Annotated in this window: 56 protein-coding genes, 1 tRNA gene, 1 pseudogene and 1 riboswitch (1 of these 59 cut by a window edge); of the genes and pseudogenes, 33 read left to right on the top strand and 25 right to left on the bottom strand. The window is 74.3% G+C overall.

Translation table 11 applies throughout. The features are described 5' to 3' along the window. Both ACZ6S8_RS25715 and ACZ6S8_RS25710 read right to left on the bottom strand, forming a co-directional pair. Positions 1–1150: the 5' portion of an NUDIX hydrolase gene (locus ACZ6S8_RS25715; protein ID WP_469459506.1), read on the bottom strand. 32 nt of this gene lie to the left of the window's left edge; the window shows 1150 of its 1182 coding nt (coding positions 1–1150); the start codon lies at positions 1148–1150; the stop codon falls past the left edge of the window. 83 nt (positions 1151–1233) lie between these two features. Further along, positions 1234–1863 (bottom strand): LysE/ArgO family amino acid transporter, encoded by a 630-nt coding sequence (locus ACZ6S8_RS25710; RefSeq protein ID WP_469459505.1) that lies wholly within the window; start codon positions 1861–1863, stop codon positions 1234–1236. 69 nt (positions 1864–1932) lie between these two features. Between ACZ6S8_RS25710 and ACZ6S8_RS25705 the strand changes: the two genes are divergently transcribed. From ACZ6S8_RS25705 to corA, 3 genes are all read left to right on the top strand, one after another. Beyond that, positions 1933–2850 carry a LysR family transcriptional regulator ArgP gene (locus ACZ6S8_RS25705; RefSeq protein ID WP_469459503.1) on the top strand — a complete coding sequence of 306 codons (918 nt, stop codon included), beginning with the start codon at positions 1933–1935 and terminating at the stop codon, positions 2848–2850. A 10-nt stretch (positions 2851–2860) separates the two neighbouring features. Then, positions 2861–3256 (top strand): TOBE domain-containing protein, encoded by a 396-nt coding sequence (locus tag ACZ6S8_RS25700; RefSeq protein ID WP_469459502.1) that lies wholly within the window; start codon positions 2861–2863, stop codon positions 3254–3256. A gap of 181 nt (positions 3257–3437) precedes the next feature. Further along, positions 3438–4520, top strand: coding sequence for a magnesium/cobalt transporter CorA (corA, locus tag ACZ6S8_RS25695; RefSeq protein WP_469459713.1), 1083 nt, complete (start codon positions 3438–3440; stop codon positions 4518–4520). A gap of 82 nt (positions 4521–4602) precedes the next feature. Here the strand turns inward: corA and ACZ6S8_RS25690 are convergent, their stop codons facing one another. After that, entirely contained in the window at positions 4603–5325 is a 723-nt protein-coding gene (locus ACZ6S8_RS25690) for an anti-sigma factor (protein WP_469459501.1), read from the bottom strand. Beyond that, on the bottom strand, positions 5322–5909 hold the full coding sequence (sigK, locus tag ACZ6S8_RS25685) for an ECF RNA polymerase sigma factor SigK (protein WP_469459499.1): 588 nt from the start codon (positions 5907–5909) through the stop codon (positions 5322–5324). The genes ACZ6S8_RS25690 and sigK overlap by 4 nt, the downstream gene beginning before the upstream one ends. 315 nt (positions 5910–6224) lie before the next feature. Here sigK and ACZ6S8_RS25680 point away from each other — a divergent pair, with 315 nt between their 5' ends. The 5 genes from ACZ6S8_RS25680 (at position 6225) to ACZ6S8_RS25660 (ending at position 11745) form a co-directional block, all read left to right on the top strand. Then, positions 6225–7073, top strand: a complete 849-nt coding sequence (locus ACZ6S8_RS25680) for a chitosanase (RefSeq protein ID WP_469459497.1) — start codon at positions 6225–6227, stop codon at positions 7071–7073. Between the two features lie 317 nt (positions 7074–7390). Beyond that, the gene (locus ACZ6S8_RS25675; protein WP_469459496.1) at positions 7391–7744 is read left to right on the top strand and encodes a DUF805 domain-containing protein; all 354 of its coding nucleotides are present in this window, start codon (positions 7391–7393) and stop codon (positions 7742–7744) included. Between the two features lie 208 nt (positions 7745–7952). Further along, entirely contained in the window at positions 7953–10172 is a 2220-nt protein-coding gene (locus ACZ6S8_RS25670; protein WP_469459494.1) for an NADP-dependent isocitrate dehydrogenase, read from the top strand. A gap of 163 nt (positions 10173–10335) precedes the next feature. After that, positions 10336–10869: a GNAT family N-acetyltransferase gene (locus ACZ6S8_RS25665; protein ID WP_469459493.1), complete on the top strand. Its 534-nt coding sequence runs from the start codon at positions 10336–10338 to the stop codon at positions 10867–10869. 30 nt (positions 10870–10899) lie between these two features. Then, entirely contained in the window at positions 10900–11745 is an 846-nt protein-coding gene (locus ACZ6S8_RS25660; RefSeq protein ID WP_469459491.1) for a hypothetical protein, read from the top strand. 32 nt (positions 11746–11777) lie between these two features. On the opposite strand, the gene ACZ6S8_RS25655 is transcribed toward ACZ6S8_RS25660, so the two are convergent. The 3 genes from ACZ6S8_RS25655 to ACZ6S8_RS25645 all read right to left on the bottom strand — a co-directional run bounded on the left by ACZ6S8_RS25655 (position 11778) and on the right by ACZ6S8_RS25645 (position 14906). Further along, complete coding sequence (locus ACZ6S8_RS25655) at positions 11778–12695, bottom strand: formylglycine-generating enzyme family protein (RefSeq protein ID WP_469459489.1); 918 nt, start codon at positions 12693–12695, stop codon at positions 11778–11780. 119 nt (positions 12696–12814) lie between these two features. Further along, positions 12815–14278, bottom strand: a complete 1464-nt coding sequence (locus ACZ6S8_RS25650) for a sulfatase family protein (protein WP_469459487.1) — start codon at positions 14276–14278, stop codon at positions 12815–12817. A 160-nt stretch (positions 14279–14438) separates the two neighbouring features. Then, complete coding sequence (locus ACZ6S8_RS25645; protein ID WP_469459485.1) at positions 14439–14906, bottom strand: hypothetical protein; 468 nt, start codon at positions 14904–14906, stop codon at positions 14439–14441. A gap of 597 nt (positions 14907–15503) precedes the next feature. Between ACZ6S8_RS25645 and ACZ6S8_RS25640 the strand changes: the two genes are divergently transcribed. Further along, a complete protein-coding gene (locus ACZ6S8_RS25640; protein WP_469459483.1) occupies positions 15504–17246 on the top strand; it encodes a glycoside hydrolase family 71 protein in 1743 nt (580 codons plus the stop codon). Positions 17247–17347: 101 nt separating this feature from the next. Beyond that, the gene (locus tag ACZ6S8_RS25635; RefSeq protein ID WP_469459481.1) at positions 17348–18628 is read left to right on the top strand and encodes an aminotransferase class V-fold PLP-dependent enzyme; all 1281 of its coding nucleotides are present in this window, start codon (positions 17348–17350) and stop codon (positions 18626–18628) included. Positions 18629–18648: 20 nt separating this feature from the next. Here ACZ6S8_RS25635 and cobF read toward each other — a convergent pair whose 3' ends face one another. Next, positions 18649–19401, bottom strand: a complete 753-nt coding sequence (gene cobF / locus ACZ6S8_RS25630) for a precorrin-6A synthase (deacetylating) (RefSeq protein ID WP_469459480.1) — start codon at positions 19399–19401, stop codon at positions 18649–18651. Positions 19402–19419: 18 nt separating this feature from the next. Between cobF and ACZ6S8_RS25625 the strand changes: the two genes are divergently transcribed. The 4 genes from ACZ6S8_RS25625 to ACZ6S8_RS25610 are packed head-to-tail and all read left to right on the top strand — an operon-like array spanning position 19420 to position 22700. Then, positions 19420–20175: a (Fe-S)-binding protein gene (locus tag ACZ6S8_RS25625; RefSeq protein ID WP_469459478.1), complete on the top strand. Its 756-nt coding sequence runs from the start codon at positions 19420–19422 to the stop codon at positions 20173–20175. Beyond that, positions 20172–21650, top strand: a complete 1479-nt coding sequence (locus tag ACZ6S8_RS25620; RefSeq protein ID WP_469459476.1) for a lactate utilization protein B — start codon at positions 20172–20174, stop codon at positions 21648–21650. Before ACZ6S8_RS25625 ends, ACZ6S8_RS25620 begins: the two co-directional genes overlap by 4 nt. Further along, complete coding sequence (locus ACZ6S8_RS25615) at positions 21647–22303, top strand: LutC/YkgG family protein (RefSeq protein ID WP_469459474.1); 657 nt, start codon at positions 21647–21649, stop codon at positions 22301–22303. The genes ACZ6S8_RS25620 and ACZ6S8_RS25615 overlap by 4 nt, the downstream gene beginning before the upstream one ends. 4 nt (positions 22304–22307) lie before the next feature. After that, on the top strand, positions 22308–22700 hold the full coding sequence (locus ACZ6S8_RS25610) for a VOC family protein (RefSeq protein ID WP_469459472.1): 393 nt from the start codon (positions 22308–22310) through the stop codon (positions 22698–22700). Here ACZ6S8_RS25610 and ACZ6S8_RS25605 read toward each other — a convergent pair. Next, positions 22680–23159 carry a DUF309 domain-containing protein gene (locus ACZ6S8_RS25605; RefSeq protein ID WP_469459470.1) on the bottom strand — a complete coding sequence of 160 codons (480 nt, stop codon included), beginning with the start codon at positions 23157–23159 and terminating at the stop codon, positions 22680–22682. The genes ACZ6S8_RS25610 and ACZ6S8_RS25605 overlap by 21 nt on opposite strands. A 108-nt stretch (positions 23160–23267) precedes the next feature. Here ACZ6S8_RS25605 and ACZ6S8_RS25600 point away from each other — a divergent pair. Both ACZ6S8_RS25600 and ACZ6S8_RS25595 read left to right on the top strand, forming a co-directional pair. Then, a tRNA-Pro gene (locus ACZ6S8_RS25600) sits at positions 23268–23341 on the top strand. Positions 23342–23699: 358 nt separating this feature from the next. After that, positions 23700–24980 carry a preATP grasp domain-containing protein gene (locus tag ACZ6S8_RS25595; RefSeq protein ID WP_469459468.1) on the top strand — a complete coding sequence of 427 codons (1281 nt, stop codon included), beginning with the start codon at positions 23700–23702 and terminating at the stop codon, positions 24978–24980. A 103-nt stretch (positions 24981–25083) separates the two neighbouring features. Here ACZ6S8_RS25595 and ACZ6S8_RS25590 read toward each other — a convergent pair whose 3' ends face one another. Beyond that, positions 25084–25476 carry a PRC-barrel domain-containing protein gene (locus ACZ6S8_RS25590; protein ID WP_469459466.1) on the bottom strand — a complete coding sequence of 131 codons (393 nt, stop codon included), beginning with the start codon at positions 25474–25476 and terminating at the stop codon, positions 25084–25086. Between the two features lie 413 nt (positions 25477–25889). On the opposite strand from ACZ6S8_RS25590, the gene ACZ6S8_RS25585 reads away from it, so the two are divergent. Both ACZ6S8_RS25585 and ACZ6S8_RS25580 read left to right on the top strand, forming a co-directional pair. Continuing rightward, on the top strand, positions 25890–26111 hold the full coding sequence (locus ACZ6S8_RS25585) for a hypothetical protein (protein ID WP_469459464.1): 222 nt from the start codon (positions 25890–25892) through the stop codon (positions 26109–26111). An 11-nt stretch (positions 26112–26122) separates the two neighbouring features. After that, positions 26123–26509, top strand: coding sequence for a hypothetical protein (locus tag ACZ6S8_RS25580; protein ID WP_469459462.1), 387 nt, complete (start codon positions 26123–26125; stop codon positions 26507–26509). Positions 26510–26543: 34 nt separating this feature from the next. On the opposite strand, the gene ACZ6S8_RS25575 is transcribed toward ACZ6S8_RS25580, so the two are convergent. Then, a complete protein-coding gene (locus ACZ6S8_RS25575) occupies positions 26544–27590 on the bottom strand; it encodes a fatty acid desaturase family protein (RefSeq protein ID WP_469459459.1) in 1047 nt (348 codons plus the stop codon). A 239-nt stretch (positions 27591–27829) separates the two neighbouring features. On the opposite strand from ACZ6S8_RS25575, the gene ACZ6S8_RS25570 reads away from it, so the two are divergent. The 4 genes from ACZ6S8_RS25570 to ACZ6S8_RS25555 all read left to right on the top strand — a co-directional run bounded on the left by ACZ6S8_RS25570 (position 27830) and on the right by ACZ6S8_RS25555 (position 31648). After that, positions 27830–28258: a TraR/DksA family transcriptional regulator gene (locus tag ACZ6S8_RS25570; RefSeq protein ID WP_469459457.1), complete on the top strand. Its 429-nt coding sequence runs from the start codon at positions 27830–27832 to the stop codon at positions 28256–28258. A gap of 186 nt (positions 28259–28444) precedes the next feature. Next, positions 28445–28626: riboswitch (cobalamin riboswitch) on the top strand. Positions 28627–28656: 30 nt separating this feature from the next. After that, a complete protein-coding gene (locus ACZ6S8_RS25565; RefSeq protein ID WP_469459455.1) occupies positions 28657–29718 on the top strand; it encodes an ABC transporter substrate-binding protein in 1062 nt (353 codons plus the stop codon). Next, positions 29715–30836 carry a FecCD family ABC transporter permease gene (locus ACZ6S8_RS25560; protein WP_469459453.1) on the top strand — a complete coding sequence of 374 codons (1122 nt, stop codon included), beginning with the start codon at positions 29715–29717 and terminating at the stop codon, positions 30834–30836. The genes ACZ6S8_RS25565 and ACZ6S8_RS25560 overlap by 4 nt, the downstream gene beginning before the upstream one ends. Further along, positions 30833–31648: an ABC transporter ATP-binding protein gene (locus ACZ6S8_RS25555; protein WP_469459451.1), complete on the top strand. Its 816-nt coding sequence runs from the start codon at positions 30833–30835 to the stop codon at positions 31646–31648. The genes ACZ6S8_RS25560 and ACZ6S8_RS25555 overlap by 4 nt, the downstream gene beginning before the upstream one ends. A gap of 41 nt (positions 31649–31689) precedes the next feature. Here the strand turns inward: ACZ6S8_RS25555 and ACZ6S8_RS25550 are convergent, their stop codons facing one another. The 3 genes from ACZ6S8_RS25550 to ACZ6S8_RS25540 all read right to left on the bottom strand — a co-directional run bounded on the left by ACZ6S8_RS25550 (position 31690) and on the right by ACZ6S8_RS25540 (position 34215). Further along, complete coding sequence (locus tag ACZ6S8_RS25550; protein WP_469459449.1) at positions 31690–32415, bottom strand: ribonuclease H family protein; 726 nt, start codon at positions 32413–32415, stop codon at positions 31690–31692. Positions 32416–32476: 61 nt separating this feature from the next. Beyond that, on the bottom strand, positions 32477–33250 hold the full coding sequence (locus ACZ6S8_RS25545; protein ID WP_469459447.1) for a response regulator: 774 nt from the start codon (positions 33248–33250) through the stop codon (positions 32477–32479). After that, the gene (locus ACZ6S8_RS25540) at positions 33247–34215 is read right to left on the bottom strand and encodes a sensor histidine kinase (RefSeq protein ID WP_469459445.1); all 969 of its coding nucleotides are present in this window, start codon (positions 34213–34215) and stop codon (positions 33247–33249) included. The genes ACZ6S8_RS25545 and ACZ6S8_RS25540 overlap by 4 nt, the downstream gene beginning before the upstream one ends. Before the next feature lie 302 nt (positions 34216–34517). On the opposite strand from ACZ6S8_RS25540, the gene ACZ6S8_RS25535 reads away from it, so the two are divergent. From ACZ6S8_RS25535 to ACZ6S8_RS25515, 5 genes are all read left to right on the top strand, one after another. Beyond that, on the top strand, positions 34518–35003 hold the full coding sequence (locus ACZ6S8_RS25535) for a cation:proton antiporter regulatory subunit (RefSeq protein ID WP_469459443.1): 486 nt from the start codon (positions 34518–34520) through the stop codon (positions 35001–35003). Positions 35004–35009: 6 nt separating this feature from the next. Further along, positions 35010–36254 carry a cation:proton antiporter gene (locus ACZ6S8_RS25530; RefSeq protein WP_469459441.1) on the top strand — a complete coding sequence of 415 codons (1245 nt, stop codon included), beginning with the start codon at positions 35010–35012 and terminating at the stop codon, positions 36252–36254. Positions 36255–36493: 239 nt separating this feature from the next. Next, positions 36494–36991 carry a SigE family RNA polymerase sigma factor gene (locus ACZ6S8_RS25525; protein WP_469459439.1) on the top strand — a complete coding sequence of 166 codons (498 nt, stop codon included), beginning with the start codon at positions 36494–36496 and terminating at the stop codon, positions 36989–36991. Then, positions 36984–37451: a hypothetical protein gene (locus ACZ6S8_RS25520; protein ID WP_469459437.1), complete on the top strand. Its 468-nt coding sequence runs from the start codon at positions 36984–36986 to the stop codon at positions 37449–37451. The genes ACZ6S8_RS25525 and ACZ6S8_RS25520 overlap by 8 nt, the downstream gene beginning before the upstream one ends. Positions 37452–37607: 156 nt before the next feature. After that, a complete protein-coding gene (locus tag ACZ6S8_RS25515; RefSeq protein ID WP_469459435.1) occupies positions 37608–38819 on the top strand; it encodes a mannosyltransferase family protein in 1212 nt (403 codons plus the stop codon). Between the two features lie 88 nt (positions 38820–38907). Here ACZ6S8_RS25515 and ACZ6S8_RS25510 read toward each other — a convergent pair whose 3' ends face one another. Then, positions 38908–39744 (bottom strand): LysR family transcriptional regulator substrate-binding protein, encoded by an 837-nt coding sequence (locus tag ACZ6S8_RS25510; RefSeq protein ID WP_469459433.1) that lies wholly within the window; start codon positions 39742–39744, stop codon positions 38908–38910. A gap of 58 nt (positions 39745–39802) precedes the next feature. Here ACZ6S8_RS25510 and ACZ6S8_RS25505 point away from each other — a divergent pair, with 58 nt between their 5' ends. Then, the gene (locus tag ACZ6S8_RS25505) at positions 39803–40207 is read left to right on the top strand and encodes a DUF5997 family protein (protein ID WP_383933370.1); all 405 of its coding nucleotides are present in this window, start codon (positions 39803–39805) and stop codon (positions 40205–40207) included. 97 nt (positions 40208–40304) lie between these two features. Here ACZ6S8_RS25505 and ACZ6S8_RS25500 read toward each other — a convergent pair whose 3' ends face one another. Further along, positions 40305–40874 carry a 2'-5' RNA ligase family protein gene (locus ACZ6S8_RS25500; RefSeq protein ID WP_469459431.1) on the bottom strand — a complete coding sequence of 190 codons (570 nt, stop codon included), beginning with the start codon at positions 40872–40874 and terminating at the stop codon, positions 40305–40307. 335 nt (positions 40875–41209) lie between these two features. Between ACZ6S8_RS25500 and ACZ6S8_RS25495 the strand changes: the two genes are divergently transcribed. Continuing rightward, the gene (locus tag ACZ6S8_RS25495) at positions 41210–41413 is read left to right on the top strand and encodes a cold-shock protein (RefSeq protein WP_267719484.1); all 204 of its coding nucleotides are present in this window, start codon (positions 41210–41212) and stop codon (positions 41411–41413) included. 100 nt (positions 41414–41513) lie between these two features. Here ACZ6S8_RS25495 and ACZ6S8_RS25490 read toward each other — a convergent pair whose 3' ends face one another. The 5 genes from ACZ6S8_RS25490 to ACZ6S8_RS25470 all read right to left on the bottom strand — a co-directional run bounded on the left by ACZ6S8_RS25490 (position 41514) and on the right by ACZ6S8_RS25470 (position 47261). Further along, on the bottom strand, positions 41514–42263 hold the full coding sequence (locus tag ACZ6S8_RS25490) for an SDR family NAD(P)-dependent oxidoreductase (protein ID WP_469459428.1): 750 nt from the start codon (positions 42261–42263) through the stop codon (positions 41514–41516). A gap of 111 nt (positions 42264–42374) precedes the next feature. Next, positions 42375–43556, bottom strand: coding sequence for an anhydro-N-acetylmuramic acid kinase (locus tag ACZ6S8_RS25485; protein WP_469459426.1), 1182 nt, complete (start codon positions 43554–43556; stop codon positions 42375–42377). After that, positions 43553–44869, bottom strand: coding sequence for an MFS transporter (locus ACZ6S8_RS25480; protein WP_469459424.1), 1317 nt, complete (start codon positions 44867–44869; stop codon positions 43553–43555). The genes ACZ6S8_RS25485 and ACZ6S8_RS25480 overlap by 4 nt, the downstream gene beginning before the upstream one ends. A gap of 144 nt (positions 44870–45013) precedes the next feature. Further along, a complete protein-coding gene (locus tag ACZ6S8_RS25475; RefSeq protein ID WP_469459421.1) occupies positions 45014–46408 on the bottom strand; it encodes an NADP-dependent succinic semialdehyde dehydrogenase in 1395 nt (464 codons plus the stop codon). A gap of 121 nt (positions 46409–46529) precedes the next feature. Further along, a complete protein-coding gene (locus ACZ6S8_RS25470; protein WP_469459419.1) occupies positions 46530–47261 on the bottom strand; it encodes an SOS response-associated peptidase in 732 nt (243 codons plus the stop codon). A gap of 166 nt (positions 47262–47427) precedes the next feature. Between ACZ6S8_RS25470 and ACZ6S8_RS25465 the strand changes: the two genes are divergently transcribed. Beyond that, entirely contained in the window at positions 47428–48795 is a 1368-nt protein-coding gene (locus ACZ6S8_RS25465; protein WP_469459417.1) for an NAD(P)/FAD-dependent oxidoreductase, read from the top strand. Between the two features lie 50 nt (positions 48796–48845). Here ACZ6S8_RS25465 and ACZ6S8_RS25460 read toward each other — a convergent pair whose 3' ends face one another. Then, positions 48846–49085, bottom strand: a complete 240-nt coding sequence (locus tag ACZ6S8_RS25460; RefSeq protein ID WP_469459415.1) for a chaplin — start codon at positions 49083–49085, stop codon at positions 48846–48848. 198 nt (positions 49086–49283) lie between these two features. On the opposite strand from ACZ6S8_RS25460, the gene ACZ6S8_RS25455 reads away from it, so the two are divergent. Continuing rightward, the gene (locus ACZ6S8_RS25455; RefSeq protein ID WP_469459413.1) at positions 49284–49904 is read left to right on the top strand and encodes an L-threonylcarbamoyladenylate synthase; all 621 of its coding nucleotides are present in this window, start codon (positions 49284–49286) and stop codon (positions 49902–49904) included. 32 nt (positions 49905–49936) lie between these two features. Here the strand turns inward: ACZ6S8_RS25455 and ACZ6S8_RS25450 are convergent, their stop codons facing one another. Beyond that, positions 49937–51322 (bottom strand): L,D-transpeptidase, encoded by a 1386-nt coding sequence (locus ACZ6S8_RS25450; protein WP_469459411.1) that lies wholly within the window; start codon positions 51320–51322, stop codon positions 49937–49939. Between the two features lie 408 nt (positions 51323–51730). Here ACZ6S8_RS25450 and ACZ6S8_RS25445 point away from each other — a divergent pair, with 408 nt between their 5' ends. Next, positions 51731–52672 carry an endonuclease/exonuclease/phosphatase family protein gene (locus tag ACZ6S8_RS25445; RefSeq protein WP_469459409.1) on the top strand — a complete coding sequence of 314 codons (942 nt, stop codon included), beginning with the start codon at positions 51731–51733 and terminating at the stop codon, positions 52670–52672. A gap of 81 nt (positions 52673–52753) precedes the next feature. Here ACZ6S8_RS25445 and ACZ6S8_RS25440 read toward each other — a convergent pair whose 3' ends face one another. Next, on the bottom strand, positions 52754–53260 hold the full coding sequence (locus ACZ6S8_RS25440) for a GNAT family N-acetyltransferase (RefSeq protein ID WP_469459710.1): 507 nt from the start codon (positions 53258–53260) through the stop codon (positions 52754–52756). A 99-nt stretch (positions 53261–53359) separates the two neighbouring features. Next, positions 53360–53599: pseudogene (locus ACZ6S8_RS25435) on the bottom strand (HflX-like GTP-binding protein); the annotation flags it as partial. 231 nt (positions 53600–53830) lie between these two features. Here ACZ6S8_RS25435 and ACZ6S8_RS25430 point away from each other — a divergent pair. Continuing rightward, a complete protein-coding gene (locus ACZ6S8_RS25430) occupies positions 53831–54598 on the top strand; it encodes a tyrosine-protein phosphatase (protein WP_469459407.1) in 768 nt (255 codons plus the stop codon). Positions 54599–54760 lie beyond the last annotated feature (162 nt).

The following is a 54760-nucleotide window of genomic DNA, read 5'->3' as shown; positions in this document are numbered from 1 at the left end:
CGGCCGGCCGTCCCGCGTGCAGTTCGAGGGGCCCCGAACCGGCCTTGCGCGCGGCGAGGCAGGCCTTGATCTGGCGGCGCAGCGAGGGAGCCACCAGGTCGCGCAGCTCCGCCGGGGCGGCTGTGCGCCAGTCGAGGAGTTCGGCGGGGGGCAGCCGGATGCGGTCGAGGACGGGGGCGGTGAGGACGCCGCCGTCGTACAGGAACCGGATGCGGGCCGGACGGCCCTTCTTGTGCGACCAGTTGACGGCCAGGAGGCGGCCGGGGACGAGGTCCAGACCGAGTTCCTCCCGGACCTCCCGCCGGGCCGCGGCGCGCGGGGTCTCGCCGACGTCGCTGTCGATCCCGCCGCCCGGCAGCTGGTGCCGGCCGGGCCTGCCGTACGCGGGCCGTACGAGCAGCACCCCGCCGTCCGGGCCGGTGAACAGGACGCTTGCCGCGGTGAGGGCCTTGGGGCGGTTGGCCCGGTGGCTGGCGGAGTCGAGCGAGCCGGAGTGTTCCAGCGCCGCGCGCCGGTCCGGGTCCAGGCCGGCCGGGGATCCGGGCTGGGCCACGCCGTCGGCGAGGTGGGCGAACGACCCGGTGTACAGGGCCGCCAATCCGGCGCGCAGCCGGGACGCGCTCCGGGTGGGGAGCACTCCGTACGCCTCGTCCGGCGCCAGCCACCGGGCCCGTACGGATCCGGCGACCGCGGCCGGGAGCGCCGCGGCCTCCTCGGCGCCGAGCGGGCCGACGAGGTGGACGTGGACGACGAGGGAATGGGCGTCCGGACCGCCGGGCCGGGAGTCGACGGCCAGCAGCCGGCCGACCGGCGCACGCAGGCCCAGCTCCCGCGCAAGGTGCCGCGCAAGCCCCTCCTCGGGCGTCTCGCGCTCCCCGACGGGACCGCCCGGCAGCACCGGCCCCCCTTCCGACGCGTCCGCGGCGGACGGTACGAGGACCCGCCCGCGCGCGTCCAGCACGACGGCGGCCGCGGTCACGAGCGGCGCCGTCCGGGCGCCGCGGTCCGCGCGCATAGCGTCGGAGGAGGGGGCGAAGGGGTCGGAAGGACTGGAGGAACTGGAGAGGTTGGAGGTACTGGAGGTACTGGAGGTACTGGAGGTATGAGAGGGGCTGAAGTGGTTGGAGGGGCGGTCGGGCGTGCTGGTCACGGAACTCCTCAGGGGGGTGGGCAGGCCAGCACTATGCCCCGCACGCGGCCCGCCCACCGGCGCTGACACGCCCCGTGCGGTGCTCAGGCGCGGGCGAGGAGGAGGCCGCCCATGGTGACCATCGTCGCCGCGACGAGGCCGTCCAGCACCCGCCAGGCCGCGGGCCGGGACAGCAGCCCGCTGAGCAGCCGGGCGCCGTACCCCAGGGCGGCGAACCAGATCAGGCTGGCCACGACGGCTCCGACACCGAATGCCCAGCGCAGGTCTCCCCGGTCGGCCGCGAGGGAGCCCACGAGCAGCACGGTGTCCAGGTACACGTGCGGGTTGAGCCAGGTCATGGCCAGGCAGGTCAGCACGGCGCGGCGTACGGAGCCGGGAGCGGGGGCGGCCCCGTCGGCGGTGAGGGCGGCGCCCGGGACCGGTCGCACGACGCGGCGGGCGGCGAGGACCCCGTACCCGACGAGGAACGTTCCGCCGGCCAGGCCCACGACGGTCAGCGCGGCGGGCCAGGCGGTGACGAAGGCGCCGACCCCGGCGACGCCGAGGGCGATCAGCAGGGCGTCGGACACCGCGCAGATGGCGACCACCGCGAGCACCGCGTGGCGGCGGGCCCCCTGGCGGAGGACGAACGCGTTCTGGGCGCCGATGGCCACGATGAGGGAGAGCCCGGTGCCGAAGCCGGCGAGGACCGCCGTGGTGATGCCGTATGTCATGACACCGACCGTAGGCAGCGGTTCCATTTCAGTACAGCTAAAGATTTTTACGTACCCTTAGCGTTCGTGATGGAAGAACTTCCCCTGGACCAGGTCCGGACGCTGCTCGCCGTGGTGGACGAGGGCACCTTCGACGCCGCGGCGGCCGCCCTGCACGTGACGCCCTCGGCGGTGAGCCAGCGGGTCAAGGCGCTGGAGCAGCGGACGGGACGGGTGCTGCTGATGCGGACGAAGCCGGTGCGGGCGACGGAGTCGGGGGAGGTGGTCGTCCGCTTCGCGCGGCAGCTGTCCCGGCTGGAGCGCGACGCGCGGGCCGAGCTGGGCATGCCCGACGGGACGGGACCGGTCCGGCTGCCGATCGCGGTGAACGCGGACTCCCTCTCCACCTGGTTCCTGCCCGCCCTGGCCCGGGTCCCGCAGGATCCGCCCGTCTGCTTCGAACTGCACCGCGAGGACGAGTCGCACACGACGGCCCTCCTGCGGGAGGGACAGGTGATGGCGGCGCTGACCTCTTCGCCGGATCCGGTGGCGGGGTGCACCGTGCGCAGGCTCGGGCAGATGAGGTACCTCCCGGTAGCCGCCCCGGGGTTCGCGGCCCGGTACCTCACGGGGGAGCCGGGCCGGGACCTGCGGGAGGCGCCGACGATCGTCTTCGACCGGAAGGACGACCTCCAGGACGCGTTCGTACGCTCGCTCACCGGGGACGCGGCAGCCGTGGCGGGCCACGTACGGCACCACATGCCGACGTCGGAGGGGTTCCGCGACGCCGTCGTCGCCGGGCTCGGGTGGGGCCTGGTGCCCGAGACGCAGGCCCGGCCGCTGGTACGGACGGGACAACTGGTCCTGCTGGCGCCGCACCGGCCGATGGACGTACCGCTGTACTGGCAGCAGTGGAAACTCGACTCGCCGGTGCTGTCGACCGTGGCCCGGGTGATCGCGGAAGCGGCGGCGGAGGCACTGCGGGGGCCTTCGCCGGACAGGACCTAAGCTGCGGGCCATGGAGTCCTACACGATCGGCCAGGCGGCGCGGCTGCTCGGTGTGAGCGTCGACACGGCGCGGCGCTGGGCGGACGCGGAACGGTTCCCCACCCGCCGGGAGGGGACCCGCAGGATGGTGGAGGGGCCGGACCTCGCGGCGTTCTGCGTGGAAGTCGCGCAGGAGGGCGCCGAGGGCGTCGACGAATCCCCGTACACCTCGGCGCGCAACGCCTTCCCGGGGATCGTCACCGGGGTGAAACTGGGGACGGTCGACGCACAGGTCGAGATCCAGGCGGGACCGCACCGGGTCGTGTCGCTGCTGACCCGGGAGGCGGTGGAGGAACTCGGGCTGGAGGTCGGCGCGCGGGCCACGGCCCGCGTGAAGTCCACGAGCGTCTTCATCGACCGCACGTAGTCCCCCCGGCCCCGGCCCCCGCCCCGGCCCCCACCCCGCCCCCCGGCCCCCGCCCCGCCCGTCGCTGCCTCCGCGGCGGGGAACGCCCCGGCTGGGAACGCCCCGGCCGCGGTGGCCGGAAGGGGGCGGCCGCGGTGGCACACTTGCCGGTGATCCGCCGAAGGGGAGAAAGCCGTTGTCCATGTTCAGCAGCCTGCGCCGGGCCGTTCGCCGCGGCTACCGGCGGGCCGTCGACCTCAGCCACCCCGCCCGCTCCCCGCTCGGCAGCGCGGTCGTCAACTGCGTCGTCTACCTGGACGGCGTGCGCCAGGACGGCTGCTCGGAGGCCGAGGAGGCGCTGCGCCGGGTCCGCAAGACCGGCCACGGCTTCGTGTGGATCGGCCTGCACGAGCCGGCGCAGGAGGAACTCACCGGTCTCGCGGAACTGTTCGGCCTGCATCCGCTCGCCGTCGAGGACGCCGTCAACGCCCACCAGCGCCCCAAGGTCGAGCGGTACGACGACACCCTGTTCTCCGTCTTCAAGACCGTGCGCTACGTCGAGCACGAGGAACTGACCTCCACCAGCGAGGTGGTGGAGACCGGCGAGCTGATGGCGTTCACCGGTGACGACTTCGTCATCACCATCCGGCACGGCGGCCGCGGCACGCTCGGCCCGGTCCGCGAGGAGCTGGAAGCCTCCCCCGACCTGCTCGCGAAGGGGCCGGCGGCCGTCCTGCACGCCATGGCCGACCACGTCGTCGACGACTACCTGGCCGTGACGGACGCCGTGCAGAACGACATCGACGCCGTCGAGACCGCCGTGTTCAGCGAGTACGGGGGCCGGGGCGACGCGGGCCGGATCTACCAGCTCAAGCGCGAACTGCTGGAGCTGCGACGGGCGGTGGCGCCGCTCGGCCGCCCCCTCACCCAGCTGGCCACGCAGCCGATACCGGTCATCCCGCCGGAGGTCCGCACGTACTTCCGGGACGTGGCCGACCACCTGACCCGGGCCACCGATCAGATCGGCGCGTACGACAACCTGCTCGACTCCATCCTCCAGGCGCACCTCGCGCAGGTGACCGTCGCGCAGAACGAGGACATGCGCAAGATCACGGCCTGGGCGGCGATCGTCGCCGTGCCGACCATGGTCTGCGGGGTCTACGGCATGAACTTCGACCACATGCCGGAGCTGCACTGGACCTACGGGTACCCGCTCGTCCTCGGGGTCATGGCGCTCGCCTGCTTCGCCATCCACCGGGGCTTCCGGCGCAACGGCTGGCTCTGACCCGCCGACGGGCGGCGCGCCCCAACGCGCCGCCCGCCCCGTCAGGCGGTCAGGGCCGCCGGTCGTGGACCGGCCGGCGCCGTCAGGCGGTCAGCGGCATCAGCATCACCGGAGCCGTCGTCGGCTGCGCCGATCCGCCCGCCGGCTCCAGCGTCAGGCCGACCGCGGAAGCCCGGCCGGGGGAGCCGGTCATCAGGGTGCCGCCGTCCCCGGCGAGCAGCCCGGCCGGCCGCATCTCGGCGCCGTCCGCGAACCACAGCTGGTAGGTCTTGCCCTCCGGCGCGGGCGGCAGCCCCGAGCCGAGGAACACGGCCCGGTCCTGCCGTGCGGAGAGCACCACCGTCGCCGTCGCGCCGCCCGGTGAGCGGCCCGACACCGTACGGGCGTCGGGGGCCGTGATCACCGCCGCCAGGTCCTTGAGGGACCGGTCCGGCTGCGGGGACTCCTCGCCGGACCACAGGGCCGCGCCGCCCAGGGCGACCCCGCCGGCCAGTCCGCCGGCCAGGCACGCCGCGAGGGCCAGCGGCAGCGCCCGCCGCCGCAGCGCGACCATGCCGCGCCGGGGCGGGGCCAGCTGGCGCACCGTGTCGATGCGGGCCAGCACCTCGGTCCGCATCGACGGCGGCGGGGCCAGCGCGACCGCCGAGCCCAGCCGGGCCGCGGTCGCGGAGAACTCCCGTACGTCCTGCTCGCACCCGGGGCACCGCGTCAGGTGGTGGGCGAACGCGTCCCGCTCACCGGGATCCAGCGCGTTCACGGCGTACGCGCCCGACAGGGCGTGGAGGTGGTCGGAGTCGGTCGTCATGCGGTCACCCCCATGCAGTCGCGCAGCCGGATGAGTCCGTCGCGCAGGCGTGTCTTGATCGTGGGCAACGGGGTGTCCAGGGTCTCGGCGACCTCGCGGTAGGTGAGGCCGCCGTAGTAGGCGAGCGTCACGGCCTGGCGCTGCAGCTCGGTCAGGCCGCGCACGCAGCGGCGCACCTGCTCGCTCTCCAGCCGGATCTCGACCTGTTCGCTGACCTCGTCGTACGGGCGCTTGTGCTCGCGGGCGGCCGTGTCCTGCTCGCGGGCCGCGGCGGCCTGGGCCGAGCGGACCCGGTCCACGGCGCGGCGGTGGGCGATGGTCATGACCCAGGTCATGACGGAGCCCTTGTCGGACCGGTAGCGCGGCGCCTGGCGCCACACGTCGATCATGACCTCCTGCGCGACCTCCTCCGACTGGGCCCGGTCCCGCAGGACCTTGACGGCGATGCCGAAGACGGGGCCCGCCACCACGTCGTAGAGCGCGGCGAAGGCGTCCTCGTCGCCGCGGGCGACGCGTTCCATGAGCGCGGGGAGGTCGGGGGCGCCGGAGCGGTCCGGCGCGCCGAACGCCGTCTGCTGCCTCACGCCGCCGTCCCCGGGCCGGCCGGCGGGCGGATACGCGTATGCGTCATGGCTGTTCCTTCACTGCGGGCGGTGCTGCGGACGGGCGGTGCTGCGGACGGACGGACGGACGGACGAGCGGGCGGACGGGCGAGCGGGCCGACGGGCGCGGGCGCGCGCGGCGGACACCCCTTGCTTCGGAGCCCGCGCCCCGCCGGATTGGTCGTCGGGGGAAAGGATTCGGCGGAAAGGATTCCGGAGGTCTTGAGGAGCCGACCGATCTGGTAGTAAAGTTTCCTAACACAGTCCAGAACGCCTCAACTTCCGTATGGAGGCCTTGTGTTCACCCCCCAGCGCACCTCACTGGCGATCGCTGTCGTCCTCGGCAGCACGCTCCTCGCCGTACCGGTCACCGCGCACGCCACCGCCCCCGCACCCGCGCCGGCCGCCTCCGGGGCGCCGGTCGCCGCGGCCGCGGCGACCGGGCTCGACGACCCGGCGAAGAAGGACATCGCCATGCAGATCGTCTCCAGCGCGGAGAACTCCTCCCTGGACTGGAAGGCGCAGTACAAGTACATCGAGGACATAGGTGACGGCCGCGGCTACACGGCCGGGATCATCGGCTTCTGTTCCGGCACCGGCGACATGCTCGACCTCGTCGAGCACTACACCCAGGTCAAGCCGGGGAACGTGCTGGCCAAGTACCTCCCCGCCCTGCGCCGCGTCGACGGCAGCGACTCGCACGCCGGCCTCGACCCGAACTTCACCCGGGACTGGGCGAAGGCGGCCCAGGACACCGCGTTCAAGAAGGCCCAGGACCACGAGCGCGACCGGGTCTACTTCAACCCCTCGGTCCAGCAGGGCAAGTCCGACGGCGTCGGCACGCTCGGCCAGTTCATCTACTACGACGCCATCGTCATGCACGGCGACGGCACCGACTCCACCAGCTTCCGCAACATCCGCAAGCGGGCGCTCGCGAAGGCCAAGCCCCCGGCCCAGGGGGGCAACGAGACCACGTGGCTGAACGCCTTCCTCGACGCCCGCGTCTGGGCGATGAAGCAGGAGGAGGCGCACAGCGACACCAGTCGCGTCGACACCGCCCAGCGCGTCTTCCTGAAGAAGGGCAACCTGAACCTCAACACCCCGCTCGACTGGAAGGTCTACGGGGACTCCTTCCGCATCGGCTGACCCGCGCGGGTGCGCCGCGGCCCGGTTCCCCGCCCCTTCCGGATCCGGCCTGCGGTGTAGCAGTGGAGTAACGATGTGGCCAACGATCGGTGCTCCCGGCGGAGTCGGCGGGAGGTGGGGTCCGCGGACTTTCCGGACTTCCCCGGACACGGCGGCACTTCGACCCCTGGCGGTTTCCGGCCAGTGCCGGGAATCGGCTCCGGTGGGTGAATTGGGGCCCGCGGAAAGCGGCTTGACCGCGGTGTAAGCGGAGCATAAGTTCTGCCCCGGCTTGATCCAGCTGGACGGGCCCGAACCACCGTCCTCTGGGGGGACTCATGAACTACTACCTCGACGTTCTGAAGAAGTACGCCCTGTTCTCCGGCCGCGCCCGCCGCAAGGAGTACTGGATGTACGCCCTCTTCAACGTGGGCATCCTCGTCGTCCTCTCGATCCTCGACGCCGTGCTCTCCACCGCCCCGATCCTCGTCGGCATCTACGCCCTCGGCGTCTTCCTGCCGGGCCTGGCGGTCACCGTTCGCCGCCTGCACGACCTCGGCAAGTCCGGCGCCTGGTTCCTCATCGTCCTGATCCCGCTCGTCGGCGGCATCTGGCTGCTCGTCCTCACGGCCTCCGAGGGCCAGCAGCAGCCCAACGAGTACGGCCCGGACCCCAAGGCCGTCCACGCCTGACCCGCCCGGCCCGCAGGGCCGTGACGCGCCTGAGCGCCGCCGGGGCTGGAAACAGCTCCTGCGGCGCTCTCGCCGTTCCCGGGGCGGGCGTAACGCATGTCTCCCCCCGGTTGTGGCAGGGGGCTGTCCGGACCGGTCCGGACAGGAGATATCTTGATGTCGAGCAATGTTGCAGACGAGAGACGCAGACTGTGGAGCGGAGCATCCGGTGACTGACTCGACCATCATCTACACGCACACCGACGAGGCCCCGGCCCTGGCGACGCATTCGTTCCTGCCTGTGATCCAGGCGTACGCGTCGACGGCCGGAGTGACCGTCGAGACCCGTGACATCTCCCTGGCCGGTCGGATCATCGCCAGCTTCCCCGAGCACCTGGAAGAGGGCCAGCGCATCGCCGACGCCCTCGCCGAGCTCGGCGAGCTGGCGAAGACCCCGGGCGCGAACATCATCAAGCTGCCCAACGTCTCGGCCTCGATCCCGCAGCTCAAGGCCGCGGTCGCCGAGCTCCAGGGCCAGGGATACGCGCTTCCGGACTACCCGGACGACCCGAAGACCGACGAGGAGCGCGAGACCCGCGCCCGCTACGACAAGATCAAGGGCAGCGCCGTCAACCCGGTCCTGCGCGAGGGCAACTCCGACCGCCGCGCCCCCGCCTCGGTCAAGAACTACGCGAAGGCCCACCCGCACCGCATGGGTGCCTGGACCTCCGAGTCGAAGACCAACGTGGCCACCATGGGCACGAACGACTTCCGCTCCACCGAGAAGTCCACCGTGATCGCCGAGGCCGGCACGCTGCGCATCGAGCACGTCGCCGCCGACGGCTCCACCACCGTCCTGCGCGAATCCGTACCGGTCCTCGCAGGCGAGGTCGTGGACGCCTCCGTGCTGCACGTGGACGCGCTGCGCACCTTCCTGAACGACCAGATCGAGCGCGCCAAGGCCGAGGACATCCTGTTCTCCGTGCACCTCAAGGCCACGATGATGAAGGTCTCCGACCCCATCGTCTTCGGCCACGTGGTCCGCGCCTTCTTCCCGAAGACCTTCGCCCGGTACGGCGAGACCCTGGCCGCCGCCGGCCTGTCCCCGAACGACGGCCTCGGCACCATCCTGAACGGCCTGGGCGCCCTGCCCGACGCCGACGCGATCAAGGCCTCCTTCGACGCCGAGATCGCCGAGGGCCCGGCCCTCGCGATGGTCGACTCGGACAAGGGCATCACCAACCTGCACGTCCCGAGCGACGTCATCGTCGACGCCTCCATGCCGGCCATGATCCGCACCTCCGGCCACATGTGGGGCCCGGACGGCGCCGAGGCCGACACCCTGGCCGTCCTGCCGGACAGCAGCTACGCCGGTGTCTACCAGGTCGTCATCGACGACTGCCGCGCGCACGGCGCCTTCGACCCCTCCACCATGGGCTCGGTGCCGAACGTCGGCCTCATGGCCCAGAAGGCCGAGGAGTACGGCAGCCACGACAAGACCTTCGAGATCGCCGCCGCGGGCACCGTCCGCCTCGTCGACGCCGAGGGCACCACGGTCCTGGAGCAGGAGGTCGCCGCAGGCGACATCTTCCGCGCCTGCCAGACCAAGGACGCGCCGATCCAGGACTGGGTCAAGCTCGCCGTCACCCGCGCCCGCGCCACCGGCGACCCGGCCGTCTTCTGGCTCGACGAGGACCGCGCCCACGACGCGCAGCTGATCGCCAAGGTCAAGACGTACCTCGCCGACCACGACACCGAGGGCCTGACCCTCAAGATCCTCTCCCCGGTCGAGGCCACCGCCTTCTCCCTGGAGCGCATCCGCCGCGGCGAGGACACCATCTCGGTGACCGGCAACGTGCTCCGCGACTACCTCACCGACCTGTTCCCGATCCTGGAGCTGGGCACCAGCGCCAAGATGCTGTCGGTGGTCCCGCTGATGAACGGCGGCGGCCTCTTCGAGACCGGCGCCGGCGGCTCCGCGCCCAAGCACGTGCAGCAGCTCGTCAAGGAGAACTACCTGCGCTGGGACTCGCTCGGCGAGTTCCTCGCCCTGGCCGTCTCCTTCGAGCACCTCGCGACCACCACCGGCAACGCCCGCGCCCAGGTGCTGGCCGACACCCTGGACCGTGCGACGGGCACCTTCCTCAACGAGGACAAGTCGCCCAGCCGCAAGCTCGGCGGCATCGACAACCGCGGCAGCCACTTCTACCTCGCCCTGTACTGGGCGCAGGAGCTGTCCCGCCAGATCGACGACCCGAAGCTGGCCGCCGCCTTCGACCCGCTCGCCAAGACGCTGGCCGAGTCGGAGCAGACCATCGTCGACGAGCTGAACGCGGTACAGGGCTCGCCGGCCGACATCGGCGGCTACTACCAGCCCGACGCCGACAAGGCCGCGAAGATCATGCGCCCCTCCGCGACCTTCAACCAGGCCATCGCCACCCTCGGCTGAAGCCGGTAGCCGTGCCCGCACGGCAGTGACGCGCTCCGCCCCGGCCGGCCCCGTGCCCGGCCGGGGCGGACCCGCGTCCGCCCTCCTTCGGCGGGTCCACCCCGGCCCGTCGGCGGCGGAAACCCGGTTGTGCCCCGGCGCCTCCGGCGGCTAGGAAGAACCCGTGATCAGCGGAAACCTGGCCGGCCTGCGCGCCCGCCTCCCCGAAGACGTCGCGATCCTCGACGCCGAGCTCTACAACGACGTGCCGAACCGCGCCCGCTCCGACGCACGGCCCTGGCGGCCGGTCCCCGCGTCCGGCGGCCACTCACCGTACGAGCCGTCCGCCCCCTCCGAGGACAAGGCCGTCTTCTCCGTCGTCGACCTCGCCTCCGGGGAGCTCGCCGGCGAGGCCCTGCTCTGGGGCATCGACCTGCACAACCGCTGCGCCCACCTCGGCATGGCGCTGCGTCCCGGGGCCCGGGGCCGCGGCCTCGGCGCGGACACCGTGGCGCTCCTGTGCCGGTACGGGTTCACCGTGCGCGGCCTGCACCGCCTCCAGGTGGAGACCCTCGCCGACAACCCCGCGATGATCGGCGCGGCACGCTCCGCCGGCTTCGCCGTCGAGGGCACCCTGCGCCGCTCGGCCTGGGTGTACGGGGCCTTCGTCGACGAGGTCGTCCTGGGACTGCTGGCCGAGGACTGGACCGTGCGCTAGCGTTCGCCACCGGTGATCCAGGGGGGTTCTGTGGCACGCGGTTCCAACACGTCCTGCGCGGGCATCGGCTGCGCGGGCTTCCTGCTGCTGGCGGTCGTCGTGCCGACCATCGGGTACCTGCTGGCGCTCCCGCTGGTCCTGCCCGACCTGCTGGCCGAGCAGACGCCGCCGCAGCGGTTGCAGGGTTTCGGCCGGCACCTGGTCGTCTACGCGTTCCCGGTCGTCACGGCTCTCGCCCTCGCGCTGTACGCGGGCCGCGTGCCGGGCCGCAGCGGGGGCCGGAGCCGGAGCCGGAGCCGACGGTCCGTGTGGTGGCCGGCCCCGGCGCGGGCGGCCGCCCTGCTCGCCGTCGTCGCCCCCGTGCTGTGGTGGGTGGAAGGCAGGGTCGGGGACGTTCCGGCCTGGAACGTACGGGCGGTCGCCGAGAGCACCGCCGCCGGGCTGGTGGCGCTCGCGTTCGTGGGCGTGATCCGCCGGTGGGGCGGCTCCCGCTGGCTGGGCGGCCGCCCCTGGGGCCGCTTCCGGCTCGGGCGCCCCGCCCGGGACGGTGACCGCAGACCTGCCGCGGGGGAGATCTGGCTCGCCATGGTGCCGCTGCGCGAGGACCCCGAACGGCAGCTGCGCCACTACTGCGTGGTGCTGGCGGCCCATGCCGGTCACGCGGAGGTCGCCCAGATCACCAGCAAGGACAAGGACGGCCGGTCCGACCACATCTGGCTGCCGAACGACGGCTGGGACACCACGTCCGGCCGGGACCACTGGGTGGAGAGCGGCCGGGAGCCGCGCCGGGTGGAGTACGGGCTGTTCCTCACCTCCCGCCCCCAGGGGCCCTGCCCGCCCGAGGTGTGGCGCGAGCTCAGCCGGCAGCTGGGCTGAGCCGGCCGGACGGGGGCGGGCCGGGCGCCGGGTCAGAGGTCGGCCGCGACCCGGAAGCCGATGTTCCCTGCCGAGCTGTCCGGGGTGTTGCGGGTGCGGGCCGCGACCCGGTAGCGGTTGCAGTACGAGTCGTGGCACATGTGGGAGCCGCCGCGCATGGACCGTTCGGGTCCGCCGGGGCGGAACGGGTCGGCGGACCACTCCCACACGTTGCCGACCGTGTTGTAGAGCCCGTAGCCGTTGGGCCGGAAGGACTTGGCGGGGGCCGTGCCGGCGTACCCGTCCGCGCGGGTGTTGTGGCCCGGGAAGTCACCGTTCCAGATGTTGCACATGTACCGACCGTCCGGGCGCAGTTCGTCGCCCCAGGGGTAGCGCTTGCCCTCCAGGCCGCCGCGCGCCGCGTACTCCCATTCGGCCTCCGTGGGCAGCCGGGTGCCGGACCAGGCGCAGTAGGCCAGGGCGTCGTTCCACGAGACGTGCACGACGGGGTGGTCCTGGCGGGCGGCGAACGAGGAGCCGGGGCCCTCCGGCCGGCGCCAGTCCGCGCCCGAGACCGCCCGCCACCACGGGGTGCCCGCCACCGCCGGGGAGAGCGCCGCCGGTTCGCCGCGGAGGAAGCCCGCGAAGACGAAGCTGAATCCGAACGACTCCGCCTCCGTGACGTGCCCGGTGGCCTTCACGAAGGACGCGAACCGCGCGTTGGTGACGGTGGTCGGGGCGATGCGGAACGCCCCGACCACCGTCTCCCGCACCGGCCCCTCGCCGTCCTCCGGGAACCCGTCGGGGTCCTCGGTGCCCTGGAGGAAGCGGCCGCCCTCCAGGGCGACGAGGTCGCGCACGGCCCGCCCGGCCGCGCGGTCCGCCGGCGGCCCCGCCGGTGCCCGTACCAGCGTGAGCGGTGCGGCGGCGGACTGCTCGCGGCCGGGGGTGCAGCAGGGCTTGGGCGGCATGGGTCTCTCCAGAGCGGCGGAACGGGTCGGCAGGGGAGGCGGGCGGACGGCGGCGCCGGGCGTGTGGGCCGTGCGCACGGCCCGCACGCCCGGTCCGCACGCCCGGTCCGCACTCCCGGTCAGGCCGCGCGGTCGGCGGCCAGCCGCGCGGCCAGCGCCGGAACGCCGAGGTCCCGCTCCTGCTGCGGGGTGGCCTGGTGGAGCAGGTTCCGCAGCTGGTGGGGGTCGTTCACCAGGTCGTAGTACTCACGGAAGGCCACCTGCCCGGTGCCCGAGACGGCCCCCGACGCGTCGGTGTGCAGGTCGTAGTACTCGGTGTACTGCTTGTCCTTCGCCACGTACGAGGCCCAGGTCTTCGGCCCGTCGCCGCCGGCGCCCTGCTTCCACCACTGCACGAGCAGGTGGTCGCGGGAGGCGGTGGTCAGCAGGGACTGCCCGTCCTGCGGGGTGCCGGGGGTGATCCCGGCCGCGTCCAGGATGGTCGGCGCGATGTCGATGGTGGCGACGATCCGGCTGTCGGTGGTGCCGGAGCCGAGACCGCCGGCCGGCCAGGACAGGTAGAACGGCACCTCGTGCGCGGGGGAGTAGGGGACGGACTTCTTCAGCCAGCCGTGGTCGGCCCAGGTGTAGCCGTTGTCCGCCACGTAGATGACGAGGGTGTTCTCCAGCTGGCCCAGCGCCGCCAGCTTGTCGTGGATGGCCTGCACCGCGTCGTCGACCGAGAGCAGGGAGCGGAGCTGGCGTCGGCGCAGCTCCTTCGCGTCGGCGAGGGTCGCCGTCGCCTCGCGGATGTAGGCGGGCTTGTCGGAGCGGTCGTCCTCGGGGACCGAGGGGCGGCCGTTCCAGGCGGGTACGGCGGCGTCGGCGTACTTGGGGGCCGGGGTGTTCGGGGCGTGGGAGGCGTACGGGGTGACGTACGCGAACCAGGGGCGGGCGTCGGTGGCCGACTTGTCGAGGAAGGCCAGCGTCTTGTTCTTGATGACGTTGGTGGTGTAGCCGGGAAGCTCCTGGACCGTTCCGTCGATGTTCCAGCGGGCGTTGGTGTATCCCGGCTGCAGCAGGGCCCACTCCTCGAAGTGCGGCGGATTGTCCGCCAGCGCCCAGGAGTTGAGGTACTTGCCGAAGAGCCCGGTCCGGTAGCCGGCCTGCCTCAGGTGGCGCTGCACGGTCGTCGACTGGTCCAGGCTGTGCGAGGCGGCGTTGTTGCGCACGCCGTGGTGGTGGGCGTGGCGGCCCGAGAACACCGAGGAGCGGGACGGCGAGCACAGGGGGGTCGCGGCGTGGCCGTGGGTGAAGGTGACGCCGCGGCCGCCGAGCCAGCCGATGGTCTTGGAGATGGCCCAGTCGGTGTGCTTGGGCTGGTCGTCGGTGACGATCAGCAGGATGTTGGGCCGGGCCGCGGCCGCTGCGGCCGCCGGGCGGGCGAAGGCCGTGACGGACGCCGCGGAGGCGGCCACCGCGGCCGCGCCGGCGAGGAAGCCGCGCCGGCCGACGCCGCCGCCCGCGTCTGCGGGCCGGGACGCGCGGGGTGCGCCGGCCGCGCCGGTCGTTCCGGGCGCGTCGAGGTGCTCGTGCTCGCTCACGAAGGGTCTCCTGTACGTGCGGGGGCGGGTGACGTACGTACCAGGGCTCCGGCCGTCGTACGTCGCCGAAACCCGCAGGTCAGACCCTAAGGGTGGGCTGTGGCAGCACTGTGGCCGCGTCACGGCGGCTGTGTGCCGCGTACGTAACGCGCTCCGGCCGTCAGAGCCGGTGCACCCGCTCCTGCCCGATGCCGAGCGGGGACCGTCCCGCGGCGAGGATCCGCAGCCCGGGGGCCACGGACAGGAGGTCCCGCAGCCAGGCGCGCGCCTGCGGGCCGAGCAGGTCGGCGCCGTCCAGGACGAGCAGCATGTCGCGCTCGGCCAGCCAGGACGCGGTGTTCGCCGTCCCGCACGGCGGCAGCGGCGTTCCGGGTACGCGGCCGAGCGCCGCGGTGAGCTCCCGGGTGCCGTGGACCCCGGCCGACGGCTCGAAGGCGACGACGGACACCCCGTCGTAGAAGTTGGACGCGATCCGCCGCGCGATCTCCCGCACCAGCAGGCTCCGCGGCTCGCGGAACCCCCCGGTCACGGTCACGACCCGCCCCGTCCGGACGGCGGTGAGCAGCCGGGACAGCTCGGCGGACGTGGCCGCCGACGTCCCCGTGGAACCGGATTCCCCCATCGGCACGATGCCCCCCATTGCATGCGTGACCAAGCGCGGCGAGCGTGCTGGTTCGAGCCGCGTGTCGACGATTATGCGCCAGCTGAGCCGGAAGGCCAGGGGAATGTCGCATTCCGCAGAAGGGTCCCGCAGAGAGGCCGCCGACGGGGCGGCGCGGAGCAACGCCCTTGCACTGCACGGTGGTTGAAGGTGCGAACGGCGCCACCGGAGCGGTCCGTCGCGGACGCGAGCCGCGTCCGCCGGATGGTGGAGGGCGCGTAGACGGCGGACGGCGCCGGGTCCGGGCCCGCCGGCCCCGCGGCCGGGGAGGCCCCCTGGGCAGGGCGTGGCCGCCCGCCGCGCGGGCGGTGGGTGCGCAGTGCGAAGCGGAAGGAGTTGCGCCTGCGTAGGCGCGATGCCGCAGAGGGGCTCCCGCGCGTGGCGCGCCAAGGCCGTTGCGGCGCCGGCCGGATGAGCCCCGGCAAAGCGGTCGGCGTAGTTCCCGTGCGCCCTGTGACGTACGTGTCCCCGCCCCGGCGCCGGGGAACGGTTGTCCGGGCGCCGGTATTGGGCTCTACTGCTGTGCAGCCCCCACTCGGGGCATATTCCCGGGGAGGGACCACGATGACAGCGGACCGGCGAGCGGACCGGCGAGCAGGGCGACGGACGGGCCGGCGGGCGGAGCGGGCGGCGCAACCCGTCTCGCACCGCCGCAGACCCGCGCTCAGGAGACGCGGCCCGCTGGTCGCCCTCGTCTCCGGCTTCCTCCTGGTCGGTGTCTGCGCCGCCACCGGAATAGCCTGGGACCCCTCCTCGGTGGCCGACGTCCGCGGCAGTTCCGCCCCCGTCATCGGCGTGCCCTGGTCGACCGGACCCGGCGCCGGCTCCGGCACGCCCGCGCCCACCGCCCCGGGACCCGACCGGAGCCCCGCCCCGGACACGAGCCCCGGCGGCACGGACACCCCCGGAGGAGCGAGCACCGGCACGGGGGGCGTTCGTCCCGCAGGGGCCCTGCCCTTCGACCTGCCCCAGCCCGCGGCCCTCCGCTCGGGCGCCGCGGGCAAGAAGCTGGTGTTCGCCCACTACTTCACCCCGTACCCGCTCTCCCTCGACAACGCGAGCGCGGACGCCGACTACTACACCCGCAACTACCTGAACCCGGACGGCGAGAGCGGCAAGCACGAGCGGTACGGCGGCCTGCTGCGCGACCGGCCGCTGCCCGTCCAGCCGAAGGGCGGCGACTGGGAGTACGCCAACCTCCAGCAGGAGGTGCGCACGGCCCGCGCGGCCGGCATCGACGGGTTCACCCTCGACATGCTCTCCCTGAGCGGCAAGAACTGGGAGCGCTCCACCCAGCTGATGGCGGCCGCCCGTTCGGTCGATCCGGCCTTCAAGGTCATGCTGATGCCGGACATGACCTCGCTGAAGACCGACGATCCCGGCGTGCTCGCCGACGCGATCGCCACACTCGGCGCGGCACCCGCCGCCCACCGGCTCCCCGACGGCCGGCTCGTCGTCTCGCCCTTCAAGGCCGAGGCGAAGAGCGCGTCCTGGTGGACCGAGGTGCTGGGGATCCTCAAGTCGAAGCACGGCACGCGCACCGCCTTCGTCCCGCTCTTCCTCGACTTCGGCGCCCACAACGGCGACTTCGCCCCCATCAGCTACGGCTTCTCGGAGTGGGGCAGCCGCAGTTACGTCGGCCAGGAGAGCAACACCCGCGACGTCAAGCGGGCGCACGACATGGGCAAGATCTGGATGCAGCCCGTCTCCGTCCAGGACGCCCGCCCCAACCAGGGCATCTACGACGAGGCCGGCAACACCGCCACCCTGCGCGCCACCTGGAAGCACGCCATCGACGACGGCGCCGACTGGGTCCAGCTCACCACCTGGAACGACTACTCCGAGGGCAGCCAGTTCGCCCCCTCCCTGCACAACGGCCACGCCTACCTGGACCTGACCTCGTACTACCTGACCCGGTTCAAGACGGGCAGCTGGCCCGAGATCGTCCGGGACACGCTCTACCTCACCGCGCGCACCCAGTTCGCCCAGGCCGACCCGACCGGCGACCAGTCGCTGCTGATGTCCCTGCGCCGGGGCAGCGCCGCACCCCGCGACACGGTGGAGGTGCTCAGCTTCCTCGCCGGACCCGCCGTCGTCCGCACGGCCGTCGGGTCCGCGAAGGACTCCCACGAGGCCCTGGCCGGGATCCACTCCGAGCTGCTGCCGCTGAAGGCGGGCACGAGCTCCGCCGAGGTGGTCCGGGGCGGGAAGGTCGCGACCGGGGTGGAGCTGCCCTACCCTGCGGACCGCACCGTGGAGGTGCAGGACCTCCAGTACTACGCGGCGACCAGCGGCCGGGAGCCGTAGGACCTTCAGCCGCGGTCGCGGGACCCTCGGGCGGGCTACCGCCGGCGGCCGGGGCGGGAGAGGATCACCACGACAGCTCCGCCCCGACCCCGGGAGGCCCCGTGCCCGACCGCGACCGTCCCGAGGGGGGCCCGGCCGGGCCCCCGACCGCCACCGCGCCGCAGCCCGGAGGCCGGCCGCCCGGCGGGCTGCCCGCGGGACCCGCCGACGGGCCCGCCCCGGAGCCGTCCGGCGGCCGTACGGCCGTACCGGCGCGGGTCTTCCCCGGCACCGAGGGGCTGTTCCGCCTCGACCCCTCCGTCGCGCACCTGAATCACGGCTCCTTCGGCGCGGTCCCCGTACCCGTTCAGGAGGCCCAGGCCGCGCTGCGGGACCTGGCCCACGCCGACCCCGACGCCTTCTTCCTCGGCGTCTGCGACCGGCTGGCCGCAGCCCGCGCCCGGATCGCCGCACACCTCGGCGCCGACCCCGACGGGCTCGCCTTCATCTCCAACGCCACCGAGGGCGCCAACCTCGCCCTCGACGCGATCCCCTTCGCCGACGGCGACGAGATCCTGGTCACCGACCACGGCTACGGCACCGTCGTCGCGGCCGCCGCCCGCCGCGCCACCGTCACCACCGTCTCCCTGGACCCCTTCCTGCCCGACGAGGACGCCGTCCGCGAAGCCGTGCTCGCCGCGCTGACGCCCCGCACCAAGGCGGCGGTGCTCGACCACGTCAGCTCGCCCACCGCCCGCCTCATCGCCTCCCCCCGGCTCCTCGCCGACCTCCGGGAACGCGGCGTCACCACCGTCGTCGACGGCGCCCACGCCCCCGGCATGCTCGCCGACCCCCTCGCGGGCCGCGCCGACTTCTGGTTCGGCAACCTCCACAAGTGGGGGTACGCCCCGTCCGGCAGCGCGGTCCTCGCCGTCGCCCCGGAGCACCGCCACCGGGTCCGCGCGCCCGTCCCCTCCTGGGAGGACCGGCACGGGTTCCCCCGCTCGGTCGAGTACCGCGCCACCGCCGACTACACCGGCTGGCTCGCCGCGCCCGAGGGCCTGGACCTCCTCCAGCGCCTCGACGCGACCCGGGTACGGGCCCACAACGGCGCGCTGGCCGCCCACGGCGCGGCCCTGCTCGCCGAGATCCCCGGACTCACCCCGCTCCCGCACACCGAGGGCCTCGCCATGCGGGCCCTGCGCCTGCCGCCCGGCACCGCCGAGACCCCCGAGGACGCCGTGGCGCTGCGCGAGGAGATCGCGGCACGGCTGCGCGTCCGGGTCCTGGTCTGGCCCTGGCCGGGCGGCGGCGGCATCCGCGTCTGCGGGCAGGTCTACAACCGGCCCGAGGAGTACGAGCGCCTCGCCGCCCGGCTCCCCGCGCTCCTCGGCCGCGCCTGAGGCGCGGGGTCCGGTCCGCCTCAGCCGCGCCTGAGCAGGTAGGTGTCCATGATCCAGCCCTTGCGGGCGCGGGCCTCGGTGCGCAGCTCCTCGATCCGGCCCGCGACCTCGCCGAGCTTCCCCGACACCAGGATCTCGTCCGGGGTGCCGACGTAGGCCCCCCAGTAGATGAACAGGTCCTGGTCCAGGTGGGCGGTGAAGGCGTGCCGGGCGTCCAGCATCACCACCACGTCGTCCACCCCCTCCGGCCAGCCCTCGGCCAGCCGCCGGCCGGTGGTGATCTGGACCGGGCGGCCCACCCGGTTCAGGTTCGTGCGGTGCCGGGCCAGCAGTGAGGACACACTGCTGATGCCCGGCACCACCTCGTGCTCGAACGCCACCCGGCCCTTCTCCAGCACCTCGTCGAGGATCGCGAGGGTGGAGTCGTACAGCGAGGGATCGCCCCACACCAGGAACGCCCCGGTCTCGCCCTCGGCCAGGTCCTCCGCGATGAACCGCTCGAACAGCGCGGCCCGCGCGCTGCGCCAGCCGTCCACCGTCGGGGCGTAGTCCGCCGGGGTGCGGTCCCGGTCCGGGTCGCGGCCCTCCACCAGCCGGTGCCCCGGGCGGGCGTGCTCGTCGAGCATCGCCCGCCGCAACCCGGTCAGGTCCGCCTTCTCCTCGCCCTTCTCCAGGATGAGGAACGCGTCCGCCGCCCCGATCGCCTTGACCGCCTGGAGGGTCAGGTGGTCCGGGTCGCCCGCGCCTATGCCGATCACTGAGAACTTCTTCACCCCGCTATTCTGCCCGTCATGCGTGTCGCCCTGTTCGTCACCTGCGTCAACGACGCGCTGTACCCCCGCACCGGCATCGCCGTCGTCCGCCTCCTGGAGCGGCTCGGCGTCGCCGTGGACTTCCCGGCGGCCCAGAGCTGCTGCGGGCAGCCGCAGTACAACACCGGCTACCGGTACGAGACGGAACCGCTGGTCCGGCGCACCGCGGAGGCCTTCGCCGGGTACGAGTACGTCGTCACCCCCTCCGCTTCCTGCGCCGCGATGATCCGCGAGCACTACCCGCGCATCGGCCGCAGGGCCGCCGCCGAAGGCCGCGGGACCGCCCTGGCGGCTCTGGCCGCGGACCTCGCGCCGCGCGTGTACGAGCTGACCGAGTTCCTGGTCGACGTGCTCGGGGTGAGCGACGTCGGCGCCCACTTCCCGCACACCGTCACCTACCACCCCTCCTGCCACGGCCTGCGGTCCCTCGGCCTGGGGGACCGGCCGCGGCGGCTGCTCGCCGCGGTCAGGGGCCTGGACCTCGTGGACCTTCCCGGAGCGGAGGAGTGCTGCGGCTTCGGCGGCACCTTCGCCGTCAAGAACCCGGACGTGTCGGCGGCCATGGGCGCCGACAAGATCGCCGGCGCGGCCGCCACCGGCGCCGGCGTGCTCTGCGGCGCCGACAACTCCTGCCTCGCCCACCTGGAGGGCCTGCTGCGCCGGGCCGGCTCCCCGGTACGGGCCGTGCACCTGGCCGAGATCCTCGCCGCGACCGAGGAGGAGCCCCTGCGATGACCGCCACGCACCTGGGCATGCCCGCCTTCCCCGCCTTCCCCACCGCCGCGCGGGACGCCGTACGGGACGGGGTGCTGCGCGCCAACCTCCGCCGCGCCACCCACACCATCCGCGACAAACGGGCCCGCGCCGTCGCCGAACTGGCCGACTGGGACCGGCTGCGCGACGCCGGGAAGGCCGTCAAGGACCACACCCTGCGCCACCTCGACCACTACCTCCTCCAGCTGGAGGAGGCGGTCACCGCCGCCGGCGGCACCGTCCACTGGGCGGCCGACGCCGAGGAGGCCAACCGCATCGTGACGGACCTGGTGCTCGCCACCGGGGAACGGGAACTCGTCAAGGTCAAGTCCATGGCCACCCAGGAGATCGGCCTCAACGAGGCCCTGGAGGCCGCGGGGATCGCCGCGTACGAGACCGACCTGGCCGAGCTCATCGTCCAGCTGGGCCACGACCGGCCCTCGCACCTCCTGGTCCCCGCCATCCACCGCAACCGCGCCGAGATCCGCGAGGTCTTCCGCACCGAGATGGGCCGGTGGGGCCGACCCGCCCCCGAGGGGCTCGGCGACGACCCGCGCGAACTCGCCGAGGCCGCGCGGCTGCACCTGCGGGAGAAGTTCCTGCGCGCCAAGGTCGCCGTGTCCGGCGCCAACTTCATGGTCGCCGAGACCGGCACCCTGGTCGTCCTCGAATCCGAGGGCAACGGCCGCATGTGCCTGACCCTGCCCGAGACCCTGATCTCGGTCGTCGGCATCGAGAAGGTCGTCCCCACCTTCCGCGACCTGGAGATCTTCCTCCAGACCCTGCCGCGCTCCTCGACGGCGGAACGGATGAACCCGTACACGACCATGTGGACCGGGACCACCGACGGCGACGGTCCCACCGCCTTCCACCTCGTCCTCCTCGACAACGGCCGCACCGACACCCTCGCCGACGAGGTCGGCCGCCAGGCCCTGCGCTGCATCCGCTGCTCCGCCTGCCTGAACGTCTGCCCCGTCTACGAACGCGCCGGCGGCCACGCCTACGGTTCCGTCTACCCGGGCCCCATCGGCGCCATCCTCAGCCCCCAACTGCGCGGCACCGGCAGCGCGATCGACGCCTCCCTGCCGTACGCCTCCACCCTGTGCGGGGCCTGCTACGAGGTCTGCCCGGTCGCCATCGACATCCCCGAGGTCCTCGTCCACCTCCGCGAACGGGTCGCCCAGGGCGGCCCGGTCACCCGCGACGGCATCCGCGTACGCCTGCGTCCCGCGGACGGCCGCACCGCCGAACGGGCCGCGATGCGCGCCGCCCGGCTGCTCCTGGACCACCCGGGCGCGCTGCGCGCGGGCGAACGCCTGCTGGCCCGAGCCCGCCGGCTGCGCCCGCGCCGCCTGCCGGGGCCCGGGCGGGCCTGGACCGACACCCGGGAGCTGCCGGAGCTCCCCGCGGAATCCTTCCGCGACTGGTGGACCCGCGAACGGGGGACCCCGCAGTGACCTCGAAGGACGTCGTCCTCGGCCGTATCCGCCGGGCGGTGGGGGAGCGGGACGGGGGTCCCGGACCCGCCCCGGGCGCCGGCCCGGCGACGCGGCGGGACTACCTCGCGGTGCACGGCGCGCGGACCCCCGCCGAGACCGTCGACCTCCTCGCCGCGCACCTCGCCGAGTACCGGGCGACGGTCCACCGCACCGGCGAGGACGGCCTCGCGGCACTGCTGGCACGCCTCCTCGCGCGGCGCGGCGCACGGACGGTGCTCCTCCCGCCCGGCCTGCCCGCCCACTGGCTCGCGGCGGCGGACGCGGAGCAGGTCCAGGACCGCGCGGAGCACACCGCGCGGCAACTGGACGCCGTGGACAGCGTGGTGACCGGCTGCGCCCTGGCCGTCGCCGAGACCGGCACCCTCGTCCTCGACGGCGGACCCGACCAGGGCAGGCGCCGGATCACCCTGATCCCCGACCATCACGTCTGCGTGGTCCGCGTCCCCGGACAGGTGGTGGACTCCGTACCGCAGGCCCTGGCCCTGCTGGACCCGGCCCGCCCGCTGACCTGGATCTCCGGCCCCTCCGCCACCAGCGACATCGAGCTCGACCGGGTGGAGGGCGTCCACGGCCCCCGCACCCTGGAGGTCGTCCTGCTCGGCGCACAATAGGCCCATGCCCTCCCACATCGCCCTCACCGCGCTCGTCGTCCACGACTACGACGAGGCCATCGACTTCTACACCCGGGCCCTCGGCTTCGACCTCGCCGAGGACACCGCGCGCCCGGACGGCTCCCGCTGGGTCGTGGTCCGCCCGCCCGGCGCCCGGGAGAGCGCGCTGCTGCTCGCCCGCGCCAAGGACGACGCCCAGCGCGCCCGGGTCGGCGACCAGACCGGCGGCCGCGTCGGCTTCTTCCTCCACACCGACGACTTCGCGCGCGACCACGCCAGGATGACGGCCGAGGGCGTCCGCTTCCTGGAGGAGCCGCGCCACGAGGCGTACGGCTCCGTCGCCGTCTTCCAGGACCTGTACGGCAACCGCTGGGACCTACTCCAGCCCGCCGCGTAGCCCCGGCGCCTCGGCGGCGGCGTCCACGTCCGCACCGCCGTCCACCCGGTGGGCCAGCTCCCCGGCCCACCGGACCAGACCCGGTACGTCGATCCCGTACGCCGCCCCGTCCAGCCCCTCGATGCCCGCGGCCCCGCGCCGCAGCAGCCGCGCCCCGCCGACCGCGTTCCCGCGCGCGGCGTGCGTCAGCCCGACGGCGAGCTGGGCGAGCCCCCGCCAGAGCGGGGCGGCCTCCTCGGGCCCGGACTTCCAGGCGTCCTCGAACACCTCGTGCGCGTGGAACGGCATCCCGCCGTCCAGCAGCCGCTGCGCCTCCCGGACCGTCTGCGCCGGCGAGCGCACCACGCCCTCCGGCTGCCGTCCGACGCCGTCGGCCCCGTAGGCCAGCGGCCGCCCCAGCCCGTCCCTGGGCCGCGCGCTGCGCGCCCGGCCCTCGTCGTCCCGATCCCTTGTGTTCACCCGTACATCCTCGCCGCCGCCGATTACCCGTGCATGCACACCCCTCGGCGTGGGGTAATGTTCTGCATGTGCCGCCGGGACGGGGGAAACCCCAGGTCGGAAGCACAACGGGACGTGGCGCAGCTTGGTAGCGCACTTGACTGGGGGTCAAGGGGTCGCAGGTTCAAATCCTGTCGTCCCGACTAGAGGTTCGCCTCGTAGTCGCAGAACAGAGCCTTGTCTCACTTCGGTGAGACAGGGCTCTCGTGCGTTCGGGGGGCTTCGCCGGGGCGCGCGCACCGGCACGCCGAGGAGATCGTTCGCTCGGCCACCCCCCCCGGATATCGGGAGCCGACCGCCCCGAAATGAATTCCTCGCCGGGGCCTCGGGTGAGGAGACGCGGAATCCGGCCGCCGCAATGCGCGTGTTCCTCACCGGCGCCCAGGGATGTCGCGGCATGGTGGGTTCCGGACGGCGGGGCGGGGCAGGCGCGGCGTGGTGGGATCCAGCTCCGGGTCGCGTGCGGCCGCGGGGCGGTGGCCGGCGACGAGGGGAGCAGCGGTGAGTGAGACGGGTCCGTTCGTGGTGTTCGCCAACTTCCTCTCCGACCTGGCGGTCGACCTCGACGAGGGCGGAGTGCTGGAGCAGTGGGCCCAGCAGGCGCCGCGCAAGGCGTGGCTGCTCCGGCCCGGGGACGTGCTGGTCACGCCGGTGCCGCTGAGCCGGGAGTTTCTCCGGTACGTGTACGACCTGACCGAGGTGCCCCCGGACACGGTGACCGTCGTCGAGGTGCCCCCGGCCGGCGCCGTCCCCCTGGCGCGGGCGGTGCGCGAGGCCGGGCTCGCCGCGTACGTCCGGGCCCTCGCCGGTGACCGGGGCGCGGCGCTGCTGCCGACCGCGCTGGACGCCTCGGCGATCGCGTTCGCCCGGGACCTCGGCATCACCGTGCACCCGTACCCGACCGTCGAGGCCGCCGGAGCGGCGCTCGCGACGACGATGCTGCTGAACACCAAGGCCGGCTTCCGCGAGACGGCCGGACAGCTGGGCATGCGGCTGCCCCTCGGACGGGCGTGCCCGCGACCCGAGGTGGAGGGCGTGGCGCGCGAACTGCTGCGCGGTCACGGGGGAGTCGTGGTCAAACCCGACCGCTCGGCGGGAGGCCACGGCATGCGCTTCCTCTCCCGCGGCGACCTGGACGGCGGGGCGTCCCTGGAGCTGGACACCGTCGGCGGGCCCCGGGGCACGTGGGTCGTGGAGGAACGCCTCGACGTGGCCGAGTCGGTCAGCGTCCAGCTGGACACCACCGCCGCCGGAACGCGCGTCCTGTTCAGCGGTGCGATGCGCACGGCGCACGGGTCCTTCACGGGGTACACCTCCCCGCTGCCGGCGTCCTGCGCCCACGTGGCCGGCGAGCTGGAGGCGTGGGGGAGGGCGCTGGGCGGCCATCTGGACGGCCACGGCTTCGCCGGACCGTTCGGGCTCGACGCCCTGGTCGACGCGGAGGGCCGGGCGTACGCGAGCGAGAGCAACATCCGCCGTACGGCCACCACCACACCGCACGCCATGGTCACCCGGCTGACGGCCGCGTCGGGCGGCGCCCCCGCGGCCTGGTCGGTGGCGAAGGGGTGGACCGGGCGCCCGTTCGACTTCGACGGCGCCCTCGGCCGGCTGAGGGAGCACCACCTCGCCTTCGACCCGGCGCGCGGCGAGGGCGTGGTCCTCTACGCGGACGCGCCGCCGGACGGCCGCTCGTGGCGGTACGCGGTCATCGCCCGGAGCGCCGGGGACGTGGGGGAACTGGAAGCGGAACTGGCCGGGGCCCTGGAGTTCGAGGAACGCTGAGCCCGCGCGCCGGCCGCCGGCCCGCGCGGGTGGAAACCGCACGCAGCACGACGCCGGTCCCGGCACCCGAAGGGGTGCCGGGACCGGCGTCGTGGGGACGCGATCAGGCGGGGCGGCCGCCGAAGGGGGCGCCGGTGCCGTAGTAGGTGCCCAGCTCCTCGTGGTAGCCGGCGTTGCCGAGGTGCTGGTCGCGGTGGAACTCCGGAGCGTCCTTGATCTGCTCCTTGGTGCGGTCGACGTGGACCTTCTTGTCCTCCGCGTCGATCCGTACGACGGTGCTCGCCGGCAGGAGGACCTCCTTGCCGAAGATCCAGACACCGGTGTCCACGACCAGATAGGCGTCACCGACCTCGTCGGAGTGCTTGTCGACCTTGCCGATGCTGCCATCGGTCGCCTCGACCTTGTAGCCGGTCAGGTCCGTACCGGCCAGGTGGCCGGCGGTCGACGTGTAGCTCCACACATGCTCAGTCACGCGAAAACAACTCCTCCGGTACATCGGGAGACGGCGGGGACGTGCCCCTGCCGTCGTTCCCTTTTCCGTATTCCATGCCGTGCGCGGCGGTTTTCGCATTCCGCCCGGGCTCCGCCTGCCCCGTTCCCGGCAGCCCATTCGCACCGGTCCGACTGCGATACCGAAAGCCCATGCCGCCCACGGGGCGGGGCCGGGCCTGGCGGGCCGGAAGTCCGCCTGCCCGGGCATTCCCCGACCACGCGTACGGATTTACCTTTCTCCTACCTGGAGGGGCACCGGCACACCGCCCCGGCCGCGACCTGGTGAATTGCGGGACCCGGCCTCGGACGTGCTTTGCTCTCCCTCGCGTGGGCACACTCCACGGGACCCACGGCAGCACGGCATCCGGGTCCCTGACCGCCACCGGTCGGGACCGGGTGCGTACGAGGAGGAGCACGATGGCAGACGACCGCCGCCCCGCTCAGCGCGGGCCCGCCGACACCACCGACACCCACCACGACGCCGCCGGCACCGGTACCGGCCCCGGCACCGCAGGTCGGCACCGCGACGAGTTCACCGCGAGCGACGAGAACGACCTCCTCGACCAGGACGGCAAGGAGATCCTCAAGGGGCGCCGGCCCCCGCTCAGGGACCTCGACCCGGAACAGCTGGGCAAGTAGGAGGGGGCGCGATGACGAACGTCCACCTGCCCCGCCCGTCGGAGCTCGCCCCCCGCCTGTGGGCGTGGACCAGGGCCGCCGTCGCCCGAGGCGGGACCCGCGCCCGCTCGGCGGGCGCCGTAGCGGTGTGCGAGACCGCCGGTGAGCACCGGTCGTACGCCGAAGCCGGCGGTACCGCCGTACCGGCGGTCACGGGCCGGTCCCGGTGCGAGGACGCCCTCCCCGACGGCTCCGGCCGACGCGAGCGGGCCCGCGAGGCGGTCGCGGCCCACGCCACCGGGCAGGACGGTCTGGCCGCGCTCCTGGACATGCTGGCCCTTCACCCGGGGCAGGACGGGGACCGGGAGCGGCCCGGTCACCGCGCCGCCGGTGAAGGCACCGCCTCCGACGGCGGGTAGCCGCACGCGCCGGCCCGGGGCCTCGCGCGGGTCCTCAGGCCGTACGGGCCCTTCTGATCGGGGCCCCGGCCGCGTGGAGGCTGGCGAGGGTCTGCCGGTAGGAGCCGACCAGGCTGGTCTCCAGATAGCTGACTCCGAGTTCCCGGCAGTGGCTGCGGACGATGGCCTGGGCCTTGCGCAGGTGCGGGCTCGGCATGCTCGGGAAGAGGTGGTGCTCGATCTGGTAGTTCAGGCCGCCGAGGACGATGTCGGTGAAACGGCCCCCGCGCACGTCGCGGGAGGTCAGCACCTGACGGCGCAGGAAGTCGGGCCGGTCCGTACCCCGCAGGACGGGCATGCCCTTGTGGTTCGGCGCGAAGATGGAGCCGAGGTAGAGCCCGAACAGGCACTGGTTGACGAAGAGGAACGCGATCGCCTTGCCGGGCGGGAGCACGAGGAAGAGCGCGCCCAGGTAGGCGGAGAAGTGTGCGAGCAGCAGAAGGCCTTCCCACACCCGGTTCTTGAGCGCGCGGTCGGCCAGTGACCGCACTCCGGAGACGTGCAGGTTGAAGCCCTCCAGCGTGAGCAGCGGGAAGAACAGGTACGCCTGGGAGCGGCCCAGGAGGCGCGGCAGCCCCGTGGCGGCGCGGGCCTGGTCCTGGGTCCAGACCAGTACGTCCGGATCGAGGTCGGGGTCGAGGTCCTCGTGGTTGGGGTTGGCGTGGTGGCGGGTGTGCTTGTCCTGCCACCAGCCGTAGCCCATGCCGATGCCGAGGTTTCCGGCGATGCGCCCGGACAGCTCGCTGGCCCTGCGCAGGCGGAAGACCTGCCGGTGGGCGAGGTCGTGCGCCAAGAGCGCCACCTGCCCGAAGACGACGGCGAGGAAGGCGGCCACCAGGAGCGTCCACCAGCTGTCGCCGACCAGGACCAGGGCCGTCCAGCCGGCAGCGTAGAGGAAGGTCACCGCGGTGACGCGGAGCGCGTAGTAGCCGGGGCGTCGCGCCATGAGGCCGGCCGCCTGGACCTTCTTGGACAGCCGGGCGAAGTCGCTGCCCGATTCCGAGGGCCCGGGCGGCGGTCGCACCGTCTGAAGGGAATTCATGGTCTGGGTCCTCTTTCGTCGTCCGCGAGGGGGTTCGCGCGGGGTTCTGGGGGGATCAGCCGGTGTTCGACCGCGGCGGTGCCGGAAAGGGCGCGACCACCAGCGCGGCGCATGACATTGCCGCCCCTTCTACGCATACCCGGAAATCGGGAGGTAACGTGCGCACGGCCGGCCCGGCGCCACCCGTGACGTGTGCACGCCGGAGGAATGCACCTCCCGACGCTGGCGTTGTCGCACACATGGACGAATCGACCCCCAAGGTGCCCTCTCGATACGGGCACGAGCACGGGGACGAGGACGAGGGCGCGCGCGAGGACGGGCACGCGACCGCCCGCGCGCGGCTCGCCGCCGACCGGGCCGACACCCTCGCCCGGGCCGCGGCCCTGGTCCGCGACTTCGACGGGATCGTCGCGGCGAACGCCCTGGTCGCGGTCGACGACGAGCACGACCCCGAGGGGTCGAGCACCGCCTTCGAACGGGCTCACGTCGCCGCCCTCCTGGCCCGGGCCCGCGAGCACCTGGACGCCGTCGACCTGGCGCTGGAACGGCTCGCCCGAGGGGACTACGGACGCTGCGAGAGGTGCGGCGAGCCGATCCCCGCGGAACGCCTGGAGGCCCGCCCGACCGCCACCTCGTGCGTGCCGTGCGCCACGGCCGGTCCCCGCTGACCCGGACGCCGGAGCGCTCGCCCCCGGGCTGCGGAGCCCTGCCCCGCCGGACGCCGAAGGGTCAACCGGCCGCCCACCGGGCCGCGTTACGGGTCACCGCGGCCGCCCCTCGGTCCCGTCCCGCACCCGCGGCCCGGCCGGGGCCCGCGGTGCGCCGCGGCACGCCCCTTTTTGCCCCCCACCCGACGGAACGTAATATCAGCTGGTCATCACCGCGACGGGAGACAGGAAGCCGGTGCGATTCCGGCACGGTCCCGCCACTGTGACCGGGGAGTGCGCCCCTTCTGCGAGCCGCCGCGCCCGTCGCGGGAAGGCCAGGGGGACGTCGACCCGGGAGTCAGGACACTGGCCTGTCGCGGGCCCGATCCGAGGAGCGCGGACTCCGCAGGAGGCTCTACGTGTACGACGTCATGCCCCGCCCCCCTTCCACTCCCCCGCCCGCCCGGCGCGCCCGTAAGCTGCGCGCCGCGGCTGCGGCCCTGGCCCTGTCCACCGCCGTACTGACCGGCTGCGGCACCGCCGAGGACTCCCCCGACACCGCCAAACCGTCCGGCACTTCGGGGGCCTCCGGTTCCACCGCGCAGGGGTTCCCCGTCACGATCGACAACTGCGGCACGCAGACCACGTACGACAAGGCGCCCGCCCGCGTCGTCACCATCCACCAGCACCCCGCCGAACTGATGCTCTCCCTGGGGCTGAAGGACCGGATGGTCGGCACCGCCTTCCCCGACTCGGCCGTCCTGCCCGAGTTGCAGAAGGAGTTCGAGGCCGTACCGCAACTGGCGGAGAAGGAGCCCTCCTTCGAGGCCGTCCTCGACGCCGATCCCGACTTCGTCTACGGCGGCTACGGCTCCGCGTTCGCCGAGAAGGAGGGCCGTTCGCGCAAGGCGTTCGGCGACGCCGGCATCAACACCTACCTCAACCGCGAGTACTGCGGGAAGAAGCAGGTGACCATGCAGGACACCTACGACGAGATCCGGACCATCGGAAGCGTCTTCGGCGTCGGGGACCGGGCCGACAAGCTCGTCGCCGACCTCCAGGGGCGCGTCACCAGGACCACCGAGGCGGTCAAGGACGCACCCGCCGTGCCGGTCTTCGTCTACGACAGCGGCGACAAGTCGGCGTTCACCGCCGGCGGCAAGGGCCTCGGCACCGAGATCATCAAACTCGCCGGCGGCCGGAACGTCTTCGCGGACCTCGACGACGTCTTCGGTGACGTCTCCTGGGAACAGGTCGTGGAGCGCAGGCCCGAGGTGATCGCGATCTACGACTACGCGGGCACCGGAAGCGTCCGGCAGAAGCAGGAGTTCCTCCTCTCCCAGCCCGCGCTCGCCGACGTACCGGCCATCAGGAACAAGCGGTTCGTCGTCGTCCCGCTGACCTCGACCCTGGTCGGTGTCAGGCCGCCGTACGCGGTGGAGGAGCTGGCGCGCGGGCTGCACCCCGAACGACTCCGGTGACGGCCCCCTCCACCGCCGGGACGGCATCACCCGCCGTCCCGGGCGGGCGGGCTGCCCGCGGCGGGGGCCGGGCGCGGCGCTGGCCGTTCCCCGTGACCCTCGCCGTCCTCGGCACGCTGCTGCTCGTCTCCGCCACCGCGGGCATGGCCGTCGGGTCGGTGCGCGTACCGCCCGGCGACGTATGGGGCATCGTGACGCACGCGCTGGGCGCCGACTGGTCGGAGCCGACCTGGTCCCGGGCGCGGGAGACGATCGTGCTGGACGTACGGGCTCCGCGGGTCCTCCTCGGGGCGGTGACGGGCGCGGGGCTCGCGGTCATCGGGACGGCCATGCAGGCCCTGGTCCGCAACCCGCTGGCGGAGCCGTACCTGCTGGGCGTGTCCTCCGGGGCGTCCCTGGGCGCCGTCGCGGTGATCGTCTTCGGCGTGAGCCTGTTCGGCGCGCTGTCGCTGTCGCTCGCCGCCTTCGCCGGCGCGCTGCTGACGCTGCTGCTGGTGTACTCGACGGCCCGCGCCGGGGGGCGCATCACCTCGGTACGGCTGGTGTTGTCGGGAGTCGCCATGGCGGCGGTCCTCAGCGCGGTGACGAACATGCTGCTGCTGACCTCCGGCCGCGGCAACGAGGCGCGGGCCGTCCTGGCCTGGACCCTGGGGGGACTGGGCGGCGTCCAGTGGGACACCCTGTGGCTGCCGGGCGCGGCGCTGCTGCTGGGCATCGGCGTCCTCCTCGTCCAGGCCAGGTCGCTGAACCTGCTGCTGGCCGGTGAGGAGGCCGCGACGAGCATGGGACTGGACGTGGCCCGGTTCCGGGCCCGGATGTTCGTTCTGCTGTCGCTGGTGACCGGTGTCCTGGTGGCCGCGGCCGGGCCGATCGGCTTCGTCGGGCTGATGCTGCCGCACATCGTGCGTCTGTTCGTCGGCGGCGACCACCGGCGCGTCCTGCCCGCGGCGGCGCTCGCCGGCGCGGTGTTCCTCGTATGGGCCGACATCGCGGCGCGGACCGTCGCCGCGCCCATGGAGATTCCGGTGGGGGTGCTGACGGCGCTGTGCGGCGGGCCCTTCTTCCTGTGGATGATGCGCCGGGACGCCCGCCGGACCACGAGCCGGGGAGCGGCATGAGCGCGGCAGAACTGACCGTCGACGGCGTCACGCTCACCGCGGGGGCGCACCGTCTGGTGCGCGACGTCTCGCTGAACGCCCGGCCCGGAGAGGTGGTCGGCCTGGTCGGGCCCAACGGCAGCGGAAAGTCCAGCCTGCTGCGCACCGTCTACCGCGTGCTGCGGCCCGATGCGGGCAGCGTGCGCGTGGACGGCGCGGACGCCTGGACGCTGCCGGTGCGGCAGCTCTCCCGCACCGTGGCGGCGGTGGTGCAGGACGCGGGGGCCGATTTCGACCTGACCGTGCGGGAGGTGGTCGCGATGGGCCGCACCCCGCACAAACGGCTGCTCGACGGCGACAGTGCCGAGGACGCCGCGATCGTCGCGCGGGCCCTCGACGCGGTGGACGCGACCGCGCTGGCGGAGCGCTCCTTCGACCGCCTTTCCGGCGGCGAGCGCCAGCGCGTGCTCATCGCCCGCGCGCTGGCCCAGCAGCCCGGCCTGCTGGTGCTCGACGAGCCGACCAACCACCTCGACATCCGGCACCAGCTGGAGGTGCTCGGGCTCCTGCGGCAACTGCCCGCCACGGCCCTCGTCGCCCTGCACGACCTGAACCTCGCCGCCTACTACTGCGACCGGCTCTACGTCCTGTGCGAGGGGGCGGTCACGGCCTCCGGGCCGCCCGGCGAGGTGCTGACCGCGGAGCTGCTGGCCGACGTGTACGGCGTGGCGGCCGAGGTCGCCGTGCACCCGCGCACGGGCGCGCCCCAGGTGTCCTTCCTGCCGGGTGTCCCGGCAGGACGGTCCGGCGCCGCGGCGGGGCGTCAGGGGTAGGACGGGGCCGGCGCTGCGTGGCGGCCGGCGGGCACCGCGGCCTACGCGTCCGGGCCGGCCGCGCCGGCCGCGGTGGCCGCCGCGCAGTCCGGGTGCCCCCAGCGCTTGCCGTTGTTGGTGATCGGCTCGCCCACCGCGTACGTCTTGCCGCACGGGCAGGTACCCGGGAACTTGGCCTTGATCGCGCGCTGTTGGCCGCGGCCCGCGGGTGCCCCCGCGGCAGGCTTCCCCCGCGACGGAGCCTTCTTCACCCGGGCGGGCGCGCTGCGGACCGGTGCGGGTTGCGGCATGTCGGTGTCGCCGAGGGCGGTGCCGGCGGCCTGCTGGGACACGGCGGCGTCGCTCGCGGCCTGGTCGGCGATGGCGTTCAGGTGGTCCCCGTCCGCGCGGTGGGCGGGCACGTACACGAACGTCGCGTCGCGGTCACCGAGCAACAGGTCGATGGCCTCGACGAGTTCGCGGTTGGCGACCGGCTGGCCCGAGGAGGTCTTCCACCCGTTGCGCTTCCAGGCGGGAAGCCACTGCGTGACCGCCTTCATGGCGTACTGGGAGTCCATGCGCACCTCGACGGACGTGCCCGGGGCCACGGCTTCCAGGAGGCGCTGGAGGGCGGTCAGTTCCCCGACGTTGTTGGTGGCACGGCCCAGTGGTCCGGCCTCCCAGCGCTCGGGCCGGCCCTCGGCGTCCGCGATGACCCAGGCCCACGCGGCGGGTCCGGGGTTCCCCTTGGCCGCTCCGTCACAGGCGGCGATGATGCGATCAGACATCCCCCGATCATGCCCCATCCCCCGCCGGGCGGACGAACCCCCGGACGATGGCCGCGGTCCGCTACGGCTCGATGAGGCCGACGCGGATCGCGTAGCGGGTCAGCTCCAGGCGGTCGCGCATGCCCAGCTTCTGGAGCAGGTTGGCGCGGTGGCGCTCCACGGTCTTGGCGCTGATGACGAGGAGGTCGCCGATCTCCTTCGAGGAGTGGCCCTCGGCGACGAGCTTGAGGATCTCCTCCTCGCGTTCGGTGATCGCGCGGGCGGGCAGGGGCTCCCCCTGGCGGGCGCGGTCGAGGTAGTTGCGGATGAGGGTGGTCTCGGCGCCGGGATAGATGAACGGCTCGTCCCGGATCGCGGCGCGGCAGGCCTCGACCAGGTCGCGGTCGGCGACGGACTTGAGGACGTAGCCGGCGGCCCCGGCCCTGAGGGCCTCGAAGAAGTACTGCTCGTTGTCGTACATGGTCAGGATGAGGATCCGCAGCCCGGGACGGAGCCGGGAGAGTTCCCGGGCGGCCTGGAGCCCCGTCAGGCGGGGCATCGCGACGTCGAGGACGGCCAGGTCGACGTCCTGGCTCCGGGCCAGGGCGATCGCCTCGGCCCCGTCACCGGCCTCGGCGACCACGGTCAGGTCCGGCTCTGCGTCCAGGATGAGCTTCACACCGCGCCGTACGAGGGCGTGGTCGTCGGCGAGCAGGACGCGGGTCGGCGGCCGCCCCGCGGCCGCCCCGGACCCCGGTGCGGCCCACTGCCCCGCCGCGGTCGCCCGGTCCGCTGCGGCGGCCCCGTCCCGACCGGTGGACCCGTCCCCGCCGGTCTCGTGTTCCGGTGTCGTCATCGCCGTTCCCTCCCCGCCGCGCCCGCGGGCACGTCCAGCCGTACGTCGGTGCCCCCGCGCGGGCCGGCAGCGGGACCGATGGCGAGGTCGGCGCCGATCAGGAGGGCGCGTTCGCGCATCCCCTGGATGCCCGCTCCCTCGGCGGCCCGGCGAACGCCCCTGCCGTCGTCCCGTACGAGCAGCCGCACCGCGCCGGCGGGGCCTCGCGTCAGGTGCACCTCGACCTCGGTCGCTTCCGCGTGCCGGGCCGCGTTGGTCAGCGCCTCCTGCGCCACGCGGTAGAGCACGAGTTCGGCGTCCTCGTCCAGCGGGGGCAGTCCGGGGGCGATGACGTGGCGCACGGCCAGCGACCCGGTGGTGAACTCCGCCGTGAGGGCCCGCAGGGCACTGTGCAGCCCGAGCTCCGCCAGGATGCCGGGACGCAGGCGGCGGGCGATGCGGCGGATCTCGTCCAGGCTGGTGCGCGTGGCCTCCTGGACCTGGTGCAGGTCGTCGCGCAGCCCCTCCGGGGCGCGGTCGGACGCGTACTTGAGCTGGAGCAGCACCGCGGTGAGGGTCTGGCCGACCTCGTCGTGGAGTTCCTGGGCGATGCGCCGCCGCTCGGCCTCCTGCGCGGACAGGGCGCGGGCACTGCTGGTCGCCCGTTCCGCCTCCAGCCGGCCCAGCATCGCGTTGAACGCGGTGGTCAGCTCGGCCATCTCGCCCGCGCCCGTCATCGGGGCCGCCCGGCTCCCCGGGCGCAGCAGGTCGACGGCGGTCATGGCCCGGGTCAGCCGGCCGAGCGGGGCGAGGCCGATGCGCAGCAGGGCGGCGTTGGCGATCAGCATGGCCGCCAGCCCGGCGCCCAGGACGACGGCCTCGCCGTGCAGCACGGGGGTGGACACCGTGACGGGGCCGAGGAGCAGGAGGACCGCCGCCACCAGGACGGCGGCGTTGAGGAGGAAGATCCGCCAGTACAGCGACATGTCCTGCCCTCCCTGCGTGTCCCGCGGGCCCTCCGCGGGCCGGCCTCGTCCTCCGGCGGCGCGGCGCACCCCCATCCCCCACTATCCACACTGTGCGCCGGGCCGCATGCCGTGACCTGCGTCGGACCCGTTCCCACGGCAACCCTGCCGGTCGGTCCCGATCTTGTCCATCCGTGCTGACACCCATATCCCGCCGCTCGCACGGGATGACACCATGGACCCGCGCCGGGGCCGGTTCCTGCCGCGCGCCGGCCCGGCGCCGCACCACCAAGTCGAACAGAAACAAGAGGGGGGACAGAGCTGTGCCTGCTCCACGGATGAGCACCACACCGCTGCCCGGCATCGGTGTCCAGTACGACCTCACGACCCGCGAGCACCGGCACCTGTCGGTGGTCGCGCACCGGGACGGAACCCGGACGGTGAACGTCTACCGCTCCGACGACCCCGACGCCTGTGCCCAGTCGCTGCACCTGACCGGCCCGGAGACGGCCTCGCTGATCGATGCGCTGATGCCCGCGCACCACAGCCCCAACGTCCTGCACACCACCGACCTCGGGCTGGTCGCCGAACGGATCGAACTGTCGGCCCATTCCCACTGGAACGGACGGGTACTGGGCGAGACCCGGATGCGCACCGAGACCGGAGTCTCCGTGGTGGCCGTACTGCGCCGCGCCGAGGCCCGGCCCTCGCCCGCGCCCGACTTCCGCCTCGCCGGCGGCGACACCCTCATCGTCATCGGCACCCGCGAGGGCGTCGACGCGGCCGCCGCGATACTCGGACGGGAGTGAGCGCCTGTGCACTCCGCTGTCTTCCTGATCGAGTTCGGTGCGATCATCCTCGGCCTCGGCCTGCTGGGCCGGCTCGCCGGCCGCTTCCACTTCTCCCCGATCCCGCTGTACCTGCTCGCCGGGCTGGCGTTCGGTACCGGCGGGCTGCTGCCGCTGGGCGCCAGTGAGGAGTTCGTGGCGATCGGCGCCGAGATCGGCGTCATCCTGCTGCTGCTGATGCTGGGCCTGGAGTACACCGCCAGCGACCTGGTCTCCAACCTCAAGACCCAGTATCCGGCCGGGCTCGTCGACTTCGCCCTCAACGCCGTACCGGGTGCGGTCGCCGCACTCCTGATGGGCTGGGGCCCCGTCGCCGCCGTCGTCCTGGCCGGCGTCACCTGGATCTCCTCCTCCGGCGTCATCGCCAAGGTCATGGGAGACCTCGGCCGCGTCGGCAACCGCGAGACCCCCGTCATCCTCAGCATCCTGGTCCTCGAGGACCTGGCCATGGCCGTCTACCTGCCGATCATCACCGCACTGCTCGCCGGTGTGAGCCTCGCCGCGGGCAGCCTCACGCTCGCCATCGCCCTCGGCGTCGCGGGTGCGGTGCTGTTCGTGGCGGTCCGGTACGGACGGCTCATCTCCCGGTTCGTCTCCAGCGAGGACCCCGAGAAGCTGCTGCTGGTCGTCCTCGGCCTCACCCTGCTGGTCGCCGGTGTCGCCCAGCAGCTCCAGGTGTCCGCCGCCGTCGGCGCGTTCCTCGTCGGCATCGCCCTGTCCGGTGAGGTCGCCGAGGGTACGCACACCCTGCTCAGCCCGTTGCGCGACCTGTTCGCCGCCGTGTTCTTCGTCTTCTTCGGCCTGCACACCGACCCGGCCAGCATCCCGCCCGTCCTCCTCCCCGCCCTCGCGCTCGCGGTCGTCACCGCGGGCACCAAGATCGCGACAGGCTACTGGGCCGCCCGGCGCGCCGGAATCGGCGTCAAGGGGCGCTGGCGGGCCGGCGGCACCCTCGTCGCCCGCGGCGAGTTCTCCATCGTCATCGCGGGACTCGCCGTCTCGGCCGGCATCGAACCGGCTCTGGGACCGCTGGCGACCGCCTACGTCCTCATCCTCGTGGTCATCGGACCGCTGACCGCCCGCTACACCGAACCCGTCGCCGCCTGGGTCTCCGCGCGGCGGGCGCCCGCGGAGCCCCTGCTCGCGGCCGTGCCCTCTCCGGCCACCTCCCCCGAGGCGGTGCAGGACCCGGACCCGGCGGGCCGTACCTGACCCTCGGGACGGGCGGGTCCGCCGGACCCCGGCCCGAGGGCCGGACGGCGGAGCAGACCAGTGGGGCGTGCGGTGACGACCGCACGCCCCACCGGTGCGTCCGGGCCCGGGACGGTCGCGTGTCCCTCCGGCGCCGGTGTGACGCCACTCACAAGACTTCTCCGCGTCCGGTGTCAACCGGACGCGGTGCGGCGGGCGTATGCCCACCGAGAGGGATTCATGAATGCGGGAGTGAGTTTTTGACCGTCGAGGAGTTCGAAGAGTTCTACGCGCAGGCGGCGGGACGGCTGACCGGACAGCTGTACGTCATGCTCGGCGATCACCACGAGGCACAGGACGTGGTGCAGGAGGCGTTCGTCCGGGGGTGGGGGCGGCGCAGGCAGCTGGACGTCGAAGGACGGCCGGAGGCCTGGATCCGCACCGTCGCCTGGCGGCTCGCGGTGAGCCGGTGGCGCGTGCGCCGCCGCACCGCCGACGCCTGGGAGCGCACCGCTCCCGCGGCGTACGTGGAGGGGCCGGGACCGGAGGCGGTGGCTCTCGTGGAGGCGCTGCGGCACCTCCCCCTCAAGCAGCGCCGGACGCTGGCCCTGCACTACGTGTGCGATCTGACCGTCGAACAGATCGCCGCGGAGACCTCCCTGTCCGCGAGCACGGTCAAGACCCACCTGACGCGGGGCCGGGCCACCCTCTCCCGCCATCTGCAGGACCCCCGTATCGAGGAGGATCCCGATGCCTGACACCAACGATCCCCTGCGGTCGCTGTTCCAGGAGGCGGCTTCCGCCGGACAGCCCGGGACGGCCCTCCCTCCCGTCTCGGAGATCGCCCGGCGCGGTGAGCGGGTACGGCGCCGCCGGGTCGCCGGCCTGGCGGTCGCGGCCTGCCTCGTCCTCGCGGGTTCGGGCGCCGCGCTGGCGTCCCTGCTGCCCGAGAACGGGGGCGGGAACCTGCCGGCGACCACCCCCTCGGCGCCGGCCCCGTCCCTCCTGCCGACCCCGGGGCCCACGTCGGCCCGGCCCCCGCAGCCGGCCTCGTCGACGCCCGGACCTCCCCCGGCCACGACCGCGGGGCCGTCCTCCTCCCGGACCTCGGTGAACCCGCCGTCCGGGACGTCGACCGTGCCGCCTCCCGCCCGCACCACCGAGCCGGCCCTGCCGACCGGAACCGCGCCGAACACGGGATTCTCCTCGACCCCCTGAACCGCTCCACCCGGTGATCCCGGCGCACCCGTGAATCCCCGGCAGCCCCTACAGCCCCGGTAGCCCCGCAGGCACCCGCTCCACCACCCGCGCACCGCGGCCGCACACCGCCGGCCGGCGGTCCGGCGCGCCCTCAGCCGATCAGGAGACCCCGCCATGTCCGTTTCCGCCCCGCCCCGGCCCGTCGGGGTCGCCCCCGCCCCCGCTCCGGGCGGACGGCCCGCCGGCCGGCGGCTCCCGCGGCTGGACGCCGCCGACCGGGAGGTGCTGTGGCTGTACGCGCTGACCCGCACGGGGCTCTGGATCACCGCCTGGGCCGTGCGCTGGCTGTTCCCCTCCGACGGCGGGCGCCGCGAGCCGGCAGGGCTGCTCGCGCCCTGGCAGCAGTGGGACTGGCAGCACTACCTCTCCATAGCCAGGGAGGGCTACTTCCCCGACGGCGCCGGGCCCTGGACGCAGGGCTGGGACAACCGCGAGGCCTTCTTCCCCGGCTTCCCCCTGACCCTGCGCGCCGTGCACGCGGTCGTGCCCGACTGGGCCGCCGCCGGGCTGCTCGTCTCCTTCGTCGCCGGCGGCGTGGCCGTCCTGGCCCTGGCCCGGATCGCCCGCCGCCAGCTGGGCGACCTGGACGCGGGCCGCCGTACGGTGATGTTCCTCCTGCTCTCGCCCTGTGCGGTGTTCCTGGCCGCCGGGTACACCGAGTCGCTGTTCCTGGCCCTGGCCCTGCCCGCCTGGCTCGCGGCGCTGCGCGGGAACTGGCGGGCCGCCGCGGTGCTGACCTGCCTCGCCTGCTCGGTCCGGGTCACCGGGCTCTTCCTCGCCGCCGCGCTCGTCCTGCAGTTCGTGCTGACCGCGAAGGACCGGGCCGGCCGGCGCCGGGCCCCGTGGCTGTTGCTGCCCGCGCTCGCCCCGGTGCTCTACGGCTGGTTCCTGTCCGCCCGCACCGGGGACTGGATGGCCTGGAAGCACGCCCAGGAACGCGGTTGGTACCGGGACTTCCACGCCCCCTGGGAGGCCTGGTCCCACACCTGGGAGGCCGCCTTCCAGCGCACCCAGGCCACCGGGTACGCGGTGATGTGGCAGGCCGAGCTGCTCGCGATGCTGGTCGGCCTCGCGCTGCTGGTCGTGCTGGTGCGCCGGCGCCGGCTGCCCGAGGCGCTCTACACCGCGCTGACGCTGTGGGCGCTGGGAACCTCGTACTGGTACACGTCGATCCCCCGCTCCACCCTCCTGTGGTGGCCGCTGTGGATCGCCCTGGCCGGGTGGAGCCTGCGGCGGCCGCGGGTGCAGGCGGCGTACGTGTACGTGGTGGCGCCGGTCGGCGTCGTGGTGGCCGTGACCTTCCTGACCGGCCGCTGGGCCGGCTGACCCCGGCCGCCCCCGGCGGAACGCACGGCGGGGCGGGTCCCGGCCGTCCGGTACCCGCCCCGCCACTGCGCCCAGCGGGCTCCGCGGCCTACGACCTGCCGCGGGGCTTGCCCCGCTTGGCCCCGCCCTTGCCGCCCTTGGCCGCGCCCGCGCCGCCGGAAGCGCCCCGGGGGTTCTTGCCGGCCGGCTTGCCCGACCTGCCGCCCGCCGACTTGCCGGCCGTCGCCTTGCCGCCGCCGGTCCTGCCGCCCGCCGGCTTGCCCTGGGTACCCCCCGCCGCGGCCCGCTTGCCCTTGGGCTGCGGCGGCGTCGGCGGCCGGCCGCGCGTGCTGTTGACGGTCCGCCCGCGGACGATCCCGATGAACTCCTCCACCAGGTCGGTGGTCGCCTCCTGCGGCCAGGACAGCCCGACGCGCGACTCCGGAACGTCCGAGACGGGCCGGTAGGTGAGGTCACGGCGGTGGTGCAGGCGGGCGAGCGACTGCGGGACGACGAGTACGCCCACGCCCGCAGCGACCAGCTCGACGGCGTCCGCCGTCGTCTCGGGGCGCTCGATCGCGGGGCGCCCCGGCGGGCTCTCCCAGTCCAGGGTGTCGTCGAGGGGGTGCAGCACCAGTTCGTCGGCCAGGTCCGCGGCGGAGACCTGCTCGACCGCCGCGATGAGGTGGTCCTTGGGGATCACCACGACCGTGGTCTCGGTGTAGAGCGGGATCGCGCTGAGGTCCTCGCCGTCGACGGGCAGGCGTACGAATCCGGCGTCAGCGCCACCCGCCCGCAGGACGCCGAAGGCCTCGTCGACCGCCGCCGCGACGAGGGTCAGCGGAACGTCGGGCAGCCGCTCGTTCCAGATCCTGACCCACTTGGTGGGTGTCACGCCCGGAACGTAGGCGAGGCGGAACGATGGGGTTACTTCCGAGCCTGTCACCCGGCCAGATTACCCGGCGTGGTCAGAGGTAGCGCACACGCTCGATACTCTTGACACCATGACGTCGCACCAGAGCCCCCAGACGATGAAGCCCGCGACCGCGGCGAAGAAGCTGGGCGTGTACCTCGAGGCCACCCCCGCAGAGTTCCAGGAGGGTGTCGTCTCGCGCACCGAGCTGAGTGCGCTGCAGTCCGACCCGCCCCAGTGGCTGCAGGACCTGCGGCGCAACGGGCCGCACCCCCGGCCCGTGGTCGCCGCGAAGCTGGGTGTCTCCATCGCGGGCCTCGCCCGCGGCGGGGTCACCGAGGCCCTCACCACCGAGCAGATCGAGGCCCTGAAGACCGAGGGTCCCGAGTGGCTGGAGAAGGAGCGCGCCACGCAGGCCGATGTCCGCAAGGAGACGGTCCGCATCAAGGAGAAGAACGCGGAGCGCGCGGCGAAGGCCGGCCAGAAGGACGCCTGATCCTCCCCTGAGGACCCGGAACGCACAGCAGCACGCCCGGAGGGGCGGCGGAAACCCGTACGGGGGTCCCGCCGCCCCTCATCCGTTTCCGCCGTTCTCAGGTGTGCTCCCCGGCTCCCGGAGGGCCGGACGGAACCTCGTCGCCGAGGGGGAAGACCGCGCGCTCCTGCCACGTCGTTCCGTCGTGGGCCATCAGGACGACCGACGTGATGCGGGAGGCGATGGGCAGCCGGCCGAGGAGGCCGGCTTCGATCTCGTCCGCGGTGGCGGCGTCCTGCCCCTGGGCGATGGTCAGGTGGGGGATGATCTCGGTGAACCGGCCTCCGTAGGGCGGGGCTTCGGGCCACCGGGCGACGACGGCCTCCGTGAGCCTGCGCAACGGGTCGGCCGGTTCGGGGGCGAGGTACAGCACCTCGGGGAGCCGTCCGCACGTCCGGAACCGCAGGTCGAAGGCGCGGTGGCCGGCCACGATCCCGGCCAGGGCGCCGATCACCTCCGCGTCGAGGCGGCTCTCGTCGAGGAAGGGGAACAGGACGGTGACGTGGGCCGGCACCCCGTCGTGCGCCGAGGGGTCGAGCCGCTCGCGCCACCCGCGGACGGCGGGTTCGGCCTCCGGGACCCGCACGATGAGTCCCGTCTGTCCTGCCTGAAACGTCTGAGAGCTCATCGCCTGCCCGGTGTTCACGTGGAGGGCGACGGCGTTGCCGCCGTCGTGCGGACCGGTACCGAGCGTACGACCCCGGACCGCTCTGCACGGCCGGACCGGCGGGTAGACGGCTCCCCGCTCCCCCGCCCCGGGCGGTGCGGGCACCGCGCTGCCCGCCGGGTTCCTGCCGGATGGGGTGGATCTGTTCGGTCCAGGGACCAGGAGAATCCCACAAGACCGTTCCCCGCGGGTGTAGTTGCTGCCGTCCCCGGGGAGTAGTGGGGCGGGTGGTCCGTGAGACGGCGCCCGCGGCGGCCCGAGCCCGGTCCGCTCGACGAATGACCAGAGGGGCGAGCATGGCCAGTGGCACCGTGAAGTGGTTCAACTCCGAAAAGGGCTTCGGCTTCATCGCCCAGGACGGGGGCGGACCGGACGTCTTCGCCCACTACTCCAACATCTCCGGCAACGGATACCGCGAACTGACCGAGGGCGAAACGGTGTCGTTCGACATCACGCAGGGCCAGAAGGGCCCCCAGGCGGAGAACATCATCCGCGCCTGAGCCCCAGCCCCGCCCCGCTCGACGACGGCGCCCGCACCGGACGGTGCGGGCGCCGTCGCGTTCCCGAAGGGCGGGGCCGCGGGCGGCTCTCCCGGGCCCGCTACAGGCCTCCGGCGACGCGGAGGACCGCGCCCGTCGTGTACGAGGCGTCGGCGGAGAGCAGCCAGGACACGGCGCCGGCGATCTCGTCCGGCTGTCCGGCCCGGCCCATCGGGATGCGGGGCGCCACCTGGGCGGGTCGCTGCGGGTCCTCGTGGAAGTCCGTCCACACGGTGCCCGGGGCGACGCAGTTGACGCGGATCCCGTCGGCGGCGACCTCCTTGGACAGGCCCACGGTCAGGGCGTCGACGGCCGCCTTGGCCGCGGCGTAGTGCACGTACTGGCCGGGGGCGCCGAGCGTGGCCGCGGCCGAGGAGATGTTGACGACGGCTCCGCCGCCGGTGCGCGCCATGTCGCGGACGGCGCGCCGGGCGCAGAGCAGGTAGCCGAGCACGTTGACGTCGAGGGCGCGGCGGAGGCCGGCCGCGTCGGCTTCGGCCAGCGGGCCGTTGGGGCCGCTGACGCCGGCGTTGTTGACGAGGCCGGTGACGGGGCCGAGCAGGGCGGCGGTGTCGAAGAGGCGGTCGACCGCGGTCTCGTCTGCGGTGTCGACGCGGACGGTGCTGCAGCGGCGGCCCGCGTCCCGGACGATCCCGGCGACCTGCTCGGCGGCCCGGTCGTCGCGGTGGTAGCCGAGGACGACGTCGTGGCCGTCGGCCGCGAGGCGCGCGCAGATCGCGGCGCCGATGCCGCGGCTGCCGCCGGTGACGACGGTGACGGGCTGCCGGTCGGTGACGGGCTGCTGGTCCACGGGGGGTCTCCGTCCGCTCGCCCACGGCCCGGCGGGCGTGATCGCCGGTTCATCCTACGGCCGGGCCGCACGGCAGACGCGTGGCAGGCCGGTCGGTTGCGGCGGCCGCCCTCACCCCCGGCCCACCAGGAGGGAGACCGGCGCCCGCGAGGGCACCGGGGGCAGGCGCAGGGGGCGCGGGCCGGGGGTGAGCGAACCGAGCACGCGCGGACCGCGCGCTCCGGTGCACTCGGGGGCGTTGCCGGGAAGGCCGTGCAGGGTGAGGAAGCCGAGGACGGCGAAGGCGTACGCCTCCTTCTCGGCGGCGGGCAGTCCGAGCGCGCCGGAGTCCAGCAGGGTCGTTCCGGCGGCCAGTTCCTCGCGCAGCATCGCCATCAGGACGGGGTTGCGGGTGCCGCCGCCGGAGGCGACGACCTCGGTGGCCCCGAGCGGGCGCAGCGCGTCGGCGACGGTGCGGGCGGTGAGACGGGTGAGCGTGGCGAGCAGGTCGGGCGCCGTGAGGGAGCCGAAGCCGTCCAGGGCCGTGCGCAGGTAGCCCGGGTGGAACAGCTCCTTGCCGGTCGTCTTGGGGGCGGGCAGCCGGTAGTACGGCTCGTCGAGCAGTCGCCGCAGGAGCGGGGCGTGGACCCGGCCTGCGGCCGCCAGGGTCCCGTCGTGGTCGTAGCCGGCGCGCCCGGAGGTCGCCGCGTGGACGGCCGCGTCCATGAGGGCGTTGCCGGGGCCGGTGTCGAAGGCGACCGGAGGGCCCGTCGCGGGGAGGGCGGTGAGGTTGGCGATGCCGCCGATGTTCAGGGCGGCGGGAACTCCCGGGCGGCCGCGCAGCAGCATCGTGTCGATCAGGCTGACGAGCGGGGCGCCCTGCCCGCCGGCGGCGACGTCGCCGGGGCGGAAGTCGGAGACGACCGGGCAGCCGGTGGCTTCGGCGATCCAGGCGGGCCGGCCGAGCTGGAGGGTGCCGTGGACCCGGCCGTCGGAGGCCCAGTGGTAGACGGTCTGGCCGTGGGAGGCGATCAGCTCGGCGCGGCCCCCGCACAGTTCGCGGTCGGCGCGGACGGCGAGGGCGGCGAAGGCCTGTCCGATGCGGGTGTCGAGGCGGCACACGTCGGCCAGGGTGGTGGGCGAGGGGGGCAGGGCCGCGGCGAGGGCGCGGCGCAGGGCGTCGTCGTACGGGGCGCTGACCATGCCGAGCGGGTCCAGGCGCAGGGTGTCGCCCGCGTCGTCGAGCGTGAGTTCCGCGGCGGCGGCGTCGACGGCGTCGTGGGAGGTGCCCGACATCAGGCCGACGACCTTCACCGCAGCGGCCGGAGGTGGTCGTCGCCGCGCAGGGTCGCCAGGGCCGCCGCGCTGAGGGCGCAGGCGCCGGCGGCGTAGTACGCGGGGATGTCGGCGGATCCGGTGAGGTCGGTCAGGGTGGTGATGACGAGGCCGGCGCAGCCGGCGAAGACCGCGTTGGCGAGGGCGTACGCCACTCCGAGCCCGGTGCACCGTACGCGTGCGGGGAACATCTCCGCGAGCATGGCGGGCCCGGGCCCGGCGAGCAGGCCGACAGCGGCGCCCGCGCAGACCAGGGCGGCCGCCTTGGCGGGCGCGGAGGTGCCGGGGTCCTGGAGCAGGTGGAGCAGGGGCAGGGCGAACAGGGCGACGGCGAGGGCGCCGCAGAGCATCACGGGGCGGCGGCCGACCCGGTCGCTGAGCGCTCCGGCGGGGAGGATCGACGCGGCGAAGCCGAGGTTGGCGAACGTGGTGGCGATGAGGGCCTCCCGGAAGGACGCGCCGAGCGTGGACTGGAGGTAGGAGGGCAGGACGACGAGGAAGGTGTAGCCGGCCGCCGACCAGCCGGCGATCCGACCGATGCCGAGCACGACGGCGCGGGCGGTCGCCCCGGCGGTGGGCCGGGCGCCGGCCCCGGGGGTTCCCGGACCGGGGATGGCCGCCGCGGGCGGTTCCACGAGTCCGGTGCGCAGCCACAGGGCGGCCAGCCCGAGCGGCAGGGCGAGCAGGAACGGGACGCGCCAGCCCCATGCGTGCAGGGCGGCCGGTGGGAGGAGCGTGGCCAGCAGCGCGGCCGTCCCGGCACCGCCGAGCAGCCCGAGCGCGACGGTGAAGGACTGCCAGGCGCCGTAGCGCCCGCGCCGCCCGGGCGGCGCGGATTCGGTCATCAGGGCCACGGCGCCGCCGAACTCCCCTCCGGCGGAGAGGCCCTGGAGGGCGCGCAGCAGGGTGAGCAGCCAGGGAGCGGCCGCGCCCGCCGTCGCCTGGGTCGGGAGGAGTCCGATCAGGGTGGTGGCGGACGTCATGAGACAGATGACGAGGATCAGGACGGGGCGGCGGCCGACGCGGTCGCCGAGCCGGCCGAACAGCAGGGCGCCGGCGGGCCGGAAGAAGAAGGCCAGCGCGAAGGAGGCGTACGTGGCGATCAGCGGCCCGGCGCCGCCCGCACCCGCCCCGGTCGCGGGGGTGAAGAAGTGCGCGGCGATGACCGTGGCGAAGCAGCCGTACACGCCGAACTCGTACCACTCGACGAAATTGCCGACCGCGCCGGCGAGCAGCACCCGGCGCGGGCGGGTGGCGGCGGGCGGCGCGGAGCTCGCCACGGAGGGGGTCACCCGTGCTGGCTGCCCGTTCCGGGCGGCCGGGATGCCCGGCGGGCCCCGGGTTCAGCAGATCGGCCCCGGGTTGCGGGTCGGTAGCGGGCGGCGTCCTTGGCTCCGGCGGACACGGCGGACACGGCGGACACGGCGGGCTTGCGGTCAGGCGCCCGAGCGCCACACCGTGGTCGCGTTGCAGAACTCGCGGATGCCGTGCCCCGACAGCTCGCGTCCGTACCCGGACCGCTTGACGCCGCCGAAGGGCAGTGCGGGGTGGGAGGCGGTCATGCCGTTGACGAAGACCCCGCCGGCCTGGATGTCGCGGACGCAGGCCTCCACGTCCGCGTCGTCGGCGGTCCAGACGCTGGAGCTCAGGCCGAAGGGCGTGTGGTTGGCGCGTTCGATCGCCTCGTCCAGGCTGCCGACGCGGTAGAGCGTGGCGACCGGCCCGAAGGCCTCCTCCTGGTCGATGCGCATGGCCGCGGTGACGTCGGCGAGGACCGTGGGCTCGTGGAACCAGCCGGCCTCCCGTCCCGGGGGCCGGCCGCCCCCGCACAGGACCGCGGCGCCTTGGCGCACGGCGTCCTCGACGAGTTCTTCCAGGTCGGCGCGGCCCTGCTCGGTGGCGAGCGGGCCGACGTCGGTGGACTCGTCCATCGGGTCGCCGACGGTGAGCGCGGCCATGGCCGCGGTGAACCCGGCGGCGAACTCGTCGTACACGTCGGTGTGCACGATGAACCGCTTCGAGGCGATGCAGGACTGGCCGTTGTTCTGCACGCGCGCGGTGACGGCGGTCTTGACGGCCCGGGCGACGTCCGCGGAGGGCAGGACGACGAAGGGGTCGCTGCCGCCCAGTTCCAGGACGGTCTTCTTGATCTCGTCCCCGGCCACGGAGGCGACCGCCCGGCCGGCCGGCTCGCTGCCCGTCAGCGTCGCGGCGGCGACGCGGCCGTCGCGCAGGACCCGCTCCACGCCGTCGGAGCCGATCAGGAGGGTCTGGAAGCAGCCGCGGGGGAAGCCGGCCCGGTGGAACAGGTCGCCCAGGTAGAGCGCCGTCTGCGGCACGTTGGAGGCGTGCTTGAGCAGGCCCGTGTTGCCGGCCATCAGCGCGGGCGCGGCGAACCGTACGACCTGCCAGAGCGGGAAGTTCCACGGCATGACGGCGAGGACCACCCCGAGCGGCCGGTAGCGGACGAGTACGGAGTCGGCCCCGGAGTCGCGGACGTCGCTCTCGGCGGGGTGCTCGTCGGCGAGCAGCGACTCGGCGTGCGCGGCGTACCAGCGCATGGCCTTCACGCACTTGGCGGCTTCGGCGCGGGCCGCCGCGAGGGGTTTGCCCATCTCGGTGGTCATGGTCCGCGCGATGTCCTCGTTGTCCGCCTCCAGCAGGTCGGCCGCCCCGAGCAGGAGGGCGGACCGCTCCGCGAAGCCGGTGGTGCGGTAGTCGGCGAACGCCGCGGCGGCCTCGGCGAGGCACTGCTCGACCTCGTCGGGGCCCTGGGCCCTGAAGGTGCGCAGGGTCTCGCCGGTGGCGGGATTCACGGTGGCGATGGGCATGGCTCGGTTCCTCCCTGGGGGCGGGCTCGCCTCCCGACCCTCCCCCGGCGGCCGCTCGCCCGCAACGCGAGGGTGGTGCGGCCCGGTGCGGGTCTCCCCGGGCCCGACCGGCCGCGACCGGTCAGGAGGGGTCGTGCAGCAGCTCGGGGCCGTTGTTGCGCACGTCGTTGACGGCGGTGGAGACCGCGCGCACGTTCAGGCGGCCCGCGGCCGGCGTGCCGAGCAGGGCGCGGAGCTCGTCCGGGTCCTGGTGCGCGGGGTCGAGCCAGGCCTCGTAGTCGGCCGGCGCGATGGCGAGCGGCATGCGGGGGTGGACGCGGCCGGCCGCGTCGGCCGCTTCGGTGGTGATGATCGTGCAGGTGGTCCACCAGGCCGCCGGATCGTCGTCGTCCGCCACCGTCTTGTCGCGCCAGAACTCGTACAGGCCCGCCATGGCCAGCACGGAGTCGTCCTCGGGCGTGATGAAGTAGGGCTGCTTGTACGCCTTCGCCGTGTCCGTGGCCGGGACGGGCTCCCACTCGTAGAAGCCGTCCGCGGGGAGCAGACAGCGGCGTTTGGCGAAGGCACGGCGGTAGGCGGGCTTCTCGTGCACGGTCTCCGCCCGCGCATTGATCATCTTGGCCCCGGTGTCCGGTCGCTTCGCCCAGGAGGGGACCAGTCCCCAGCGCAGCGGCCGCAGTCCCCGCTCCACGACGCCGGTCGCGCGGTCGGGGCGCTCCAGGACGGCCCACACCGGGTCGGTCGGGGCGACGTTCCAGCTGGGCGCGAGGGTTTCCTCGGGGTCAAGGCGGGTGACCCCGAACAGGTCGGCGAGGTCGCCCGGGCCCCGGGTGGAGGCGTATCGGCCGCACATGCCCTCCACTGTCCCACGGGGAGCGGCGCCGGGCCGTCGGAACGCGGAAGCCGGGGTCGTATACGCGGCCGTTCGGGTTTCCCGTGTGCAGAGCGCTCCGGACGGGGAAGGGGCGCGGTGACCGGTCCGGCCCGATCACCGGGCCGCCGGAGAGAGGACGGACACCGTGACACGACCGAGGATTCTCGTGGTGGGCGCCGGCTTCGCCGGAGTGGAGTGCGTCCGCAGGCTGGAACGCCGGCTGACACCGCAGGAGGCGGACATCTCCCTCGTCACGCCGACCTCCTACCAGCTGTACCTGCCGCTGCTGCCCCAGGTGGCGTCCGGCGTGCTGACCCCGCAGTCCATCGCCGTCTCGCTGCGGCGCAGCAGCCGGCACCGCACCCGGATCGTGCCCGGGGGCGCGATCGGCGTGGATCCGGTGGCGAAGGTCTGCGTCATCCGCACGATCACCGGCGAGGTGACCGAGCAGGAGTACGACCACCTGGTGCTGGCGCCGGGCAGCGTCACCCGTACGTTCGACATTCCCGGGCTCGTCGAGCACGCGCGGGGCATGAAGACCCTCGCCGAGGCCGCCTACCTGCGCGACCACGTCATCGCACAGCTGGACCTGGCCGACGCCAGCCAGGACGAGGCGGAGCGCGCCTCCCGGCTGTGCTTCATCGTGGTCGGCGGAGGGTACGCGGGCACCGAGACGGCCGCCTGCCTGCAGCGGCTGACCCACCAGGCGGTGAAGCGCTATCCGCGCCTCGACCCCCGGCAGATCAGCTGGCACCTGCTGGACCTGGCTCCCAAACTGATGCCCGAGCTCGGAGACTCCCTCGGGAAGGCCGCCCTGGAGATCCTGCGGCGGCGCGGGATCGAGGTCTCCCTCGGGGTGAGCGTCGCGAAGGCGGGCCCGGACGAGGTGACCCTGACGGACGGACGGGTGCTGCCGAGCCGGACGCTGATCTGGACGGCCGGAGTGGCCGCGAGCCCGCTGGTCGCGACCCTGGGCGCGGAGACCGAGCGGGGGCGCCTGGTGGTGACCCCCGAGCTGACCGTTCCGGGGGCTCCCGGGGTCTTCGCCCTGGGCGACGCCGCCGCGGTCCCGGACCTCGCGTCGGGCAAGGACGGCGCGATCTGCCCGCCGACGGCGCAGCACGCGCTGCGGCAGGGCCGCACCCTCGCCGACAACCTGATCGCGACGCTGCGCCGGCAGCCGCTGCGGCCGTACTCCCACCGGGACCTGGGGCTCGTGGTCGACCTCGGCGGCACGGACGCCGTGTCCAAGCCGCTGGGCATCCCGCTGCGCGGTCTTCCGGCGCAGGCGGTGGCCCGCGGGTACCACTGGTCGGCGCTGCGGACGAACGTGGCCAAGACCAGGGTGCTGACGAACTGGATGCTGAACGCGGTGGCCGGGGACGACTTCGTCCGCACCGGTTTCCAGCGGACCCGGCCGCCGAGCCTGCGGGAGTTCGAGTACACGGACTCCTACCTCACTCCCGCCGAGGTGCGGGCCCACACGGCGGCCCTGCGGTCGTCCGCGGGATGAGGGTGCGGCCCGCCCCCGCCGGTGGCGGGGGCGGGCCGGGACGCGCCGGGTCAGGCGTTGACGCAGGTGTTGCCGAAGGCCGGGTTCAGCAGGCCGACCACATTGGCGCTGTTGCCGCACACGTTGATCGGGATGTGCACCGGGATCTGGACCACGTTGCCCGAGAGGACACCCGGCGAGCCGACGGCGACGCCCTCGGCCACGGAGTCCGCCGAGGCCGCGGACGCCCCGCCCAGGACCACGAGACCGGCTGCCAGGGCGAGACCCGCACTCTTCCAAACACGCGACACGTGACTTCTCCTCGCTACTGCCGTGGCGGCGCCGCAGCACCGCACGGCCCCGGCAGGGGCCGACACCGCACCTTCGGCGGCCGGGACGGTCCGGACGGGGACCCCGCGGCCCGTTTCCCCCGAACGAATGCCGCCGGCTCCACTGTTCGGCGGCAGTCGGCGTGCCGGGTACGGCGCCGGGTCCCGTAGGCTCGGCGGATGGCGAAGTACTTCGACGTGCACCCCGACAACCCCCAGCAGCGCACCATCGGCGGCGTGGCTGACCTCATCCGATCCGGCGCGCTCATCGCGTATCCGACGGACTCCTGTTTCGCGCTGGGCTGCGGCCTCGGCAACCGGGACGGCATCAACCGGATCCGGTCCATCCGCAACCTCGACGACCGTCACCACTTCACCCTGGTGTGCCAGAACTTCGCGCAGCTGGGCCAGTTCGTGAACTTCGACAACGACGTCTTCCGCGCGATCAAGGCGGCGACCCCGGGAAGTTACACCTTCATCCTCCCGGCGACGAAGGAGGTGCCGCGCCAGCTGCTGCACCCCAAGAAGAAGACCGTCGGCGTCCGCATCCCCGACCACGTCGTCACGCAGGCCCTGCTCGCCGAGCTCGGCGAGCCGCTGCTCTCCAGCACCCTGCTGCTGCCCGACGAGGACGAGCCCCTGACCCAGGGCTGGGAGATCAAGGAACGGCTCGACCACGTGGTGGACGCCGTCGTCGACTCCGGCGACTGCGGCACCCAGCCGACCACGGTGGTCGACTTCTCCGGCGGCGAGGCCGAGATCGTGCGCCGCGGGGCCGGCGACCCCTCGCGGTTCGAGTAGCCGGACGGGGCCGGGCGCGGGCCCGGCCCGGTTCAGGTCGTGGGGTGCAGGCGGGCCGGTGCGGGCGGCGGGTCCGCCCGGCGGGCGTCGGCACCGGCCAGGGCGCTGCCCGCGAGCCAGCTGCGCCAGTCCAGGTTCCAGTCCCCGAAGCCGTTGGCGAAGGGGTCCATCTCCTCGCCGCCGCTGTTGACCACCTCGACGACGTCGCCCTCGCGGACCGTGTGGAAGAACCAGGCCGCGTCCTGCGTGCTCATGCCCGTACAGCCGTGGCTCACGTTCTCCTCGCCCTGCGCCTCGACGGACCAGGGCGCGGCGTGCACGTACTCCCCGCTCCAGGTCACCCGGGTCGCGTAGAGGACGGGCAGGTCGTAGAACTCCTTGGTGCCGCGCTTGATGCCGATGGAGTCCCCGCGCATGCGGACCTTGTACTCCTTGCGCAGCACGACCTTGATGCCGCTGCGGGTCAGGAAGCCGGCCTTGCCCGTCGTGACGGGGATCGTCCGGACGACCTGCCCGTTGCGGCGCACCGTCATCCGGTGGGCGGCGGCGTCGGTGACGGCCTCGATCCGGTCCCCGACGGTGAACGCAAGCCCCTCGGAGGGTCCTCCGTGGAGGCCGTCGCCGACCTGGACCCCGTCGAGTCCGCTGCGGACGCTGACGACCGCGTGGGCGGGCCAGTACGTGCGGGGCCGGAAGTGCAGGGTCGATTCGTCGACCCAGTGCCACGCCCCTTCGACCTGGGGCTCGGAGGTCACCTGGAGCGCCTGTTCCAGCCTGGCGCGGGCCAGGACGTCGCCGGCGGGGACCGGGTGGCTGAGGGCGGCGGTCACGATCTGCCCGGCGCCGTACGTTCCCGGGCGGGGTCCGAAGGCGACCGTGAGCCGTCCCCCGTCGGCGGGCGGCGCGGTCCGGAAGTGCAGGGTGGCCGCGACGGGGGTCCCGGCCGCGTCCTGCGCGCCGACCCTCAGGGTGTAGGACTCCCCGGCCCGAAGCGGTTCGGTGTTCAGCCAGCGCCGGCCCTCCTGGGTCAGCTCCCCCGCGAGGTGACGGCCGCGGCCGTCCCGTACGGTCACGTCGGTGAGCAGGCCCTGGTCCGCGAGGCCGATCTCCAGCGGCGCTCCGGCGTCGGTGGGCAGGGCGTCCGCCCGGGCCGCGCGGGCGGCGTCGCCGAGCGGCGGGCGGGGCAGTACGGACGCCACCCCGGCCGCGGTGGCCAGCACCCGCTGCTCCCGCCAGCGCTTGCACAGCGCGGGCCGGAACGTGTGCACGGCGCACCAGCCGTCGGCGTCCCGGCTCCCGTCGTCGAGGGCCCTGCCGACGAGCAGGGTGACCGTCGCCTCGCGCTGCGCGCGGCCGGCGGCTCCGTCCGCGGGGGCCGGTCCGGTGGCCCGGCCCGGGGCCGCGGCGACGAGCAGCATGACCCCCGTGGCCGCGGCGGCCGCGCCCCAGGCGCGGGTGCGGCGCGGCCGGGCCGGCCGGCGCCGTCCCTCCGGCCGTCCCGGTTCTTGCGTCCGGCCCGGTTCCTCCGGCCGGCCCGGTTCTTGCGTCCGCTCCGTCCCGGCCCGTTGCGTTCGTCGCGTTCCTTGCGTTCGTGACATGGCTGCGCAGCACTCCCAGATCTCACACGGCCGGATACCGGCATCAAAACGATCGGGAGCCAAAATGATGATCATGAACTCGGTCTTGCGGCCGAACGGGCCCGCCAAATGAACTCGTACGGCGCACACCCGAGCCGTCCGACGGGAACCCGATCACCCGCCCACGCGTCGTAAGCGGCGTTCGAGGCGAATGAGCGGAAGCCGGAGCGGGGGCGGGGCGTGCGCGGCATGCGGGGTGAAGGGTCCCGGCCGAGGGGACGGGCGCTCGCCGCGTCCGCCGTGCTGACGGCCGCACTGCTGGCGTTCCACTCCGCCGTGCCGAACGCCGCGGGCCGGACCGGCAGCCTGCTGGAGGCGTTCCTGCCCTGGCTCGGGGTGGTGGTCCCGGTGCTGGCCGGGCTCGCGCTGTGGCGCCGCTCGGCGACCGCGGCCGTGGCCGTGGCGCTGCCGGCGGCGGTGTGGACGTACCTCTTCGGCGGACTGCTGCTTCCGGCCGAGCGGGCGGCGGGCGACCTCGTCGCGGTCCAGCACAACGTCGGCGACGAGAACCCCGACCCCGCGGGCACGGCGCGCGCGCTGGCCGCGGCGTCGCCCGAGCTGATCGCCCTGGAGGAGCTGACGCCCGCCGCGCTGCCGGTCTACGCGTCGGTCCTGGCGGCCGGCTACCCCCACCACGCGGTCGAGGGCACCGTCGGGCTCTGGTCGAAGTACCCGCTGACGGGCGTACGGCGCCTGGACATCCGGCCGCGGGGCATCGGGGAGGGCTGGAACCGGGGGCTGCGGTCCTCGGTCCGCACGCCGCACGGCGAGATCGCGGTGTACGTGGCCCACCTGCCGTCGGTCCGCCTCGGGGTGCGCGGCTTCGGCTCCGCGCCGCGGGACGAGAGCGCCGGGCTGCTGGGCGCGGCCGTCGCGGCCGAGCGGCTGGACACCGTGGTCCTGCTCGGCGACCTCAACGGCACCGTGGACGACCGCGGGCTCGCCCCGGTCACCTCGCGCCTGGGCGCCCCGCGCCGGGGGCTCGCCTTCAGCTGGCCCGCGGCGTTCCCCGTCGCGCGCATCGATCAGGTCCTGGCCCGCGCGGCGACGGTGCACGACGTGCGGACCCTGCCGGCCACGGGCAGCGACCACCTGCCGGTCGCCGCCCGCATCCGGATCGGCGGCCCGTGACCGCGCCCCGGTCCGGCGACCCGGGGCGCGCGGACGCGGTCGCAGCGGACGGGGTCACAGCGTGCGGGCACACCGTGCGGGTCACACCGTGCGGCGCATGCAGACGCGCGGCCACCGGTCGAGGCCGTGTGCCGCTTCCTGCGCGCGGATCCTCCGCAGACCCGGGGTGAGCTCGTCCTCGGCCAGCCGCCGGAACCCGCAACGGGCGTAGTACGGGGCGTTCCAGGGGACGTCCGTGAACGTGGTCAGGGTCAGTGCGGGCGCCCCCTCCGCGCGGGCCCGCGCGGCGAGGTGCTCCAGCAGCGAGCGGCCCACGCCGCGGCGGGCGTACGCCGGATGCACCGACACCTGCTCGACGTGCAGGCTCCCGTCCACCCGGTCGGCGATCAGGTAGGCGACGGGCGGGCCGGTCCCGTCGACGGCCGCCCAGGCCAGGCCGGCCCGTTCGTAGCGGGCAAGCTCGCCGATGGGCAGCGGCTCGTCATCGGCGATCTCCGGCATGCCGACGTCCCGGAAGCAGAGGCCGGCGGCCCGCTCGATGTCCTGGAGGAGGGGCAGTTCGTCGCCGCGTACCGCGCGCACGCGCATGGGGCGTTCTCCCGGAGGTCGGTTCGGGTCCGGTCGGACGGGCGGTCGGCGGTCGGGGGCCGCGAGGAACTCCGCGAGGCTCAGTGCGGGACATCCCAGGAGCTCTGAGAGCACGTCCCGCTGCAAGGGCGTCAGCGGGTTCAGGAAGATCACCGCGCCGGCACCGGTCCGAGCCGCAAGCGCGCCGGTCTCGCGAACCTTCCCGGAACCGATGAGCGTGCGCGGCGAGAACGGGAGCGTCATCTTCCGCACTCCGCCGGCCGACACCCCGCGGCGCTGCACCACGCGGGCCACCACCCGGGCCCCCCGCGCCTCGACCGCGGCGGAGGCCTCCGCCATGAGCGTGGCGAACGCCTTCTCCTTCGCGGAGAAGAAGCCCGCGATCACCACGTCCGCGCCCGGGACCACCACCGGGCCGGGAGCGCTGCGCGCGGTCCCCTCGCGCCGACGGCCGTGGCGTCCCGGGCGGGGGACCGAGCGGCGGTCGCGTCTGCGGTACGTGTGCACGCCGCACACCCTAGGCGGGCCGCCCAGGGCGGGCACGTCGATTTCCCTCGTAGGGTACCGGGGGTGAACCGACACATACCTTTCGAACGGCTCCACAACTTCCGTGACCTGGGCGGTTATCCCACCGCGGACGGCCGAACGGTGCGGTGGGGGCTGCTGTTCCGGTCCGACTCGCTCGGCAAGCTGGAGGGCGACGACTGGGAGCGCTTCCTCGGCCTGGGCATCGAGACCGTCATCGACCTGCGCTACCCGTGGGAGATCGAGGCCAAGGGCCGGGTGCCGGGGCATCCGTCGTTCGCCTACCACAACCTCAGCGTCGAGCACCGTCCTTACGACCAGGCCGCCCTCGGCCCCGACGTGGAGCCGGGCCCCTACCTCGCCGAGCGCTACGCGGAGGTCGCGCACGACGGGGTGGCCGAACTCCGCCGGGCCCTTGCGGTACTGGCGTACCAGGACGGTCCCGCGGTCTTCCACTGCGCGTCCGGGAAGGACCGCACGGGACTGCTGGCCGCGCTGGTGCTGGCCCTGTTGGGCGTCTCCGAGCAGGACATCGTGGCCGACTTCGCGCTCACCGGGCTCGCCACCGACCGGCTCCTCGACGACTGGCGGGCCGGCCACCCGGGCCGTACCCCGGTCTGGCCCGGGTACGGCCGCGCTCCCGCCGAGGTGATGAGCCTGTTCCTCGCGGCCCTGGCCGCGGAGCACGGCTCGGTGCGCGCCTACGCGACGGACCTGCTCGGCGCCGACGCCGCCCTCGTCGAGGCGCTGCGCGTCCGCCTGCTCGAACCCGCGACCGGGGTTCCTCCACAAGGGGATCACCCGGAGCGCTGAGCACCGCCCGGCGGGTTTCCCCGACGGTCGGGCGGGGGCGGGGGGGGGGGGGGGGGGGGGGGCCCCCCCCCCCCCCCCCGGCCCGCCCCCCCCCCCCCCCCCCCCGGGGCCCGCCCCCCCCGGGGGGGGGGGTGCCCCCCCCCCGCGGCCACCCACCCCCCC

Source organism: Streptomyces sp. NPDC048461 (assembly GCF_055587105.1).
The sequence above is the reverse complement of the archived record's forward strand: the minus strand, read 5'-3'. Positions and strand labels throughout refer to the sequence as shown.

Bases quoted from the DNA above. Each gene is read 5' to 3' on its own strand.
- ACZ6S8_RS25520 (WP_469459437.1), top strand. From the start codon at position 36,984: ATGCCTGACACCAACGATCCCCTGCGGTCGCTGTTCCAGGAGGCGGCT.
- ACZ6S8_RS25475 (WP_469459421.1), bottom strand. From the start codon at position 46,408: ATGCCCATCGCCACCGTGAATCCCGCCACCGGCGAGACCCTGCGCACC.
- ACZ6S8_RS25690 (WP_469459501.1), bottom strand. From the start codon at position 5,325: ATGACGACCGACTCCGACCACCTCCACGCCCTGTCGGGCGCGTACGCC.
- ACZ6S8_RS25655 (WP_469459489.1), bottom strand. From the start codon at position 12,695: ATGCCGCCCAAGCCCTGCTGCACCCCCGGCCGCGAGCAGTCCGCCGCC.
- ACZ6S8_RS25545 (WP_469459447.1), bottom strand. From the start codon at position 33,250: ATGACGACACCGGAACACGAGACCGGCGGGGACGGGTCCACCGGTCGG.
- ACZ6S8_RS25590 (WP_469459466.1), bottom strand. From the start codon at position 25,476: ATGTACCGGAGGAGTTGTTTTCGCGTGACTGAGCATGTGTGGAGCTAC.
- ACZ6S8_RS25675 (WP_469459496.1), top strand. From the start codon at position 7,391: ATGAACTACTACCTCGACGTTCTGAAGAAGTACGCCCTGTTCTCCGGC.
- ACZ6S8_RS25495 (WP_267719484.1), top strand. From the start codon at position 41,210: ATGGCCAGTGGCACCGTGAAGTGGTTCAACTCCGAAAAGGGCTTCGGC.
- ACZ6S8_RS25515 (WP_469459435.1), top strand. From the start codon at position 37,608: ATGTCCGTTTCCGCCCCGCCCCGGCCCGTCGGGGTCGCCCCCGCCCCC.
- corA (WP_469459713.1), top strand. From the start codon at position 3,438: ATGTTCAGCAGCCTGCGCCGGGCCGTTCGCCGCGGCTACCGGCGGGCC.
- ACZ6S8_RS25450 (WP_469459411.1), bottom strand. From the start codon at position 51,322: ATGCTGCTCGTCGCCGCGGCCCCGGGCCGGGCCACCGGACCGGCCCCC.
- ACZ6S8_RS25625 (WP_469459478.1), top strand. From the start codon at position 19,420: ATGCGTGTCGCCCTGTTCGTCACCTGCGTCAACGACGCGCTGTACCCC.
- ACZ6S8_RS25440 (WP_469459710.1), bottom strand. From the start codon at position 53,260: ATGCGCGTGCGCGCGGTACGCGGCGACGAACTGCCCCTCCTCCAGGAC.
- ACZ6S8_RS25500 (WP_469459431.1), bottom strand. From the start codon at position 40,874: ATGAGCTCTCAGACGTTTCAGGCAGGACAGACGGGACTCATCGTGCGG.
- ACZ6S8_RS25470 (WP_469459419.1), bottom strand. From the start codon at position 47,261: ATGTGCGGCCGATACGCCTCCACCCGGGGCCCGGGCGACCTCGCCGAC.
- ACZ6S8_RS25550 (WP_469459449.1), bottom strand. From the start codon at position 32,415: ATGTCTGATCGCATCATCGCCGCCTGTGACGGAGCGGCCAAGGGGAAC.
- ACZ6S8_RS25575 (WP_469459459.1), bottom strand. From the start codon at position 27,590: ATGAATTCCCTTCAGACGGTGCGACCGCCGCCCGGGCCCTCGGAATCG.
- ACZ6S8_RS25640 (WP_469459483.1), top strand. From the start codon at position 15,504: ATGACAGCGGACCGGCGAGCGGACCGGCGAGCAGGGCGACGGACGGGC.
- ACZ6S8_RS25580 (WP_469459462.1), top strand. From the start codon at position 26,123: ATGACGAACGTCCACCTGCCCCGCCCGTCGGAGCTCGCCCCCCGCCTG.
- ACZ6S8_RS25555 (WP_469459451.1), top strand. From the start codon at position 30,833: ATGAGCGCGGCAGAACTGACCGTCGACGGCGTCACGCTCACCGCGGGG.
- ACZ6S8_RS25505 (WP_383933370.1), top strand. From the start codon at position 39,803: ATGACGTCGCACCAGAGCCCCCAGACGATGAAGCCCGCGACCGCGGCG.
- ACZ6S8_RS25540 (WP_469459445.1), bottom strand. From the start codon at position 34,215: ATGTCGCTGTACTGGCGGATCTTCCTCCTCAACGCCGCCGTCCTGGTG.
- ACZ6S8_RS25455 (WP_469459413.1), top strand. From the start codon at position 49,284: ATGGCGAAGTACTTCGACGTGCACCCCGACAACCCCCAGCAGCGCACC.
- ACZ6S8_RS25705 (WP_469459503.1), top strand. From the start codon at position 1,933: ATGGAAGAACTTCCCCTGGACCAGGTCCGGACGCTGCTCGCCGTGGTG.
- ACZ6S8_RS25710 (WP_469459505.1), bottom strand. From the start codon at position 1,863: ATGACATACGGCATCACCACGGCGGTCCTCGCCGGCTTCGGCACCGGG.
- ACZ6S8_RS25610 (WP_469459472.1), top strand. From the start codon at position 22,308: ATGCCCTCCCACATCGCCCTCACCGCGCTCGTCGTCCACGACTACGAC.
- ACZ6S8_RS25585 (WP_469459464.1), top strand. From the start codon at position 25,890: ATGGCAGACGACCGCCGCCCCGCTCAGCGCGGGCCCGCCGACACCACC.
- ACZ6S8_RS25620 (WP_469459476.1), top strand. From the start codon at position 20,172: ATGACCGCCACGCACCTGGGCATGCCCGCCTTCCCCGCCTTCCCCACC.
- ACZ6S8_RS25700 (WP_469459502.1), top strand. From the start codon at position 2,861: ATGGAGTCCTACACGATCGGCCAGGCGGCGCGGCTGCTCGGTGTGAGC.
- ACZ6S8_RS25570 (WP_469459457.1), top strand. From the start codon at position 27,830: ATGGACGAATCGACCCCCAAGGTGCCCTCTCGATACGGGCACGAGCAC.
- ACZ6S8_RS25445 (WP_469459409.1), top strand. From the start codon at position 51,731: ATGCGGGGTGAAGGGTCCCGGCCGAGGGGACGGGCGCTCGCCGCGTCC.